This window comes from Mycobacterium sp. (genome assembly GCF_019247635.1).
GTDB lineage: Bacteria > Actinomycetota > Actinomycetes > Mycobacteriales > Mycobacteriaceae > Mycobacterium.
The window spans coordinates 1-55,653 of sequence record NZ_JAFBAR010000013.1 but is presented as its reverse complement, the minus strand read 5'-3'; the positions used below and the strand labels follow the sequence as shown (position 1 = coordinate 55,653).

46 protein-coding genes and 1 pseudogene are annotated in these 55,653 nt (G+C 68.1%); 29 read left to right on the top strand and 18 right to left on the bottom strand.

The window, feature by feature from the left end:
- Positions 1-316, top strand: a 316-nt coding sequence (locus JO236_RS02335) for a heme-binding protein (RefSeq protein ID WP_293324183.1), incomplete at its 5' end; no start/stop codon positions are given.
- A gap of 151 nt (positions 317-467) precedes the next feature.
- On the opposite strand, the gene JO236_RS02330 is transcribed toward JO236_RS02335, so the two are convergent.
- Positions 468-1,643, bottom strand: coding sequence for a lysylphosphatidylglycerol synthase transmembrane domain-containing protein (locus JO236_RS02330; protein ID WP_293324180.1), 1,176 nt, complete (start codon positions 1,641-1,643; stop codon positions 468-470).
- A 117-nt stretch (positions 1,644-1,760) separates the two neighbouring features.
- Between JO236_RS02330 and JO236_RS02325 the strand changes: the two genes are divergently transcribed.
- Complete coding sequence (locus tag JO236_RS02325) at positions 1,761-2,930, top strand: AI-2E family transporter (RefSeq protein WP_293324177.1); 1,170 nt, start codon at positions 1,761-1,763, stop codon at positions 2,928-2,930.
- A gap of 3 nt (positions 2,931-2,933) precedes the next feature.
- Here the strand turns inward: JO236_RS02325 and JO236_RS02320 are convergent, their stop codons facing one another.
- The 3 genes from JO236_RS02320 to trmB form a co-directional block, all read right to left on the bottom strand.
- Complete coding sequence (locus JO236_RS02320) at positions 2,934-5,867, bottom strand: MMPL family transporter (protein WP_293324174.1); 2,934 nt, start codon at positions 5,865-5,867, stop codon at positions 2,934-2,936.
- Positions 5,868-5,937: 70 nt separating this feature from the next.
- Positions 5,938-6,642 carry an NYN domain-containing protein gene (locus JO236_RS02315; RefSeq protein WP_293324171.1) on the bottom strand — a complete coding sequence of 235 codons (705 nt, stop codon included), beginning with the start codon at positions 6,640-6,642 and terminating at the stop codon, positions 5,938-5,940.
- On the bottom strand, positions 6,639-7,430 hold the full coding sequence (gene trmB, locus JO236_RS02310) for a tRNA (guanosine(46)-N7)-methyltransferase TrmB (RefSeq protein ID WP_293324196.1): 792 nt from the start codon (positions 7,428-7,430) through the stop codon (positions 6,639-6,641). Before trmB ends, JO236_RS02315 begins: the two co-directional genes overlap by 4 nt.
- A gap of 162 nt (positions 7,431-7,592) precedes the next feature.
- Here trmB and JO236_RS02305 point away from each other — a divergent pair, with 162 nt between their 5' ends.
- From JO236_RS02305 to JO236_RS02280, 7 genes are all read left to right on the top strand, one after another.
- A complete protein-coding gene (locus JO236_RS02305) occupies positions 7,593-8,651 on the top strand; it encodes a hypothetical protein (RefSeq protein ID WP_293324168.1) in 1,059 nt (352 codons plus the stop codon).
- A complete protein-coding gene (locus tag JO236_RS02300) occupies positions 8,648-10,177 on the top strand; it encodes a hypothetical protein (RefSeq protein ID WP_293324165.1) in 1,530 nt (509 codons plus the stop codon). The genes JO236_RS02305 and JO236_RS02300 overlap by 4 nt, the downstream gene beginning before the upstream one ends.
- A gap of 197 nt (positions 10,178-10,374) precedes the next feature.
- Positions 10,375-12,204, top strand: a complete 1,830-nt coding sequence (locus JO236_RS02295; protein ID WP_293324162.1) for a phosphoenolpyruvate carboxykinase (GTP) — start codon at positions 10,375-10,377, stop codon at positions 12,202-12,204.
- A 52-nt stretch (positions 12,205-12,256) separates the two neighbouring features.
- Positions 12,257-12,532 (top strand): type II toxin-antitoxin system Phd/YefM family antitoxin, encoded by a 276-nt coding sequence (locus JO236_RS02290; RefSeq protein WP_293324160.1) that lies wholly within the window; start codon positions 12,257-12,259, stop codon positions 12,530-12,532.
- A 46-nt stretch (positions 12,533-12,578) separates the two neighbouring features.
- On the top strand, positions 12,579-12,932 hold the full coding sequence (locus JO236_RS22470) for a type II toxin-antitoxin system RelE family toxin (protein ID WP_416362137.1): 354 nt from the start codon (positions 12,579-12,581) through the stop codon (positions 12,930-12,932).
- On the top strand, positions 12,835-14,352 hold the full coding sequence (gene fadD4 / locus JO236_RS02285; RefSeq protein WP_293324158.1) for a fatty-acid--CoA ligase FadD4: 1,518 nt from the start codon (positions 12,835-12,837) through the stop codon (positions 14,350-14,352). The genes JO236_RS22470 and fadD4 overlap by 98 nt, the downstream gene beginning before the upstream one ends.
- Positions 14,353-14,355: 3 nt before the next feature.
- Positions 14,356-15,300 (top strand): enoyl-CoA hydratase/isomerase family protein, encoded by a 945-nt coding sequence (locus JO236_RS02280; RefSeq protein WP_293324155.1) that lies wholly within the window; start codon positions 14,356-14,358, stop codon positions 15,298-15,300.
- On the opposite strand, the gene JO236_RS02275 is transcribed toward JO236_RS02280, so the two are convergent.
- The 3 genes from JO236_RS02275 to JO236_RS02265 all read right to left on the bottom strand — a co-directional run bounded on the left by JO236_RS02275 (position 15,281) and on the right by JO236_RS02265 (position 20,705).
- Positions 15,281-16,894 (bottom strand): hypothetical protein, encoded by a 1,614-nt coding sequence (locus JO236_RS02275; RefSeq protein ID WP_293324152.1) that lies wholly within the window; start codon positions 16,892-16,894, stop codon positions 15,281-15,283. The two genes, JO236_RS02280 and JO236_RS02275, sit on opposite strands and share 20 nt — an antisense overlap.
- A 9-nt stretch (positions 16,895-16,903) precedes the next feature.
- Positions 16,904-19,450 (bottom strand): serine/threonine-protein kinase, encoded by a 2,547-nt coding sequence (locus JO236_RS02270; RefSeq protein WP_293324149.1) that lies wholly within the window; start codon positions 19,448-19,450, stop codon positions 16,904-16,906.
- Positions 19,451-19,571: 121 nt separating this feature from the next.
- Positions 19,572-20,705: an acyl-CoA dehydrogenase family protein gene (locus JO236_RS02265; RefSeq protein ID WP_293324193.1), complete on the bottom strand. Its 1,134-nt coding sequence runs from the start codon at positions 20,703-20,705 to the stop codon at positions 19,572-19,574.
- 87 nt (positions 20,706-20,792) lie between these two features.
- On the opposite strand from JO236_RS02265, the gene JO236_RS02260 reads away from it, so the two are divergent.
- The 3 genes from JO236_RS02260 to JO236_RS02250 all read left to right on the top strand — a co-directional run bounded on the left by JO236_RS02260 (position 20,793) and on the right by JO236_RS02250 (position 24,344).
- Positions 20,793-21,797 carry a MaoC family dehydratase gene (locus JO236_RS02260; RefSeq protein WP_293324147.1) on the top strand — a complete coding sequence of 335 codons (1,005 nt, stop codon included), beginning with the start codon at positions 20,793-20,795 and terminating at the stop codon, positions 21,795-21,797.
- A gap of 109 nt (positions 21,798-21,906) precedes the next feature.
- Positions 21,907-23,058, top strand: coding sequence for a CoA transferase (locus JO236_RS02255; protein ID WP_293324190.1), 1,152 nt, complete (start codon positions 21,907-21,909; stop codon positions 23,056-23,058).
- Positions 23,052-24,344, top strand: a complete 1,293-nt coding sequence (locus tag JO236_RS02250) for an amidohydrolase family protein (protein WP_293324144.1) — start codon at positions 23,052-23,054, stop codon at positions 24,342-24,344. The genes JO236_RS02255 and JO236_RS02250 overlap by 7 nt, the downstream gene beginning before the upstream one ends.
- A gap of 1 nt (position 24,345) precedes the next feature.
- Here the strand turns inward: JO236_RS02250 and JO236_RS02245 are convergent, their stop codons facing one another.
- Complete coding sequence (locus JO236_RS02245) at positions 24,346-25,239, bottom strand: alpha/beta hydrolase (protein WP_293324141.1); 894 nt, start codon at positions 25,237-25,239, stop codon at positions 24,346-24,348.
- Between the two features lie 302 nt (positions 25,240-25,541).
- Here JO236_RS02245 and JO236_RS02240 point away from each other — a divergent pair, with 302 nt between their 5' ends.
- From JO236_RS02240 to JO236_RS02180, 13 genes are all read left to right on the top strand, one after another.
- Entirely contained in the window at positions 25,542-27,674 is a 2,133-nt protein-coding gene (locus JO236_RS02240; RefSeq protein WP_293324138.1) for a molybdopterin oxidoreductase family protein, read from the top strand.
- The gene (locus JO236_RS02235) at positions 27,671-28,024 is read left to right on the top strand and encodes a molybdopterin oxidoreductase (protein ID WP_293324135.1); all 354 of its coding nucleotides are present in this window, start codon (positions 27,671-27,673) and stop codon (positions 28,022-28,024) included. The genes JO236_RS02240 and JO236_RS02235 overlap by 4 nt, the downstream gene beginning before the upstream one ends.
- Before the next feature lie 6 nt (positions 28,025-28,030).
- Complete coding sequence (gene nirB, locus JO236_RS02230) at positions 28,031-30,556, top strand: nitrite reductase large subunit NirB (RefSeq protein WP_293324133.1); 2,526 nt, start codon at positions 28,031-28,033, stop codon at positions 30,554-30,556.
- A complete protein-coding gene (locus JO236_RS02225; protein WP_293324130.1) occupies positions 30,553-30,882 on the top strand; it encodes a Rieske (2Fe-2S) protein in 330 nt (109 codons plus the stop codon). The genes nirB and JO236_RS02225 overlap by 4 nt, the downstream gene beginning before the upstream one ends.
- A gap of 31 nt (positions 30,883-30,913) precedes the next feature.
- Positions 30,914-32,341, top strand: coding sequence for a nitrate/nitrite transporter (locus tag JO236_RS02220; protein ID WP_293324127.1), 1,428 nt, complete (start codon positions 30,914-30,916; stop codon positions 32,339-32,341).
- A 148-nt stretch (positions 32,342-32,489) separates the two neighbouring features.
- Entirely contained in the window at positions 32,490-33,128 is a 639-nt protein-coding gene (locus tag JO236_RS02215; RefSeq protein ID WP_293324126.1) for an SAM-dependent methyltransferase, read from the top strand.
- Positions 33,125-34,441, top strand: a complete 1,317-nt coding sequence (locus JO236_RS02210) for a molybdopterin-dependent oxidoreductase (RefSeq protein ID WP_293324124.1) — start codon at positions 33,125-33,127, stop codon at positions 34,439-34,441. Before JO236_RS02215 ends, JO236_RS02210 begins: the two co-directional genes overlap by 4 nt.
- A gap of 1 nt (position 34,442) precedes the next feature.
- Complete coding sequence (locus JO236_RS02205) at positions 34,443-34,946, top strand: hypothetical protein (RefSeq protein WP_293324123.1); 504 nt, start codon at positions 34,443-34,445, stop codon at positions 34,944-34,946.
- Between the two features lie 99 nt (positions 34,947-35,045).
- Complete coding sequence (locus JO236_RS02200; protein ID WP_293324121.1) at positions 35,046-36,248, top strand: alpha/beta hydrolase; 1,203 nt, start codon at positions 35,046-35,048, stop codon at positions 36,246-36,248.
- A gap of 44 nt (positions 36,249-36,292) precedes the next feature.
- The gene (locus JO236_RS02195; protein WP_293324119.1) at positions 36,293-37,705 is read left to right on the top strand and encodes a WS/DGAT/MGAT family O-acyltransferase; all 1,413 of its coding nucleotides are present in this window, start codon (positions 36,293-36,295) and stop codon (positions 37,703-37,705) included.
- A gap of 37 nt (positions 37,706-37,742) precedes the next feature.
- Positions 37,743-38,537 carry a crotonase/enoyl-CoA hydratase family protein gene (locus tag JO236_RS02190; RefSeq protein ID WP_293324117.1) on the top strand — a complete coding sequence of 265 codons (795 nt, stop codon included), beginning with the start codon at positions 37,743-37,745 and terminating at the stop codon, positions 38,535-38,537.
- A 191-nt stretch (positions 38,538-38,728) separates the two neighbouring features.
- Positions 38,729-40,231: a class I adenylate-forming enzyme family protein gene (locus JO236_RS02185; RefSeq protein WP_293324116.1), complete on the top strand. Its 1,503-nt coding sequence runs from the start codon at positions 38,729-38,731 to the stop codon at positions 40,229-40,231.
- Complete coding sequence (locus tag JO236_RS02180) at positions 40,228-40,524, top strand: hypothetical protein (protein WP_293324114.1); 297 nt, start codon at positions 40,228-40,230, stop codon at positions 40,522-40,524. Before JO236_RS02185 ends, JO236_RS02180 begins: the two co-directional genes overlap by 4 nt.
- A gap of 1 nt (position 40,525) precedes the next feature.
- Here the strand turns inward: JO236_RS02180 and JO236_RS02175 are convergent, their stop codons facing one another.
- From JO236_RS02175 to JO236_RS02165, 3 genes are all read right to left on the bottom strand, one after another.
- On the bottom strand, positions 40,526-41,953 hold the full coding sequence (locus JO236_RS02175; protein WP_293324111.1) for a PE family protein: 1,428 nt from the start codon (positions 41,951-41,953) through the stop codon (positions 40,526-40,528).
- A 238-nt stretch (positions 41,954-42,191) separates the two neighbouring features.
- Positions 42,192-43,457, bottom strand: coding sequence for a PE family protein (locus JO236_RS02170; protein ID WP_416362136.1), 1,266 nt, complete (start codon positions 43,455-43,457; stop codon positions 42,192-42,194).
- Positions 43,458-44,118: 661 nt separating this feature from the next.
- Positions 44,119-44,736, bottom strand: a complete 618-nt coding sequence (locus tag JO236_RS02165; protein ID WP_293324108.1) for a TetR/AcrR family transcriptional regulator — start codon at positions 44,734-44,736, stop codon at positions 44,119-44,121.
- 359 nt (positions 44,737-45,095) lie between these two features.
- On the opposite strand from JO236_RS02165, the gene JO236_RS02160 reads away from it, so the two are divergent.
- Complete coding sequence (locus tag JO236_RS02160; protein WP_293324105.1) at positions 45,096-45,890, top strand: crotonase/enoyl-CoA hydratase family protein; 795 nt, start codon at positions 45,096-45,098, stop codon at positions 45,888-45,890.
- Between the two features lie 110 nt (positions 45,891-46,000).
- Here the strand turns inward: JO236_RS02160 and JO236_RS02155 are convergent, their stop codons facing one another.
- From JO236_RS02155 to JO236_RS02145, 3 genes are all read right to left on the bottom strand, one after another.
- On the bottom strand, positions 46,001-47,470 hold the full coding sequence (locus tag JO236_RS02155) for an aldehyde dehydrogenase (protein ID WP_293324102.1): 1,470 nt from the start codon (positions 47,468-47,470) through the stop codon (positions 46,001-46,003).
- A 138-nt stretch (positions 47,471-47,608) separates the two neighbouring features.
- Entirely contained in the window at positions 47,609-48,376 is a 768-nt protein-coding gene (locus JO236_RS02150; protein ID WP_293324099.1) for a class I SAM-dependent methyltransferase, read from the bottom strand.
- Positions 48,377-48,381: 5 nt separating this feature from the next.
- On the bottom strand, positions 48,382-48,624 hold the full coding sequence (locus JO236_RS02145) for a hypothetical protein (RefSeq protein WP_293324096.1): 243 nt from the start codon (positions 48,622-48,624) through the stop codon (positions 48,382-48,384).
- Between the two features lie 122 nt (positions 48,625-48,746).
- Between JO236_RS02145 and JO236_RS02140 the strand changes: the two genes are divergently transcribed.
- On the top strand, positions 48,747-49,901 hold the full coding sequence (locus tag JO236_RS02140) for a glycosyltransferase family 4 protein (protein WP_293324093.1): 1,155 nt from the start codon (positions 48,747-48,749) through the stop codon (positions 49,899-49,901).
- 10 nt (positions 49,902-49,911) lie between these two features.
- Here JO236_RS02140 and JO236_RS02135 read toward each other — a convergent pair whose 3' ends face one another.
- Both JO236_RS02135 and JO236_RS02130 read right to left on the bottom strand, forming a co-directional pair.
- Positions 49,912-51,639 (bottom strand): hypothetical protein, encoded by a 1,728-nt coding sequence (locus tag JO236_RS02135; protein ID WP_293324090.1) that lies wholly within the window; start codon positions 51,637-51,639, stop codon positions 49,912-49,914.
- 8 nt (positions 51,640-51,647) lie between these two features.
- Positions 51,648-52,916: a DUF3068 domain-containing protein gene (locus JO236_RS02130; protein ID WP_293324087.1), complete on the bottom strand. Its 1,269-nt coding sequence runs from the start codon at positions 52,914-52,916 to the stop codon at positions 51,648-51,650.
- Positions 52,917-53,193: 277 nt separating this feature from the next.
- On the opposite strand from JO236_RS02130, the gene JO236_RS02125 reads away from it, so the two are divergent.
- The gene (locus JO236_RS02125; protein WP_293324186.1) at positions 53,194-54,300 is read left to right on the top strand and encodes an acyltransferase family protein; all 1,107 of its coding nucleotides are present in this window, start codon (positions 53,194-53,196) and stop codon (positions 54,298-54,300) included.
- Here the strand turns inward: JO236_RS02125 and JO236_RS02120 are convergent, their stop codons facing one another.
- Positions 54,301-54,537, bottom strand: coding sequence for a hypothetical protein (locus tag JO236_RS02120; RefSeq protein ID WP_293324084.1), 237 nt, complete (start codon positions 54,535-54,537; stop codon positions 54,301-54,303).
- Positions 54,538-54,560: 23 nt separating this feature from the next.
- Between JO236_RS02120 and JO236_RS02115 the strand changes: the two genes are divergently transcribed.
- Positions 54,561-55,115 carry a hypothetical protein gene (locus JO236_RS02115; RefSeq protein ID WP_293324082.1) on the top strand — a complete coding sequence of 185 codons (555 nt, stop codon included), beginning with the start codon at positions 54,561-54,563 and terminating at the stop codon, positions 55,113-55,115.
- Between the two features lie 55 nt (positions 55,116-55,170).
- On the opposite strand, the pseudogene JO236_RS02110 reads toward JO236_RS02115, so the two are convergent.
- Positions 55,171-55,653 (bottom strand): annotated as a pseudogene (locus JO236_RS02110) (HNH endonuclease); the annotation flags it as partial.

The following is a 55,653-nucleotide window of genomic DNA, read 5'->3' as shown; positions in this document are numbered from 1 at the left end:
GGCGGGCCCGCAATCGGTCGGTTTGCTGAAGAGCTACTTCGAGGCCAACCCCAAGGCGTCCGGCGATATGACGGGGATCGCCCAGCCGCTGACCAATCTATCGACGCAGTGCAAGCTGCCGATCACCATCCCGCAGGCGCTGGGCTTTGCCCAGGCAGCGCAGGGAGGGGGCGGCCTGCCCGCGTTGCCGGGCGGGCTGCCGGGCGCTATCGGGGCTGCGGGAGCTGGGGCTCCCGCGGCTGCGGGGGCCGGGGGGGCTGCACCAAGCACCACCAGCCCGGTTCCCGCACCGCCCAAGTCGAAGACCGTCGGCTGAACCGCGGATCGAGTCTGCGTCCAGGGCGGGAAAATCGCCGAAATCCCGCCCTGGACGCAGACTCGATGCCATCAGCGCAGGCTCGATGCCGTGAGCGCAGGCTCGACGCCCTGGACGCAGGCTCGATGCCGTGAGCGCAGGCTCGAGGCCGTCAGCCTGGGCCGCCCTCGCTCCCGCCCTCGCCGTCGCCATTGCGATCGGGCGGGTCGGGCGGGTCCGCCGACGGGGCGGGATCGATGACCAAGCTGAGGTTCGGGTCGGTGGGCGGGTCGTCGCCGGAGTTCGGGTCGCCGACCTTCTCGGTGCGGAACACGAAGAAGAACACCACCCAACCGATCGCCGCGATGAACAACCAGCTGATCAGCCGGTAGATCAGCATCGCGGAGATGGCATTGGGCAGGGCCATGCCGCTGGACACCAGGCCGGGCACCAGCACCGCCTCGACAACCAGCAGACCACCGGGCATCAACGGGATGGTGCCCACCGCGCGGGCCGCCGCGTAGGCGACGGTCAAGCCCGCGACCGAAGCGTGGCCGCCGGCGGCGTACGCGGCGAAGCCGAGGCAGGCGACGTCGGCGATCCAGTTGAACATCGACCAGCTGAAAGCCACACCCAGGTCGCGGCGGCCGAGGCTGACCGATTCCAGCTGCATGAGCGTTTCGCGCCACTTCGCCACACCGGCGTCGGCGGGCCTGCCGCGCAGCGAATTGACCCACGACAAGACCCGGCTGCCGATCCCCTCGATCAGCTCTGGCCGCGACGCCACCGCCTGGGCAAGCAGCAACAGCGCGACGAAACCGCCCAGCGTGAACAGCAGCGAGAACGGGTTGTTCTTGGCGCCCAGAAAGAAGGCGCCGCCCAGCCCGAGCAGCGCCAGACCGACCGCCTGCAGTACCCCTGACATCACCAGTTGCCACGACGCCACCACTGTCGAGGCGCCCCAAATGCGTTGCTGCCGAAGCAAAAACGTCGCCGATAACACCGGGCCGCCCGGCAGCGTGGTGCTTAGTGAGTTGGCGGCGTAAAACGTTGCCTCCGACCGCAGTTGCTTGACGTGCACTCCGGCGGAGCTGAGCAGGGTTCGCTGGATCTGCGCGAAGCTGTGCATCGACGCGGCCGCCGCCAACGCCGCGGCGATCAGCCACCAACCCTTGGCCTCGAACAGACTGCGCCACGCTTTGGCCAGCTGATCCGAGACCAGGCTGATCTCGGCGGTGAGCACGATCGCGACGATGCCCAGGACCACCCATCGCAGCCACCAGTATTTGCCGCGCGGTGCCTGCTCGCGCTGGCGGACCAGCTTGCGGACGGGGGCATCGTGCGACACGTGCTTTAGGGTAACCGCGCAGGTGGCGCCCTGATCCCGGTGCTGCGCCGACCGTGTCGACCTCGTAACCGGATCGGTAACCGGATCGCGTCAGCGGGCACCGGATAGGCTTGCCGGATGCCGGTCAGTGTGGACGATGCCTCGGTCGAACCTCTGGTCCGCAGGACCGCGGCGTGGGCGTGGCGGTTGCTGGTCATCCTGGCCGCCGTGGTGGCGTTGCTGTGGGTGGTCGAAAAGCTTGAAGTGATCGTCGTGCCCGTGCTGCTGGCGCTGATGTTGAGCGCATTGCTGGTGCCGGGGGTGGACTGGCTGGACCGGCGCGGCTTGCCGCGCGGTGGCGCGGTGGCACTGGTCCTGCTCAGCGGGTTCGCCGTGCTGGGTGCCATCTTGACGTTCGTCGTCAGCCAGTTCATCGTCGGTGCACCCGACCTGGTCGAGCAGGTGAGCCGCAGCATCGACTCCACCCGTAAATGGCTTATCCAGGGGCCGGCGCACCTGCGCAACGAGCAGATCGACAGCGCGGGCAACGCGGCAATCCAGGCGTTGCACAACAATCAGGCGAAGTTGACCAGCGGCGCACTTTCGACGGCGGCCACCGTCACCGAGTTGGTGACCGCGGCGGTATTGGTGCTCTTCACGCTGATCTTCTTTCTCTACGGCGGCCGCAACATCTGGCAGTACGTGGTCAAGATCTTCCCGGTCGACACTCGGGACCGGGTGCGGGAGGCGGGCGCGGCCGGGTACGGGTCGCTGATCGGCTATGTGCGAGCGACGTTCCTGGTGGCGCTGACCGACGCGGCGGGGGTGGGCACGGGACTGGCGATCATGGGGGTGCCGCTGGCGCTGCCGTTGGCGTCGTTGGTGTTCCTCGGCGCTTTCATCCCGCTGATCGGCGCCCTGGTCTCGGGCCTGGTGGCCGTGGTGGTCGCGCTGCTGGCAAAGGGAATTGTCTACGCGCTGATCACGCTGGGCTTGCTGATCGTGATCAACCAACTCGAAGCGCATTTGCTGCAACCGCTGGTGATGGGTCGCGCGGTGTCGATCCACCCGTTGGCGGTGGTGCTGGCGATCTCCACCGGCGGGGTGCTGGCCGGGATCGTCGGTGCGTTGTTGGCCGTTCCGACGGTCGCCTTCCTCAACAACGCGGTGCAGGTGTTGCTGGCCAAGGATCCCTCCGCCGAGGTGGAGAAGCAGACCGAGGACGCCGAACAGCACGGGTCCAAGGGAGCGATCCTGCAGGCGGAGTCGGACGACCCCGAGCACGGATCCGAGGAAAGCTCGGAGTGAGCCTTACAGACGGCCTTCGCGACGCAGCAGGTCCTGGGCGGTAAGTCCGCCGCCGCCGCGGCGGCGGCCACGCTGGTTGTCGACGCCACTGTCGTTTTGGCCGCCCTGGCCGCGGGCGTTGAGCTTTTCGGTGGCGGCGTCGGAGTCGCCGCCGTCACTTCGCATGACCGGTAGCGCCGTGGTGGGGTCGGCCTTGTCGCCCCCGTGATCCCCGTTGTCCGCAGGGCCGTTGCTCGCGATCGGGATCGCGTGGGTCGTGCCGGCAGACGGTGCCGGTGGCGGGGTGGGCGTGGGTGGCGCGGCGGGCGCCGGTGGTGTGGGCCTGCTCTGCGGGCGGGGCGGCGCGGACCGTTTCCGGGCGGTCGGGTCAACGCCCGGGGCGGCCATGCGACTGGTCGCCTCGGCCGACGGCTTGGCCGGTATCCGCTTGGTGCTTGCGCCCGAGGGAGCGTCCGCAACGGGCCTGGGCTCCGGCCGGCTCGCCGGAGGGGGGCTCAACGGTGCTCGTCGCGGCGGCTCGGTCAGGCTCGGATGCGTCGGGTCGTGTGCGGGGCGCGGGGCGGCTGCGACCAGCGCGGGGGCGTTGACCGGGGGGCGGGCCGGACGCGCCTTGCCGGGAGCCGGCTTGCGCTCGTCGGGCAGGTCGATCTCGCCCAGCCCGAGACGGTTCTGCAGGCGCCGCGCCCAGCGCGGAGCCCACCAGCAGTCGTCGCCGAGCAGCTTCATCACCGAGGGCACCAGGAACATCCGGACCACGGTGGCGTCCAGCAACAGCGCTGCCATCAGGCCGAACGCCAAGTACTTCATCATCACCAGGTCGGAGAACACGAACGAACCGGCGACCACGGCGAGCACCATTGCGGCGGCCGTGATGAGGCGTCCGGTGGTCGCGGTGCCGATCCGGATTGCCTCCGCGGTGGACATGCCGCGCGCTCGCGCCTCCACCATTCGGGACACCAGGAACACCTCGTAGTCGGTAGCCAGTCCGTAACCGACGGCGACGACCAGCGCGATGATGATCACCATTAGCGGCGTCGGGGTGAAATTGAGCCACTTCGCGAAGTGTCCGTCGACAAAGATCCACGTCAGGATGCCCATGGTGGAGCCCAGCGTGAGCGCGCTCATCACCGCCGCCTTGACCGGCAACACCACCGACCCGAACGCCAGGAACATCAACAGCATCGTCGTGCCGATGAGAACCACCAGCATCAAACCGGCCTTGTCGTACAAGGCGTGAATGCTGTCCTGCTCGAGCGCCGGGGTACCGCCGACCAGGAACTCCAGACCCTTGGGCGGGGTGATCGCCCGCAACTCGTCGATCTTCTTCGCGGCGTCGTTACGGTTGACCAAGCCGTTCTCGATCACTCGGATCGAGGCGTCTTCGGGGTGCGTCGTCCCGTTGGGTCCGGCGACGCACGGATTACCGGCGATGGCCGGGCAGGGCCGTTCATCCCACTGCTTACTGGTGAACCCGGTGATGCCCGAGACCCTGTTGCGGACGTCGGCGACCTGCTGGTCGGTGACCGGGCTGTGGTTGTCGCTCTTGATCACCAGCGTCAGCTGCTCGGTGCGGTATCCCGGGAAGAGCTTGTCGAAGTGCTCCTGCGCCTGGCGGGCCGGGTTGTTCGGTGGCAGGTATTTCTCGCTGATGCCACCGAGCTGCAGGTTGCCCAGCGGGATGACCAGCGCGATCATCCCGATGACGATCGGGATGGCGAAGGCCAGAGGCCGCTTCATCACCCAGGTCACCAGCTTGCCCCAGAAACCGGCCTCGACCTCTTCGCGGGTCTTGGTTTTCTGCAGCCTGTCGGCGAGCCAGTTGAGGTAGGCCCGGGACACCTTCCAGTTACGCAGGAACGGCACCCGGAACGCCGTCCGCACCCCTAGCGCGTCGACGTGTTTGCCGAGGATTCCCAGGCACGCGGGCAACAGGGTGATCGACAGCAGCGCCGCAAGCCCGACCGCCGCGATCAGCGCGTAAGTGAGCGACTTCACGAAGCCTTGGGGCAACAACAGCAGGCTGGCACCCGAGGCGATGATCAGCACCGCCGAGAACGTCACCGTCCGACCTGCAGTCATGACCGTGCGGCGCACCGCGGCCTCGGTGTCGTAGCCTTCAGCGATCTCCTCACGGAACCGGCTCACCACGAAAAGCCCGTAGTCGATCGCCAGACCCAGACCGACCAGCGACACGACGGGTTGAGCGAAGAAGTGCACCGGTGCGAAGAGCGAGATGAAACGCAGGATGCCCAGCGCACCCGCGATGCTCAGTCCGCCCACCATGACCGGGAGCCCGGCGGCGATCGCGCCGCCGAACACCAGGAACAGCACCACCGTCACCAGCGGCAGCGCGAGGACCTCCATGCGGCGCTGGTCGGTGGCAATGGTGCCGGTCAGCGAGCTCATGATTGGTTCCAGGCCGGCGAGTTGAACCGTGCCGCCGTCGAGCTTCTGTAGGGCCGGGGCGACGGTCTTGTAGTTGTTAAGGATGGTGTCGTCGTCATTGCCCTTCAGCGGGATGCTGACGAAGGTGTGCTTCTTGTCTTCGGTCGCCATCCCCTTGATTTGGGCGTTGGGGGGATCGGTGCCGGGCGGCAGGGCGAGGTACCCGGCCCAGCCGAGGACCTGGTCGGGATGGTCGTTCTTGAACTTGTTGAGCTCGTCGACGACCTTCTGTCGCCATGCCGGGTCGTCGACGGTCTTGCCGTCGGGGGCGGTGAAGGTGGCGACGATGTGGCCGGTTCGGTCGCGGCCATAGGTGTTGTCGCCGAGCACCGAAGCCTTCACGGATTGACTGCCGTCGTCGTAGAAACCGCTCTGCGTGACGTGCTTACCCAGGCTCATTCCGAAGATGCCGCCGCCGAGGGACAGGGCCACCATGACCCCGATCACGATGTACCGGTAGCGGTACACGGTTCGACCCCACCAGGCGAACACTAAAAGCTCCTAACTAGGTCCTGATTAGACTTGTCTGGAATCGTCAGCGACCTGCGTTGGTGTTCCAGTGTCACACACGCGACGTCAACAGCGAGGACAGCGGCCGGAAGGGCTGCAGCCAAGCTCCTTGATCAGGCAGCGAATCCAGGCCGATTCGCGGCAACGGCTCCCGGAAAACACCCGGGATGTCCTCCAGGTCGACGAACTCCAAGGTATCCGACGCTAGCGCCCAACTGGCATGTTCACGAAATCCGAGCACTTGAACTGGGATTCCGCCGCGCGCGACTTCTTCCAGCGGGAGGCGGAACGCCTGACCGTCGGCGGAGGCCACCACCAGCGCCGCGAGCCCTTCTCCATGCCGCAGCGCGATGTGGTCCAGCATGTCGCGGTCCACGTCGCTGTCCTCGTCGATCTTCGGCTTGGCAAACACCGCGAAGCCCACGTTGCGCAGCGCGTCCACCCATGGCCGCACGACCTCGGCGCTGCTTGGCGCGATATTGGTGAAGACGGTGGCCTCGGGCTCGATCGTGGAGTCGGTGCGCCCTGCGGCCACCTCGGCGGTGCGGGCCAACAGCCAGCGGCCCAGCGCGTCGAAGCGTGGTCGTTCCAGCGCCGTGGGCCGGCGACCCAGGATGGAGCCCAGGCCCATGTCGAGGTTGGGAGCGTCCCAAACCAGCAGCACCCGGTGCACCTGTCCGGCGAAGTCGGCGAGGCTCTCGGCGGTGACCGACGACAGGGTTTCGGGCGCTGGTGCGGTTTCTTCGGTGAGGGTCATTGCTTCTTCCAAATCAGCTCGCTGACGGCGCTGCCCGCTGCTTGGGCTTTGGTCTCGTATTTAGTAGTGGGGCGAACGACGGAGATAGGTAGTGATTCGGTGCCGGGGTGGGCGCGGGCGAGCCTGGATTCGGCATCGCCGACCGCCGCGATGTGCTCGGCGTAGCCCGGGTGGTCGGTCGCGGCGTGCAGCACACCACCGGGGAGTAGCCGGTCAGCGATCAGGGAAACGGTGCCGGGCTGCAAGAACCGCCGTTTGTGGTGGCGCGCCTTGGGCCACGGATCGGGGAAGAAGACCCGCACACCGGACAGTGAGCCGGGGGGAATCAGCTTTAGTAGCACGTCGATCCCATTTCCCCGGATCAGGCGGATGTTGGGCACGTTGGCGCTATCGATCGAGCACAGCAGCTGCGCCAGTCCGCGGCGATAGATCTCCACCGCGATCACGTCGATGTCGGGCTCGGCCTGCGCCATTGCCACCGTGGAGGCCCCGTTGCCGCAACCGATCTCGAGCACCAGCGCGGCGTCGCGGCCAAACCACGCTCGGCTGTCCAGTGGTCCTTGATTGTCGGTTGACGCCCCGGCCTCGGACAGCGCCACCATGCCGAGCTGGGGCCACAGCCGCTCCCAGGTCTCACGCTGCCCGTTCGACAGGGCGGAGCGCCGCGAGCGAAAGCTGGTGGCGGGCAGATAGCCCCAGGTGCGGTCCCCGTCAGTCCGTTCGCCCACCGGCGTCTCGGGACGTATCCCGACCCCGGTTTGCGCGTGCATCCGTCCATCCTGGCCCATGAACCGCTGATGTAGCCGCGCCTGATCCAGATTGATATCCAACAGTTGCCTTCAGCTGGTAACAGGTGACGGTGGCTCGCATCTCACCGGTGCAGGTGCCACCATGCGGTATGACCGCAACCAGGGGGGTCGAGCCGGGACGATCGGATCAAGCAGGCTGACATGAGGGCACAGGGGCACCAGATTTTCGCCGACGAGCTGGCGCAATTTGCGGCCGGGGGCACCGACGCGCGGGTGAGCGAGATCGCCGAGCGCGTTGCCACGCCACTGCGCGTGACGGTGCGCGGACGTCCGGGCGCGGGCCGCGGCACGGTGGCGCGCGCCCTAGCGGCCGCGGGTCGGCCGGCGGGACTAAGCGTCGCCCCGGCTGGGGGTGCCGACGTCGTCGTTTACGTGATCACCGAGGTGGTCAAGCTCGAGGACGCCGATGAGATCGCTGTGCTGGCGAGCAGTCTCGCCCCGGTTCTGGTGGTACTGAACAAGGCCGACCTGTGCGGTTTCGCCGGAGACGGGCCGATCACGGCTGCACAGGCCCGCTGCCGACAGTTCGCCGCACACCTCGGGGCAGCCGTGGAGCCGATGATCGGGCTGCTGGCCGTGACCGCGCTCGACGATCAGCTGGACGACGATCTGTGGGCGGCGCTGCACGCGCTGGCCAGCTGCCCCGGTGGTTCGGTGTCCCTCGACGGGTCGTTCGACGGCTTTTTGGGGGCCAACAATCCCGTTCCGACCGACGCCCGGCTGCGCCTGCTGGACGCCCTCGACCTGTTCGGCACCGCGCTGGCGGTCGCCGCGGTGCGGCAGCGCAACGGCCCCGCCCAGCTGCGGGCCCTGCTGCGCCGGGTCAGTTGCGTCGACGGCGTCGTCGACAGGATCGTGGCGCTGGGTGCTGAGACGCGCTATCAGCGGGTGCTGGACGCGGTGGCGGAATTGGAGGCGCTGGCTGTTTCCGGGGACCAGGCGGGGGAGCGGGTCAGCGAGTTCCTGTCCCGCGACGACACGGTGATCGCCCGGATGGGCGCCGCCGTCGACCTCGCCGAGGCGCTGGGACTGCCGGTGGGGGTCCGGGACGATCCGGCCGGCCACCTACCCCGGGCGGTGCGCTGGCAGCAATTCAGTCTTGGCAAACTCGGCTCGGTGAGCGACATGCACCGCGCGTGCGGCGCGGACATCGCCCGGGGATCGCTTCGGCTCTGGTCGCGGGCGGGCGGGACCCTGTGACAGGCGCGGCGCGCGACGACCCGGCAGGCCGGGTCGACGCGCTGGTGGCCGGGTTCGGGCCGCGGCTCGGTTCGCTGGCCCTCAACCGGCGGGACGTGGTGCTGGTCACCGGTCCGTGGTTGGCCGGGGTAACCGGGGTGGTCGCGGCGCTGCGCGAACGGCTGCCGCAGCACAAGTTCGTCGAGTCGACGGAGCTGGGTCCCGGCGATGCGCCGATCGCGGTGGTGTTCGTTGTGTCCGCCGCCGTCCCGCTGACCCAGTCCGACTGCGCGCAGCTGGACTCCGCAGCGGAGAACACCGACGTGGTGGTCGCGGTGGTTTCCAAGATCGACGTGCATCGCAACTGGCGCGAAGTGCTGAGCAGCAACCGCGACAAGCTGGCCGCGCACGCGCCGCGCTACGGAAAGGTGCCGTGGGTGGGCGCGGCCGCGGCGCCCGAGGTGGGCGAGCCGCGCGTCGACGACTTGGTCGCCGCGGTCCAGGGACTGCTCGCCGATCCCGACGTTGGGCGACGAAATAGGTTGCGGGCGTGGGAATCCCGACTTGAGACGGTCATCAGTAGGTTCGACCGCGACGCGGCCGGCGCGGGACGGCGGGCCCGGGTGGACGCGCTGCGCGAGGAGCGCAGCGCGGCCCTGCGGCAACGGCGTCAATCGAGAACCGAGAACACCGTCACGCTGCGTGGCCGACTGCAGCAGGCCCGGCTCCAGCTGTCCTACTTCGCCCGCACCCGGTGTTCGTCAGTGCGAACCGAACTGCAGGAAGACGTCGCGCGGCTGACCCGACGGAAGCTGCCCGAATTCGAGGCGTACACCCGCAGCCGGGTTGACGAGGTAGTCGTCGAAGTGGCCGAGGGCACCAACACCCATCTTGCCGACCTCGGGCAGGCGATGGGGGTGCCGCTGACGCCGGCCGCCCTGGAGGACCCGTCCGCGCCGCTGCCGGTGGTCGAATTCGGACCGCCCGCGCTGAAATCGCGGCGACTGGAAACCCAGCTGATGATTCTGTTGGGCGCCGGGTTCGGGCTCGGCATGGCGCTGACGTTGAGCCGGCTGGTGGCCAGTCTGGCTCCGGGGCTCAACTCGCTGGTGGCGGTGGCGGCGGGGGTGGCGTGCATGGCGGTCGGACTGGCGGTGACCGTCTGGGTGGTGAACATCCGCGGCCTGCTGCACGACCGTGCGGTGCTGGACCGGTGGACGGGTGACGTGAGCACCTCGCTGCGCTCGGTCGTGGAGCAGTTGGTCGCCACCCGGGTGCTGGGCGCCGAATCGGTGTTGACCCCCGCGCTGCACGCCCGCGACGAGGCCGAGAACGCGCGGGTGGCCGACCAGGTCAGCGCCATCGACAGCGAACTGCGCGAGCACGCGATCGCCGCGGCGCGGGCCGCCGCGCTGCGCGACCGGGAGATGCCGACGGTGCAGGCCGCGCTGGACGCGGTACGCGCAGAACTCGGCGAAGCGGGTATACGCAAACCTGCGGAGTCCGGCGGGGAGCCGGCAGACGAGCACGAAGGTGACAATTCTTGACGGTTTCGAGGCTTCTGAATCGTTGTTGTGAGCAGGCTTATACCCGCCCCGGGCTTCCCCGACAAGTCACTCGCGATAACCTGTATAAAAAGCGACACGCTGGCAACAGTTGTGTGTGAGCAACGCTTCACCTGATGCCCAGCACCATGAGCCGTTACGTACCCGTTACGTACCCACGCAGAATTCAGGAGAGTTCGATGACCTCAGCGACCATCCCCGGCATGGATACCGCGCCCACTAAACATAAGGGGCTGCTGTCATGGGTAGAGGAGGTCGCCGAGCTGACCCAGCCCGACCTGGTGGTTTTCGCCGACGGGTCCGAGGAGGAGTTCGAGCGGCTCGCCACCCAGCTGGTCGACGCGGGCACGTTCAGGAAGTTGAACGAGAAGAAGCACCCCAATTCCTACCTGGCGCTGTCGGACCCGTCGGACGTGGCGCGGGTAGAGTCCCGGACCTTCATCTGCTCGGAGCGCGAGGCCGACGCCGGCCCGACCAACAACTGGATGGACCCCGCCGAGATGCGGGGCATCATGACCGACCTGTACCGCGGGTGTATGCGCGGTCGCACCATGTACGTGGTGCCGTTCTGCATGGGCCCGCTCGGCGCCGACGACCCCAAGCTGGGGGTGGAGATCACCGACTCCGAGTACGTCGTCGTCTCGATGCGCACCATGACCCGGATGGGCACGGCCGCGCTGGACAAGATCGGTGACGACGGCTTCTTCGTGAAGGCACTGCACTCCGTGGGCGCCCCCCTCGAGGCGGGCCAGCAGGACGTGCCGTGGCCCTGCAACGACACCAAGTACATCACCCACTTCCCCGAGACCCGCGAGATCTGGAGCTACGGCTCCGGCTACGGCGGCAACGCGCTGCTGGGCAAGAAGTGCTATTCGCTGCGGATCGCGTCGGCGATGGCCCACGACGAGGGCTGGCTCGCCGAGCACATGCTGATCCTCAAGCTGATCTCGCCGGAGAACAAGGCGTACTACTTCGCCGCGGCGTTCCCGTCGGCGTGCGGCAAAACCAACCTGGCGATGCTCCAGCCGACCATCCCGGGCTGGCGCGCCGAGACCCTGGGCGACGACATCGCCTGGATGCGATTCGGCAAGGACGGCCGCCTGTACGCCGTCAACCCGGAGTTCGGGTTCTTCGGCGTGGCGCCGGGCACCAACTGGAAGTCCAACCCCAACGCCATGCGCACCATCGCGGGCGGCAACACCGTGTTCACCAACGTCGCCCTGACCGACGACGGTGACGTGTGGTGGGAGGGCCTGGAGGGCGATCCGCAGCACCTGATCGACTGGAAGGGCAACGACTGGTACTTCCGCGAGACGGAAACCAATGCCGCACACCCGAATTCGCGGTACTGCACGCCGATGTCGCAATGCCCGATCCTCGCGCCCGAGTGGGACGACCCGCAGGGCGTGCCGATCTCGGGGATCCTGTTCGGCGCCCGCCGCAAGACCACTGTGCCGCTGGTGACGCAGGCGCGTGACTGGCAGCACGGCGTGTTCATGGGCGCCACCATGGGCAGCGAGCAGACCGCCGCCGCCGAGGGCAAGGTCGGCACCGTGCGCCGCGACCCGATGGCCATGCTGCCGTTCCTGGGCTACAACGTCGCCGACTACTTCCAGCACTGGATCGACCTGGGCAAGAACTCCGACGAGTCCAAGCTGCCCAAGGTGTTCTTCGTCAACTGGTTCCGCCGCGGCGATGAAGGACAGTTCCTGTGGCCGGGCTTCGGCGAGAACAGCCGGGTGCTGAAGTGGATCGTGGACCGCATTGAGCACAACGCCGGCGGTCAGGACACCCCGATCGGCATCGTGCCCAGCGCGGGCGACCTGGACCTGGACGGCCTCGATGTGCAGTCCGACGACGTCACCAAGGCGCTGGTGGTCAACGCCGCCGAGTGGCGCCAGGAGCTGCCGTTGATCGAGGAGTGGTTCGAATTCGTCGGTGACAAACTGCCGACCGGCATCCGCGACGAGTTCGACGCTCTGAAAGAGCGCCTGGCACAGGCGGACTGAGCGCTTCGCCACCCTTAAACACATCCGCCCCAGCAGTCTCTGCCTGGGGCGGATGTCTGTTTGCCCGGCTAACAGCGACAGGCTGTGTACGCCTTTGTACAAACAGTTGGCTGCGGTGATCGACGAACTCGGTTCGCACGGCAAGGCGGTCAAGTTGACGCGGCATGGCCAACCTATCGCGGTGCTGATGGGTTACCAGGCGTTCGAGAAGCTTCTCGACGATCTCGACGATGCCGACGACTACCCGGCGCTGGCGGAACATGACGAGGCGGCAGACGATGACACGATTCCGTGGGAGCTCGTCAAGCGCGATCTCGGCATCGCGTGACCTATCGGGTCCGCAAAACCCGTAGCGTCCAACGGCCAGCGATTCGATCGACAAGCGTAACCGTCTTCGCATCGAAGGGGTCGTCGCGCTGCTGGCGGACAATCCTCGGCCACCGAAGGCTATAAAGCTTGTCGGCCACCGCAATCGATGGCGGGTCCGCGGGGGCGACTACCGAATTCTGTACGAAATGCAGGACGACGTCCTGGCGATCCTTTCATACGGGTGGCGCATCGGCGTGAGGTCTATCGCGATGCCTAGAGCCATGCGCGGGGCTCGTGCTCAACGCATCGTAGAGTTCAGCCATGCAGATTCGCCAGCATGTCGGCGCCCACAAACCCGCGATCATCCTGCACCCGTCGGGCACGGTCGTCACCTTCGACGAGCTGGAGGCCCGGGCTAACCGACTGGCGCACAGGTTCCGTCAGGCGGGTCTGAAGGAGGGCGACACCGTCGCCATCCTGATGGAGAACAACGAGCACATCCACGCGGTCATGTGGGCGGCCCGTCGCAGCGGGCTGTACTACGTGCCGATCAACACCCACCTGACCGCGGCCGAGGCCGCCTACATCGTCGACAACAGCAACGCCAAGGCGATCATCGGATCGGCGGCGCTGATCCAGACCTGCGCAGGTCTTGCCGAACATCTGCCGGGCGGCCTGCCCGACCTGCTGATGATCGCCGACGGCGACCTGCCGGATTGGCAGCGATACCCGGAATGCGTTGCAGATCAACCCGATACGCCGATCGGCGACGAGATCGAGGGTGACCTGCTGCAGTACTCGTCGGGAACCACGGGCCGGCCCAAAGGCATCAAACGCGAGCTGCCACACGTCGTGCCGGCCGAGGCGCCCGGCATGATGTCGGCGTTGGTGGGGTTTTGGATGCACCCCGAGGCGGTGTACCTGAGCCCGGCGCCGCTGTATCACACCGCTCCGTCGGTGTGGTCGATGAGTGTCCAGGGCGGCGGCATCACGACGGTGGTGTTGGAGAAGTTCGACGCCGAGGGGGCACTGGACGCGATCCAGCGCCATCGGGTGACCCACGGTCAGTTTGTCCCGGCCATGTTCGTCCGGATGCTGAAACTACCTGAAAGCGTGCGCAATTCGTATGACTTATCCAGCCTCGAACGGGTGATGCACGCCGCCGCCCCGTGCCCGGTGCAGATCAAGAAGCAGATGATGGACTGGTGGGGGCCGATCATCGACGAGTACTACGCCTCCTCGGAGGCGATCGGGTCGACGCTGATCACCGCCGAAGACTGGCTGGCGCACCCGGGGTCGGTGGGCAAACCGATGCTGGGTGCGGTGCACATCGTGGGCGAGGACGGCGAAGAGCTTCCGCCGGGTGAGGCGGGCGAGATCTACTTCGAAGGCGGGTACTCGTTCGAGTACCTCAACGACCCGTCGAAAACCGCTGCGGCACGCGAAAAGCACGGCTGGATGACCGTCGGCGACATCGGCTACCTCGACGACGAGGGCTACCTGTTCCTCACCGACCGGCGCCACCACATGATCATCTCCGGCGGGGTGAACATCTACCCGCAGGAGACCGAGAACCTCCTGGTGACCCACCCAAAGGTGCTCGACGCGGCGGTGTTCGGCGTGGCCGACGACGAGATGGGCCAACGCGTGATGGCGGCCGTGCAGACCGTCGAGGAGGCCGACGCCACCGACGAGTTCGCCGATCAGCTGCTCGGTTGGTTGCGAGATCGCCTGTCGCACTTCAAGTGTCCGCGGTCGATCGTCTTCGAGTCGCAGTTGCCGCGCACCGACACCGGCAAGCTCTACAAGAACGAGCTGATCGAGAAGTATTCGGGATAACCGATGTTGCGGGTGGTCGACCTGTCGAATGCGCCGGACCATCCGGCGGCGGCACCACCCGGCGTGATCATCGCCGTCGGCGGCGTGGCGAACGAATACTGGTTGAACACAGCAACTTTCACGTTGACGGAAGACCCGTGCGCCGACCGCCGGGTGGTGACCGTCGATTCGGTGCCCGAGGCCCTGGCCGAGCTGGAACAGCGCTGTGCGCACTGGCCGCAGGCCAGCGCCGTGTGCGACGACGTGCTGCGCACGATCGACCCCGCCGGCCCGACGCTCGCCGGCGTGGTAACCGAGTCGCTGGCCTATTCGATGCTGCAGGCCGGCCCGGAGTTCGCACGCTGGCTCGCCGAACGTGGACCCGCCCGCATGCCCGACCTTCCCGATCCGGTGCAGGCCGAAAGAGCCGGCGACACGCTGCGCATCCGGTTCAACCGCCCGCAACGCCACAATGCGTTCTCCACCGACGCGCGCGCGGCGCTGCTGGAGGCGTTGACCGTGGCGCTGGTGGATCCGTCGGTGACTGGAATCGTGTTGGGCGGCAACGGTCCATCATTCTGCAGTGGCGGAGACCTCGCCGAGTTCGGCACCTTCGCCGATCCGGTGAGCGCCCACCTGGCTCGCACCCGGCACAGCCCCGCACTGGCGCTGGACGCCCTGACCGCCAGGCTCGGCCGGGCCTGCCGCGCCGAGGTGCACGGCCGGGTCATGGGCAGCGGACTGGAGATGGCGGCGTTCTGCGGATGGGTTGAGGCGCACCAGGATTCGCTATTCGCCCTGCCGGAACTGCGGCTCGGGTTGCTTCCCGGCGCGGGCGGCACCGTCAGCGTAACCCGCCGGATAGGCCGTTGGCGCACAGCCTATCTCGTGCTGTCCGGCCAGATGATTGCTGCCGAAACCGCGTTGGCCTGGGGCCTGGTAGACGAGCTCAGTACTGCTCGACCCTGACTTCCACATCGCCGGCGTCGGCGACCAGGATCGCCTTGTAGTCACCCGTTTCGCCGCCGCTTCCGCCCGAGTAGAGTCCCTGGGCCTGGCCGGACGGCGTGACGAGGGTGACGACGCGGCATCCCAGGTTCGTCGAATGGCAATACACCTCGAACCGTCGGCCGCTCGGGTTGGGGATGTTGACGACGGCGTACCCGCCGTCAATGTAGGGCCCGATCGCCTGGACCTGGACGGTGCCGGTGCTGCCGATGTCCACCGTGCCGGCGACCTTCGCGACTTTGGTCACCTCGGTGGGGTCTTTCCGGGTCAGCGCCTTGATGATCGGCATTTCGGCGTCCCCGATCCAGCTGAGCACGTCGGCGACCATGCTGAACACCGTGCGCGACGCGCTGACCTTCCAACCGCCGTCGGAACGGACCACGACCAGATAGTCCAGCCGATCGATGAGCGGGGTGAACGGGCCGATTGCCGACTTGTCGCCCAGGCAGTATCGCTGATTGCGTCCGGGGTTGTTGAGCTGTAGGCAACGGCCGTCCCAGTCGATGGTGTACGTGTCGCCGGATGACGTGGCGGTCAGATGCAGGCTCGCCGGCTGGACCCTGGCGGTGGTGCCGTTCTCGGACAGTACGCGGAACCGGCTGTTGCTGACGTCGACGGAGAATCTGTTGTTGTCCAGTCTGGCCAGCGACGAGTTGATCAGGCTGGTGTACGTCTGCAGCAGGCGGCCCTCGACGCCTCCGGTAGCCCGGGCGAACGCGGAGACGTCGCGCGAATTGATCGCCTTCGCCAGCGCGGACAGGTAGCCCTCGGCCGCCTCGGCCGGGGAGCCGAAGCCCGGGCCGGTGGCGGGCGGTGACGTTGGGTGGCCCTCTGACTCGGAGGCGTATTGCAAGTAGGTGAAGAGCGGACTGACATACCAGCTGCCGTCCCGTTGGACCGTCATGACGAAGGGCGACTGCTCACGGCCGTCGAGGCGGAGTGTGTGCGTGTTGCCGTCCGTCGTGACGTCGGCGCCGCGGACCGTGATCGTCGTTTCCTTTACGGACCCACCCGTCCTCTCGAGCAGCGTCTTGACCACACCGGTAGCCTTCCCGGGATCGAACGACGCTGTGATGTCGGCATTTTCGATGCTGACTTTGGTCAGTCCGGTCTGCTCGGGTTGTGCCCTGAGCGTGAGGTTACGGACGCTGACTTTTGCGCCGTTGGATAAGTCGTTGCCGTTCAGCTGGCCGCCAGCCCCGCCGTCACCGAGTTCGGAGGCGATGCGTTTGATCTGTTTCACGATGTCGCTGAGGCCGGCAACCTCGTCGGGCGGCAATAACAAGCCCAGCTGCGTCAGGTCACCGCCTTCGATGGCCGCGATGGTCTGGGTGACCGCCTCCTGCGGGGATGCCGCCCCGCCGAACAACCGCGACAGCACAGTCCGGTGCAGAACGACGGCGCCCGCGAGCAGCAGGCAGACGACGGCGGCCACGCCCATCCAGCGCAGCAGGGCCGACTGTGTCGGGCCCCGCCCGGGATACTGGGGCCCGGGGGCCGGCGCTGTGGCGGCATACTGCCACCCGGGCTGAGGCGGGGGGTTTTGCCAGCTCACGTGTGGTCCTTACGGTTGACGGGCGCGCAGCGCGGCGTGGACTTCGGGGTCGGGGGACTGCGCCAGCCACGCAAGCAGGTCATGCGGCGCGGAGGGGTTGCGCGCGATGTGTGGCCAGAGAGCGCCGTTTTGCTGGGCAAGGGCATACAGGATTTGGGTCGGCGTGTTGGGATCGGCCGCCAGGGCGGCGGGGTCTGGCGCCGCAGGGGGAGCGGACGCCGGCGTCGGCGCCGGGAAGAACGCCCGGATCGAGTTCGGCAGCGTGACGAATGTGGCCGCCGCGGCGGGCAGCGCGAGCGCGGCGACCACCTGCGGACCCGTGACCACTTCCCAGGAGTTCGGGCTGAGGCCCACCACCAGCAACGCCGCGGTCCCCGCGACGGCCTGAACCGCCGAGGCGGCCAGGACGGGCACGCGGCAGCGGGACGGGTTGAGACTGACCTGTTGGCGCGCCCAGTCTGCCGCGATGGCACCCACTCCCGCGCAGATCACGGCGGTAAACACCGCGGCGGTCAGCGCGCCGGTCAGCGTCACGTCGACGACCACCAGTGCCAGCAACAGCAGGTTCGCGATGACGACCAGGCCCAGGACGCCGCGCGTCGCCCCGAGCCAGGTCTGCGCCGCCGACTGCTCGCCGGGCTGCACCAGCGTGGGCGACAACCCCACCAGCGCGGCGACCATCGTAAGCGTGAAGCCGCCGAACGGCAGATGCAGTGACTCCGCCGTGCCGAGAGTGAACAGCGCGACCGAACACAGGACCGCCCAAATCAGCGCGCCCGCACCGGCGGCGCCCAGCACCAGCCGTCCCGCCGCGTCGCCACGCGCGGCCTGGCGGGCCACCTTCCACACCGCCACCACCCAGATCGCCAACAACACCGCCTGCGCGACCGGAAGCACGACCAGCGCGCGCAGTTCGAGCACCGCCGTCCGCGACCGATAGGTATCGACCAGCACGCTCAGCACGCCGATCGCCGCGCACGCCAGAAGGCCCACGCCGATAATGGTCAGAGCAGTTCCCCACAGGCGAGCACTGCCTTGCGTGCCGCCGTCGACCAGGTCCGCGCGGCGCGGCAGGGCCGCCAGCACCGAAACGGCCGCGGCGATCCACGCCCCGGGCGCGGGCGCGAATTTCGTCGCGCCCCCGTCGATGAAACCGATGATGGCATCGACAGCGAAATAGGTTGCGGCACATAGTCCGAGCGGCGCGCCGGTGACCAGTTTGGCGACCCGGAGTTTCACCGGTGTCCACGCGGGCCCGAACATGCCCGTTCGGCTCAGGTAGGGCAGCGTGATCGCGCAGAGACCGAGCACGCAACCGACGATGACTTCCGGTCGGCGGTAGCCACTTTCGGACGTCGTCCAGGGCAACAGCAGCGTCGCCAGCAAGCCCACGACAGCGGCCGCGTCGAGCGCGAAGGCAATGCGCGGCACACCCGCGAACGGACTCGGGCGGGGCGGTCTCTGCGGTGGCGGAAAGAACGGTTGAACCGGTAGGGGGGGTTGCGGTGGATACGGAGCGACGGGAGCCTGGGCTCCCACCACGTACGCGGGCGCAGGGGGGAATGGCTGCGCGGGGACGGCCGGTTGGGGCGGGCCTTGGCCGGGGGAGCGCAGACCGGACGGGGGGTCGGCCTGGGGCGTTGCCTGCGGCTGGTTGCCACCCTGGGCCGACGCGGGTGCGGCGGGGGCGGGATCGCCGAACGAGGTGGGCACGCTGCGCGGGGTGTGGGCCGGAGCCGGCGTCCCGGTGAGGGCCTGGCGAGCGGCGCTGGCCAGCTCGCGGGCGCTCTGATACCGCTCCTCCGGATTCTTGGCCATCCCGGTCGCGATGACCGCATCAAACCCGGCCGGAATGGCGCGATTGCGGCCGCAGGGCGCAGGAGGGTCGACCGTCAGGTGTCCGGCGATCTGCCGTTCGAAGCTGTCCCCGGGAAAGGGCTGAGAGCCGGTCAGGCATTCGTAGAGCACACACGCCAGCGCGTACACGTCGCCGCGGGCGTCGGCGGTGCCGGCCAGGAACCGCTCCGGGGCCATGTAGGCCAGGGTGCCCACCACGGAGCCGGTGCTGGTCAGCTTGGTGGCCGAGGCGTCGTGGGCGATGCCGAAGTCGATCAGGTACACGAAGCCGTCGTCGGTCACCAATGCGTTCGACGGCTTGACATCCCTGTGTACCAACCCGTTTCGGTGCGCGGCGTTCAGTGCCGAGGCGAGTTGTTCGACCACCTGGACCGCATCCTGCGGCGACATCGGGCCGTTCCGGGTGAGCAGAGTGTGCAGATCGGTGCCGTCGATGATCGGCATCACCAGATACAGCCGGCCGTCGATTTCCCCGGTGTCATGTACCGGGACGATGTGCGGTTCGGTCAGCCGGGCGGCGGTGCGGGCCTCACGGCGGAACCTTTCCTCGTACCCCGGTTCCGTGGCCATGTCGGGGGACAAGACCTTGATCGCGACGTCGCGGCCGATAGCGGTGTCGTGGGCCCGGTACACCTTGCCCATACCGCCCCCGCCGATCAGCGACAACAGCCGATAACGTCCGAACGCCACCTCGTCCATCGGCTGGCCTCTCTCCCCGCCCCGGTGGCACATGCTACCGATGCGCCCACGTTTGCACCGTTTATTCGCCAACCAGGCAGCGGCGACCGGATGCGGCTGACCACCGTCGAAGGACCCGGGGTTAAATCCCGCCCCGCGCAACCAGTTGCGCGGCAATCACATTGCGCTGAATCTCGTTGGTTCCCTCGCCGACGATCATCAGCGGTGCGTCGCGAAAGTAGCGCTCGACGTCGTATTCGGTGGAATAGCCGTAGCCACCGTGGATCCGCACGGCGTTCAGCGCGATCTGCATCGCGACCTCGGAGGCGAACAGCTTGGCCATGCCGGCCTCCATGTCGCAACGCTCGCCACTGTCGTAACGCTCGGCCGCGTAGCGGGTGAGCTGGCGCGCGGCGGTGAGTTGGGTGGCCATGTCGGCCAGGTAGTTGCCTATCGCCTGGTGCTTCCAGATCGGCTGGCCGAAACTCTCCCGCTGCTGCGCGTAGGCCAGCGCGTCCTCGAGTGCCGCCGTCGCCACCCCCAGCGCCCGCGCGGCGACTTGAATACGGCCTGTCTCAAGGCCTTTCATCATCTGCGCGAAACCTTGACCCATCTCGGCGCCCAGTACCGCCGACGTCGGGACGCGGTACCCGTCGAAGCTCAGCTCACATGTCTCCACGCCCTTGTAGCCCAGCTTCGGCAGGTCCCGTGACACCGTCAGCCCCGGCCCGTGCTCGACCAGCAGGATCGAGATGCCCCTATGGCGCGGAGTGGCATTCGGGTCGGTCTTGCACAGCAGCGCGATCAGTCCGGACCGGCGGGCATTACTGATCCAGGTCTTGGATCCGTTGATGCGCAGGCTGTCCGAGCCATCGGCGTCCGGTAGCGCGGTGGTGGACATGTTCTGCAGGTCTGAGCCGCCACCGGGCTCGGTTAGCGCCATCGTGGCACGCAGTTCGCCGGTTGCCATGGGCAGCAGGTATTTTCGCTTCTGCTCCGCGGTGCCGAACCGCGTCAGCAGCTTGGCGACGACGGTGTGCCCGCCCATGGCGCCGGCCAGGCTCATCCACCCCCGGGCCAGCTGTTCGGTGACCCGCACGTAGCACGGCATCGACACCGGTGACCCGCCGTACTCCTCGGGAATGGCCAAGCCGTAGACACCGATTCGCTTCATCTGCTCGATCCACGCCTCGGGGTAGGTGTTGGCGTGTTCGACCTCGCGGATGGTCGGTTTCACGTCGCGGTCGACGAACGCCCGCACGGTGTCGACCAGCATGGCTTCTGCCTCGTCCCGTTCGTTGCTCACCTGATGATCGACCTCCGTGTTGACCCTCGGTTTCACAGCCTGCCAGCATGGGGCGTTGTGACGACGAACGGGTATTCGGGTCAACGCGCGGGTGGTCCCTACTTCGACGATCTTTCGGTCGGCCAGGTCTTTGACTGGGCACCGTCGGCGACGCTGTCGTCGGGCATGGCCGCGGCCCATCAAGCGATCCTGGGGGACCGGCTGCGGCTCGCGCTGGACGCGGACCTGTGCGCCGCTGTGACGGGCGCGCCCGGCCCGCTGGCGCACCCTGGCCTGGTGTGTGACGTGGCGATCGGGCAGTCGACGCTGCCCACCCAGCGGGTCAAGGCGAACTTGTTCTACCGCGGGCTCACCTTTCACCGCTTTCCCGCGATCGGCGACAGCGTCTACACCCGCACCGAAGTGGTTGGGCTGCGCGCGAATTCGCCGAAGCCGGGCCGCGCGCCGACGGGGCTGGCGGCGCTGCGGATGATCACCATCGACCAGGCCGACCGGCTGGTGCTCGACTTCTACCGTTGCGCGATGCTGCCCGCCAGCCCGGGCTTCGATCCCGAGAAGGGGCCCGCCGACGACTTGTCGGCGATCGGTGCCGACACGTTGCCGCCGGCGACGGATCCCACCGCCCAGTGGGACGGTGTGGAGTTCCGGAATCGGGTGCCCGGACCCCATTTCGATGCCGGCCTGGCGGGTGCGGTGCTGCACAGCTCCGGCGACGTGGTCAGCAGCGCACCGGAGCTGGCCCGGCTGACACTGAATATCGCTGCCACGCATCACGATTCGCGAATAGGCGGGCAGCGGTTGGTGTACGGCGGGCACACCATCGGGCTGGCGCTCGCGCAGGCCGGCCGGCTGCTGCCCAACCTGGCGACGATCCTGGGCTGGGAGTCCTGCGACCACATCGGACCCGTGCACGAGGGCGATACCCTGCACAGCGAGCTGCATGTCGAGTCGGCCGAGGCGACCGCCGCGGGCGGAGTGCTGGGGCTGCGGTCGGTGGTGTCCGCGGCCGGGGACCCTGACCGGCCCGTGCTGGACTGGCGGTTCAGCGCGTTGCAGTTCTGAGCTGCCTCGCCTCGCGACGTGGTCGGCCGGTGAGCAAACCCAAGTCGGCGGCGAGCACCATGGTGAGGTGGGTTCGGCGCCGTCCGCAAAAGACCGATTGGGGGCCATCATGGCGACCGATCGGGCGACCGCGAGGTGGGCCAGTAGCGGTTTGGCGTATCTGACCGGCCTGCCCGACGGGCCCCCCGACTTTTCCCGGGCGAACGTGCTGGCCCGCGCCGAGCAGATCGCCGCGGATGCGGCCACGCTGCTAACCGGTCGGGCCGGATTGCTCGGATTTACCCGCAACGGCCGCACGTCGGCAGGAGGGGCCACCCGGCTGCTCGCGGCGCGCGACGGCTGGGTCGCCATCACACTGTCACGTCCCGACGATCTCGCCGCCGTGCCCGCGCTGCTGCACGCCGACGACGTGCCCGACGACCCCTGGCCGACACTGCAACGCTGGGCGGCCACGCGCGCCGTGTCCGCGATCACCGAGGCGGCCGAGCTGCTGGACATCCCCGCCGCCGGGCTCGGCGAGGCCGCGGCCACACCCCCGGGTATCCGCGGCATCGGGGAGCGGACCCCGGCGCGCGGGCCTGTCGGTCTGCTGGTTGCCGACTTGTCGTCGATGTGGGCGGGCCCGCTGTGCGGGCATCTGCTGGCGTGCGCGGGGGCCACCGTCGTCAAGGTCGAAAGCCCGCGGCGCCCCGACGGCACCCGACGCGGAAACCCGGCCTTCTTCGACTGGATCAACGGTGAAAAGCTTTCGTATTGTGTCGATTTCGATCGTCAAGCCGACCAGCTGCGTGCGTTGCTCGCGGCGTCCGACGTCGTGATCGAAGGCTCTCGGCCGGCCGCGCTGGCACGACGCCGGCTCGGCCCCGACGACATCGCCCCCCGGCCTGGCCGGATCTGGTTGCGGATCACCGGGTATGACGAACACCCCCGGCGACCGGCGTTCGGGGACGACGCGGCGGTCGCCGGCGGCCTGGTCGGCACCAGCAGCCGGGGGCCGGTGTTCTGCGCCGACGCCATCGCTGACCCGCTGACGGGACTGGAGGCCGCGGGTGCGGTCACCGACTCGCTCAACCGCGGCGGCGGCGAGCTGATCCAGGTGGCCATGGCTGCCGTAGCCGCGACCTACGCGGCGCTGCCCGAGACTGCCACGGGCTCGGTGCACCCGGTGCTGCCCCCGAAGCCGCCGCCGCCGACGCGGCCGGCCGCCGTGCTCGGCGCCGACGATGCCCAGGTGCGCCGCTTGGTAGCCGAAAGATGCTGATCCGGAGGGCCACGTTGCTCGACGGCAGGAGGGTCGACATCCGGGTCGGCGCCCGCATCGAGGAGGTGGGCGACACTCTGCCCGCCCAAGCCGGGGAGCGCGTGCTCGACGCCGACGGCGGAACCGTGCTGCCCGGACTGCACGATCACCACGTGCACGTGCGGGCCGCGGCGGCCGCCCTGGCCTCGGTTTCCGTCGGGCCGCCCGACGTCCGCACCGAAGACCAACTGGCACAGGCGTTATCGGCGGCCACTCCCGGTTGCGACGGGTGGATACGCGCGATCGACTACCACGAATCGGTGGCCGGCGAGTTGGACCGGACCGCGCTGGACGCCCTGTCGCCCGCCATTCCGCTGCGGGTGCAACACCGCAGCGGTGCGATGTGGATCCTCAATTCGGCGGGCCTTAGCCGCATCGGCCTGACCGGGCACCCCGACGGGCGCCTGCGCAGCGCCGACACGGATTGGTCACACGCGCTGCGGCATCGCGAAATCGACCTGGCCGAACTCAGCGGCCGGCTCACCGCGCTCGGCGTGACCGGCGTCACCGACGCCACCCCCGATCTGGGTATCGACGAGATGAAGGCGCACCGGCGCGGCGAGTTCCTGCCGCGACTGCACTTTCTGTCACCGGGCAAGAAAATCCTGCACGATGACCGGCTGGACCTCGAGGCGTTGACGCGGTGGATCGCCGGCCGCCATGCCGCGGATCGGCCGGTGGCGGTGCACTGCGTGACCGCGGCCCAACTGGTGGTGACCATCGCCGCGCTGCGTGCCGCGGGCAGCCATCCGCTGGATCGGATCGAGCACGCCGCCGTGGTGGCCGACGACGACCTCACCGACCTGGCCGCCCTGCACGTGACCGTGGTCACGCAGCCGAACTTCGTCGCCGAACGGGGCGACCAGTACACCTCCGAGATTCCGCCCGGCGAGCACCGTCAGCTGTGGCGCGTCGCATCCCTGATCGAAGCCGGCGTGCCGGTTGCACTCTCCACCGACCTGCCGTTCGGGCGCGGTGACCCGTGGGCGACGATGCGCGCCGCCGTGCACCGCACCACGCCCGGTGGCAGCGTCCTGAACGCGAGCGAATGCGTCTCGGCGAGAACGGCTTTGACGATGTTTTTGGGCTGGCCCGAGACACCGGGCACGGCACGCTCGGTGGCACCCGGACAGCCCGGCGACCTGTGCGTGTTGACCGAACCACCCGCCGCGGCACTGGCCGAACTGGACGCCGGCCTGGTCGCCGCCACGCTCATCGGCGGCGAAATCGCCTATGCTGCAAAGTGATTCAGAACGTGCCGAAAGCGGCGCGCAAACTGGCGCACTGCTTGGCAAAAAACTGTTGTGACACTGAGGCCTTCGGAACCAACAGGTCGAAGCCGTGGAACGCGCCGTCGACCACCTCGACCTCACACGGCACCCCCGCGCTGTTCAGGCGTTCGGCGTAGGCCAGATCCTCGTCGTGGAACAGGTCGTTGCTGCCGACACCCATCCAGGCCGGCGGCAGCCCGCTCAGGTCGTCGTGCCTGGCCGGTACCGCCGCCGCGCGGTCCGCATCACCGAGATAGGCGGTCCAACCGAAGTCGTTGCTGCGCGCGTTCCACAGCCGGTAGTTGCGGTTGACCGAGGCCGTCGTCGAACTGCGGTCGTCCAGCATCGGGTAAACCAGCAGCTGAAACGCCGGATGAATCTCGCCGCGGTCGCGGGCCAGCAGGGCCAGCGCCGCCGCCAAGCCCCCGCCGGCGCTGGCCCCGCCGATCGCCACCCGCCCCGCGTCCACCGCGGGCAGCCCGACCAGCCAGCTCAACGCCGAGTAGCAGTCCTCCAGCGGCACCGGATACGGGTGTTCGGGCGCCAGCCGGTATTCCACCGACGCCACGGTAACGCCCAGGTTGGTGGTGAAGCGCCGGCAGAGCGCGTCGTCTTGCTGCGCGGTGCCCAGCACGTACCCGCCGCCATGGATCCACAACAGCGCGGGTCCTGGTTCGCTGACTTCGGCGGGCCGGAACAGCCGGACCCCGGCCCCCGATGCCAGCGTTATCACCTCCACCTCGGCGTCGGTGCCGCGACTGCGCAACCCGCTCAGTGCGCGCACCACAGGCAAGCTCCGCGGGCCGACCAGGTGTCTTGGGGCGAAGCGCGCGATGCGGCGCAGGTCTGGGTGAACAGCGGTGTTCGGCATCGGCCAAGTATCGCTAACACCGGACGGCGCGAGCGCACCGGCCGCCTCTGAACGCCGATGACCGAACCGAGGTCGGCCAATTACCAACGCCCCGAGAAGCATTCGTGATCTTTCCCGAGATAACGCCAGCCCAGCTGCGATGTGAGCGTCCGGTAGTGATTCGGACAATCGGAGGAAATGTCCCCGAAACACATTGCCCGTAGCTTCGCGGACAGGAGATTGGTTGATCGGAGGTGAAGTTGTCACGTCCAGGGCAGGGCAACCGCACCTTCGCCGAGGCAGCAACGCAGCGGTGATGGTTCATGGCGGCCAGAACGCCCCAGCCAACGAAAACGCACTGTCCGTACTGCTCGTTGCAGTGCGGAATCGAACTCGATGTGTCGGGAGGGTCCGTGGTTCTCACACCACAGGACGACTTTCCGACCAATCGGGGCGGTCTGTGCGCCAAGGGCTGGACGGCGGCCGAGTTGTTGGGCCACGCCGACCGGCTTACCACGCCCCTGGTTCGCGACGGGCGTGACGCACCACTGCGCTCGGCGACCTGGAACGAGGCGCTGGAGCGCATCGTCACCGCTTTCCAACGGGCACAACACGACTACGGTCGTGATGCGGTGGGCTGCTTCGGCGGCGGCGGCCTGACCAACGAAAAGGCTTACCAATTCGGCAAATTCGCGCGGGTGGCGCTGCGGACGTCGGCGATCGACTACAACGGCAGATTCTGCATGTCCTCGGCCGCGGCGGCGTCGAACCGCTCGTTCGGTATCGACCGGGGGCTGCCGTTCCCGCTGGCCGACATCGCGCACGCCGACGCCCTGCTCATCGTCGGCAGTAACCCCGCCGAAACGCTGCCGCCCGCCATGCAGTTTTTCGACGACGGCCGTTCCCGCGGGGCCAAGCACATCGTCGTCGACCCGCGGCGCACCCCGACGGCAACCCGCGCCGACCTGCACCTGCAACCGGTCCCCGGCACCGACCTGGCGCTGGCCAACGGATTGCTCAACGTCATCATCCGGGAAGGGCTGGCGGACCGGCAGTACATCGCCGACCGGACAACGGGTTTCGAAGCCGTGCGCCGCGTGGTGCGACTGTACTGGCCGGACCGGGTGGAACGCATCACGGGCGTACCCGAGGACGACATCGTGACGGCCGCGCGAATGCTGGCCAACGCCAAACACGCGATGATTCTCACCGCGCGCGGCGCCGAACAGCACAGCTGCGGAACCGACACGGTGCAGGCGTTCATCAACCTGGCTCTGGCGCTCGGCCTGCCGGGCCGCAAGTACCGCGGCTTTGCGACCATCACCGGACAGGGCAACGGACAAGGCGGGCGCGAACACGGGCAGAAATGCGACCAACTGCCCGGCTATCGCAAGCTCGACGACCCGGCTGCGCGCGCCCACGTCGCCCAGGTATGGGGCATCGACCCGGCGGACCTGCCGCTGCCGGGGCGATCGGCCTACGAAATGCTCGACGCCATCGGTACGCCCGGGGGCGTGCGGGCGCTGTGGGTGATGGCATCCAACATCGCGGTCTCCACGCCGAACGCGCTGCACATCGCCGAGAAGATCGGGGAGCTGGATTTTCTCGTGGTGTCCGACATCTTTTTGTCGGAGACCGCCGCGCTCGCCGACGTGGTGTTGCCGACGGCCCAGTGGGCCGAGGAGTCGGGCACCATGACCAACCTCGAAGGCCGGGTCATCCTGCGCCGCAAGGCTGTCGAATCCCCCGGCGAGGTGCGCAGCGATCTCGACGTGATGGCAGATCTGGCCAAACGCCTGGGGGTACAGGGCTTTTCCTCGGATGCCGAAGAGGTCTTCGACGAGCTGACCCGCGCCAGCGCGGGCGGCAAGGCCGACTACCGGGGCATCAGCTACCAACGGATCAGCACCGAAAAAGGCGTGTTCTGGCCGTGCCCCTCCCCGTTGTATCCGGCCACCACGCGGATGTTCGCCGAGGATTTCCCGACTCCCGACCGGCGGGCACACTTTTATCCCGTCGAGCAGCCCGCCCCCGCCGAGCTGCCCGACGACGAATTCCCGTACTACCTCACCACGGGCCGGGTCCTGCGCCAGTACCAGTCCGGCACGCAGACCCGGCGGGTCGGCCAGCTCGCCGAGGCGGACCCCGAGCCGGTGGTCGAGCTGCACCCGACGCTGGCTGCGCTGCTCGGCGTGAAAGCCGGCGACCAGGTGCGGCTGCGAACCCGCAGGGGTGCGGTGGTGATGACCGCGCGCACCGCGAGCGGCATCCGTCCGGACACCGTGTTCGCGCCGTTTCACTGGGGTGGGCGGGCCAGCATCAATCGGCTGACCATCCCGGTGCTCGATCCGACCTCGCGGATGCCGTCGTTCAAGGTCTGCGCGGTCGCAGTGTCTCGAGCCGACACCCCGGACACCTCGGGCACGCCGGACGACAGCGAAAGGAGCCGGTTGTGAGCGATGGCAGCACGCCTCGATTCCTGCAGGGGGTGTTCACCTTTGCGGGAAAGGGCTACGAATCACCGTTCCTGCTCGACCCGGCCCTGCGCTATGTCGTGCCGGCCGGCGCGATCACCCAGCCGGTTTACTTCCGCGGTGGTAACAGCACCCACGAACTGATCACCATCGTGGTGCTGCGCGACGGCGCCCCGATGCGCTATTTCCCCATCGGGGCCAAAGGCGCCGTGCACGTGCCCCTTCGGGTGGTCGAAGACCTGATCGCCGACACCGTTCTCGAGGTGTTCATCGCCGCGCCGGACGGACTGAGCGGCACGGCGATCATCGATATCGGGCTCGTTGAGGTCTAGCCGATCATGACGGCACTCGCTGAACCATCGGTAAACGGCCACAAGGCGGCCGTGGCCCGCCTGGTGCTGGTCGGCAACGGCATGGCGGGGGCTCGCGCGTTGGAGGAGATCATCGCCCGCGGCGGCCACGAGCGGTTCGCCATCACCGTCTTCGGCGACGAACCGTACGGCAACTACAACCGGATTCTGCTATCCAACGTGCTGGCCGGGTCCGACGACGCCGGCGAGATCTACCTCAATCCGCTGGACTGGTACCGGGAAAACAACATCGACCTGCGCAGTGGCGTGCGGGTGGTGCGGATCGACTCGTTCGCGCACCTGGTGCACGCCAACGACGGCACCAAAATCCATTACGACAAACTGATTTTGGCCACCGGCAGCCGGTCGTTCTTCCCGCCGATGGAAGGCATCTGGCAAGCCGACAACAAGACATTGGTGCCCGGCGTGTTCGGGTTCCGCACCCTCGACGACTGCGCGGCGATGATCGAGTTCGCCAAAGAGCGCTCCAACGCCCTGGTCGTCGGGGGCGGCCTGCTCGGGCTGGAAGCCGCACGGGGACTGCAGAATCGGGGATTGCAGGCTGGCGTCGTCCAGAGTGGCGCTGTCCTGATGAATGCCCAACTCGACGACCAGGCCGGCGCTATCCTGCGCCGGCTGGTGGAGGATCTCGGCATCGCCGTACACACCGGTAAACGGCCGACCGAGGTGTTGAGTGCGAACGGACTGCCGGTCGCGCTCGGATTCAGCGACGGAACCCAGTTGCCCTGCGACATGGTGGTGTTGGCGGCCGGCATTCGGCCCAACGTCGGGCTGGCGCAACGGGCCGGACTGACCGTCGAACGAGCCATCGTCGTCGACGACCAGATGCGCTCGGTCGACGACGGCGACATCTACGTCGTCGGTGAGTGCGCGCAACACCGCGGCCAGGTCTACGGTCTCGTTGCCCCGCTGTGGGAGCAGGCCGGCGTGCTCGCCGATCATCTCACCGGTGTGAATCCTCGTGCGGCATATCATGGTTCGCGCACCGCGACCAAACTCAAGGTGGCCGGTGTTGACGTCGCCGCGATGGGCTTGAAGGGCCCGGAGAACGACGACGACGAGTTCGTGCAATTCGTGGAGCCCAAACACGGGGTGTACAAGACCCTCGTCGTGCGCGACGACAAGCTGGTTGGCGCAACACTGGTTGGGGACGTCAGCAAGGTGGCGTTCCTCATGCAGGCCTTCGACCGTGGGCTTCCCCTTCCCCCCGAACGGGTTTCGTTGATGTTCGACATCGGCACGCCGGACGTGGCCACCGGCGCCGCCGAGCTGGCCGACGACGCGCAGGTGTGCAACTGCAACGGTGTGAGCAAGGCCGCGATCGTCAATTGCGTAAAACAGGGCCAGACATCATTGGCCTCGGTGATGAACGCGACCCGCGCCGGCAAGGGCTGCGGCTCGTGCAAGGGCCTGGTGGGCCAGATCGTCGAATGGGCTGCCGACGGAACGGTCTCCGAGGATGACGCGGCGACCAACTGGTATGTCTCGGCCGTCCCCTACGAAAAACCCGAGCTGATGCGACTCATCCGCGAGCTCAGCCTGCACTCGGTGTCCTCGGTGTTCGAGGCGCTGGCGCCCGACGGCCGCGAAGACGCGCAATCGAAGATGGCGTTGTCCTCGCTGCTGGAGATGATGTGGGGCGACGAGTTCGTCGACGAACGGTCCAGCCGCTTCATCAACGACCGCGTACACGCCAACATCCAGCGCGACGGCACATTCTCGGTGGTGCCGCAGATGAAGGGCGGCGTCACCAGCAGCGAGCAACTACGCAAGATCGCCGACGTCGCCGACAAGTACGAGATCCCGATGATCAAACTCACCGGCGGCCAGCGCATCGACCTGCTCGGGGTGCGCAAGGAGGACCTGCCGGCGGTGTGGGCCGACCTCGGCATGCCCTCGGGTTACGCCTACGGCAAGAGCTTCCGCACCGTGAAAACCTGTGTGGGAAGCGACTTCTGCCGCTACGGGCTGGGCGATTCAACCGCGTTGGGCATCGCGATCGAGGACCGATACCAGGGCCTGGCCAGCCCGGCGAAGATGAAGCTTGCGGTCACCGGATGCCCACGCAACTGCGCCGAGGCCCTGTGCAAGGACCTCGGTGTCGTCGCCATCGACGGCGGGCAGTGGCAGATCTACGTGGGCGGGGCCGCGGGCGCGCACGTGCGCAAGGGCGATCTGCTGGCGACCGTGGGCACCCACGCCGAGGTGATCACGCTGACCGGTCGTTTCCTGCAGTACTACCGCGAGAACGCCAACTGGCTCGAGCGCACCTACACCTTCGTGCCGCGAGTGGGCATCGAGCGCCTCCGCGCGATCGTGGTCGACGACGCTGACGGCATCGCCGCCGACCTCGACGCCCGGATGCAGAAATCGGTGGACTCCTATCGCGACCCGTGGGCGCAAAGCCGAGTTCAAGCCGCAAACACCCTGCAGGACAATCAGTTTCGGCCCTCGCTGCCATTGATACCGCTGCCGCAGGTGCCGGTGCGATGACCGACATCCCGTTGGGGCCCGTGGCGGACCTACCCGTGTGCGAGGGCCGCGCCTACGCCGTGCAGGGCCACCAGATCGCGGTCTTCCGGTTGCGGGACGGGTCGCTGCGCGCCGTGGACGCGGTCTGCCCGCACCGCGGCGGCCCGCTGGCGGACGGGCTGATGGACGACCGCGTTGTGGTCTGCCCGCTGCACGGCCACACCTACGAACTCGAGACCGGATGCGAGGTCGCCACCGGCGGCCCGTCGGTCAGCACGTACCCGGTTCACGCCGACGACGCCGGAACCATCCAGATAAACGTCCCCGAGCGCAACGGCGCGCTTTGAGCCCATCCAGCCCGCCTCGCAGGAGATCGCCATGACCGCGCAGCCAGAAACTTTGCAAACAATTCCCACGACGCCGGGCGCGCGCGTGGGTCGTCATCGGATCGCGCGGTGGGATCCCGAAGACCTGTCTGCCTGGCAGAACGGCGGCAGCAAGATCGCGCGGCGCAACCTCATCTGGTCGATCTTCGCCGAGCACATCGGCTTCTCGGTGTGGTCCATCTGGTCGGTGATGGTGCTGTTCATGCCGCAGAACATCTATCACATCGACGCGGCGGGCAAGTTCTACCTGGTGGCCGTCCCGACACTGGTCGGGGGTCTGCTGCGATTGCCCTACACCACCGCCGTCGCGCGGTTCGGCGGGCGCAACTGGACCATCGTGAGCGCGCTGGCGCTGTTGATCCCGTTGACGCTGACCTGGTGGTTCATGGTGAACCCGGGCCAGTCCTACACCACCTGCCTGGTCGTTGCCGCCTTCGCGGGATTCGGCGGTGGCAACTTCGCGTCGTCGATGACCAACATCAACGCCTTCTACCCGGCGCGCCTCAAGGGGTGGGCGCTGGGCCTCAACGCCGGCGGCGGCAACATCGGCGTGCCGGTCATCCAGCTGGTGGGCCTGCTGGTCATCGCGACGCTCGGCAACCGTTCGCCGGAGCTCGTGTGTGCCACCTACTTGGTCCTGGTCGGGTTGGCCGCGCTGGGAGCGGCCCTGTTCATGGACAACCTGGACAACCAGAAGTCGAACGCCGCGGCGATGCTGCGGGTGATCCGCTTTCCCGACGCGTGGCTGATCTCCTTCCTCTACATCGGCACCTTCGGATCCTTCATCGGCTACAGCTTCGCGTTCGGCCAGGTCCTGCAGATCAACTACCTGGCCACACCGCACACCACGGCGGCCGCCGCCGCCCTGCACGCTTCGCAGATCGCGTTTCTGGGTCCGCTGCTGGGCTCGCTCAGCCGGCCGTTCGGGGGCCGGCTCGCCGACCGCATCGGCGGCGCGAAGATCACCCTCGCCTGCTTTGTGGCGATGGCCCTGGCGGCCGGGATCCTGGTCATCGCCGGGACCCGGGGTGACGCCCACCCCGGCAAGATCAGCCACGGGGTGATGGTTGCCTACGTCGTGGGCTTCATCCTGCTGTTCCTCATCTCCGGTATCGGCAACGGCTCGGTCTACAAGATGATCCCGGCCATCTTCGCCGCGAAATCCCTTGACATCAAGGATCTCTCACCCACCGAAGCGCTCGGTTGGGAGCGTTCGATGTCGGGCGCGCTGATCGGCATCGCCGGCGCGGTCGGCGCCCTGGGCGGCGTCGGCATCAACGTGGTGCTGCGCGCCTCCTACGCCGGCGCGCACAAGTCGGCGACGACGGCCTTCTGGGTGTTCCTGGGCTTCTACATCGTCTGCGGTGCCGTCACCTGGGCCGCCTACATCCGGCGCCGCGGGACCACGTCACTGGTCTGAGGTCCCATCCGCCCCCGCCTCGGCGCCGAATCACTTCTCGCTGGGTTAGCCGACCCAGGATCCGGGTATCGATCCGAGTGATCGAAATGCTGGCGTAACTCGTGGGCATCGTCTGCACCCTCGGTCGGCGCGAGGCGAGAGGCGTGGCATGCTGGGCCATCTGTACGACCGGGCGCTCGGTGGTGAGCGATGTTGGATCCGTCACGACGACGGCGAGCTCCACGTGTTGCCGGCGCACCGCTGGCTGTGCGACGCCAGCGGCGACGCCTCCGATGAGGTGTTCGACGAGACGGTCGCGCGCATGTGCACCGCTCCGACGATCGAGCTCGGCTGCGGGCCGGGACGGTTGGTTGCGCGGCTGATCCAGCGTGGGATACCGGCGCTGGGCATCGACCGTTCCGCGACGGCGATCCGCCTGGCGGGTCGCGGCGGCGCGCCGGCCCTGCTCGGCGACGTGTTCGAACCGCTGCCGGGGATGGGCAGTTGGCGCACGGTGCTGCTCGTCGACGGCAACGTCGGCCTCGGCGGCGACCCGCGCCGCATCGTCGGGCGCGCCGCCGAGTTGCTCTGCCGCGGTGGGCGTTGTTTGGTCGAGTTCGACGCCGAGGCGATCGGGATCCGCGCGCGCTGGGTGCGGCTAGAGTCCGCTCGCGACGTGGGCCCGTGGTTCCGTTGGGCGTCGGTCGGCGTGGACAGCGCCGCGGCGTTGGCGGCACAAGTGGGTCTGACGCTGACCGGCGTCCGGCTGATCGGCGGCCGGGTGGTCGCCAGCCTGGTGGCGTTGTGACACTGCCGGACGACGACGGCAACTACGGCTTTCCCAGCCGGCTGTGGCGCACCCTGCACCGGCATCCCCCGCCCGGTGCGGCACGGCTCACCCGGTTCACCAGCCCGCTGCGCGGGCCCTGGCTGACGTCGGTTTTCGGGCTGGTGCTGTTGGTGGCGCTGCCGATCGTCATCATCACCGGGTTGCTGTCCTACGCCGCCTATTCACCGCAGTTCGGTCAGGCCATCCCCGCCGATGTCGGCTGGCTGCGGCTGCCTGACTTCAACTGGCCCACGCGGCCGTCGTGGCTGTACCGGTTGTCCCAGGGTCTGCACGTGGGGCTGGGGCTGCTGATCATCCCCGTAGTGCTGGCCAAACTGTGGTCGGTGATTCCGAAGTTGTTCGTCTGGCCACCGGCTCGTTCGATAGCCCAACTGCTGGAACGGATTTCGTTACTGATGCTGGTCGGGGGGATCCTCTTCGAGATCGTCACCGGTGTGCTCAACATCCAGTACGACTACATATTCGGCTTCAGCTTCTACGACGGCCACTACTTCGGGGCGTGGGTCTTCAGCACCGGCTTCCTGATGCACATCGCGGTCAAGATCCCGCACATGGTCGCCGGGCTGAAGTCGCTGCCGCCGCGAGAAGTATTGCGCACCAACGTAACCAACACACGTCCACAGCCCTACGACCCGGACGGGCTGGTAGCCGCCGATCCGGGCGACCCCACGATGAGCAGGCGCGGCGCCCTGGCGTTGGTCGGGTCGGGTGTGCTGCTGATCGCGGTGCTCACAGTCGGGCAGACCGTCGGTGGTGTCACCCGGCAAGCCGCTCTGCTGCTGCCGCGCGGCTTGTCGGGATCCAGGGGCCGCGACTTCCCGGTCAACAAGACCGCCGTCGTCGCGGGTATCACGCCCGAAAGTGTCGGTGCCGGCTGGCGATTGACGCTGCGCGGCGGCCCCACCGAGAGAGTGTTGGATCGCGCCACGCTGGGCCGCATGCCGCAGCACACCGCGCGGTTGCCCATCGCCTGCGTCGAAGGGTGGTCGACAGTGCAGACCTGGAGCGGGGTGAGGCTGGGCGAGCTGGCTCGCGCCGCGGGCGTACCCGCGCCGCGCTCGGCGCGGGTGGTCTCCCTGCAACGCGGCGGAGCGTTCGGCCGGGCGACGTTGCAGGCCAATCAGATCGGAGCGCCCGATGCGCTGCTGGCCCTGCGCGTCAACGGCGCCGACTTGCCGCTCGACCACGGCTATCCGGCGCGGATCATCGTCCCCGCGCTGCCCGGCGTGCACAACACCAAGTGGGTCGCGTCGATCGAATTCGAGCCCTGAAATGCGCAGACTCACAAAGCATTACGGCTCGCATCCGGTGCATCTGTTGACCATGCTGGCCGGCTTTGCGCTGTTGGGCTACGTCCTGGCCACCTTCAAGCCGGCCACCCTGTGGAACCCCGGCACCTGGTGGCAGTCGATCGCCGTGTGGTTCGCCGCCGCGGTCGTCGGCCACGACCTGTTGCTCTTCCCGGTCTACGCGCTGGCCGACCGGGTCATGTCGCGCACACCCCGACGCTCGCGTCACTCAAACGTCACCGCCCGCAACCACATCCGGATACCAACGCTGGCGGCCGGCCTGACGCTCATCGTTTTCCTGCCCGGCATCATCCGGCAGGGCGCTCCCACCTACGAGGCGGCGACGGGCCAAACCCAGCAGCCGTTTCTGGGCAGGTGGCTGCTGCTCACTGCGGCCATGTTCGCCGTTAGCGCCCTCAGTTACACCGCGCGCGTCACAGTGACGCGGTGGAGCGAACGTGAAAGTACTCATTATCTCGACGAATGATGCAGCTAGCAAATGAGCTGCCGCCACAAATTGGCACTTGTGAGATAACCGCGCCGCAACGGTAGTTTGCGGGAACCGTGCGGGGGTACGCTGCCCTACATGACGGTGAGGGGACCCCGCATCCTGCCCTGTGTGAGATGGTTGCTGCGGGCTCGTCCCGCCGACTATATGCTGGCCTTTAGCGACATCGGCGCTTCGCTGCCGGTGGTCGGTAAGCGCCTCGAGCCGCTGGGTACGGCCACCGCGATGAGCGTCTGGGGCGTGCGCCATGCGCCCGACTTCATGTCGGCCGCCGCACGAGACTGGCGGACACCCGGCATCAACGAACGGCGCCGCCGCGACCGCGAAAGCAGCCGCGACGTCGCCGTCGCCGCCCTGCAAGGGCTGGTCCAGCCCGCGGACCTCGCTCTCGAATGGCCCACCCCACTCAACGCTTCGCCCCTGTGGGAGGCGGTGCGTGACCGGCGATACCTCTACCGTCGGGCCGTCCACTACGGGCACCATCCCGCGCAGAAGCTGGACGTCTGGCGCCGCAAGGATCTTCCCGCCCAACCCGCGCCGGTACTGATCTTCGTCCCCGGCGGCGCCTGGGTGCATGGCCGCAGCATGCTGCAGGGTTCCGCACTCATGTCGCGCCTGGCCGAGCAGGGCTGGGTGTGCCTGGCCATCGACTACCGCGTGTCCCCGCACCACCGGTGGCCGCGGCACATCTCCGACGTCAAGACCGCCATCGCCTGGGCACGGGCCAACGTAGACAAGTTTGGCGGTGACCGCAGTTTCGTTGCGGTAGCTGGCTGTTCGGCCGGTGGGCATCTGGCGGCGCTGGCCGGGCTCACCGCCAACGACCCCCAATACGAGCTGAAGCTGCCGGAGGGCTCCGACAGCTCGGTCGACGCGGTGGTCGGGATCTACGGCCGCTACGACTGGGAGGACCGGTCCACCCCGGAACGGGTCCGGTTCGTCGACTTCCTGGAGAAGGTCGTGGTCAGGCGCAGCATTGCGCGTCACCCCGAAGTTTTCCGTGACGCATCGCCGATCGCCCGCGTGCACCGAAATGCCCCGCCGTTCTTGGTGATTCACGGCAGCAAGGACGGCGTCATCCCGGTCTGGCAGGCGCGCGCCTTCGTCGAGCGGTTGCGTGCGGTGTCGCATTCGCCGGTCGGCTACCTGGAGTTGCCGGGCGCGGGCCATGCGTTCGACATGATCGACGGTCCCCGCGCCAATGCGCTGGCACACTCGACGGCGTTGTTCCTCAACGAGGTTCATCGCAACCGGATGCAGTTCGCGAAAGAGGTCATCTGAGCGGCGGCCGATTGTAGGGGCGCCGAATTAGGTAGGGATCTGCGTTGAAACGGCTCAGCGGGTGGGACGCGGTACTGCTGTACAGCGAGACTCCCAACGTGCACATGCACACCATGAAGATCGCCGTGATCGAGCTCGACGAAAGCACTCGCGGGCACTTTGACATCGATTCGTTCCGTGCGGTCATCGCGGCGCGGATGGACAAGCTGGAGCCGTTGGGCTACCAGCTGATCGACGTCCCGTTCAGGTTCCATCACCCGATGTGGCGAGAGAACTGTGAAGTGGATTTCGACTACCACATCCGGCCGTGGCAGCTGCCCGCCCCGGGCGGTCGGCGCGAACTGGACGAGGCGATCGGGCAGATCGCCAGCAGCCCGTTGGATCGCGGTCGCCCGTTGTGGGAGATGTACTTCGTCGAGGGCCTGGCCAACGACCGGATCGCGGTGGTGGTCAAGATCCACCACGCGCTGGCCGACGGCGTCGCCTCGGCAAATCTGATGGCCCACGGTATGGACCTGACGCCGACGCCGGAAGGCGAGTCGTACACGCCCGACCCGGCCCCCACCAAGCGCGAGTTGATGACATCGGCGTTCGCCGACCACATGCGCCACATCGGCCGGCTCCCCGCGACGGTCCGTTACACCGCTCAGGGCGTGGGCCGGGTGCGACGCAGCTCGCGGAAGCTCTCGCCGGAACTGACGCGGCCGTTCGAGCCGCCGCCCACCTTCATGAACCACATGCTCACCCCCGAGCGCCGATTTGCCACCGCCACACTGGCTTTCGCTGATGTCAAGACAACCGGTAAGCAGCTCGGGGCGACCATCAACGACATGGTGCTGGCCATGTCGGCCGGGGCGCTGCGCACCCTGCTGCTGCGCTACGACGGTACGGCGGTACCGCTGCTGGCGTCGGTTCCGGTGAGTTACGACTTCTCGCCGGACCGGATCTCCGGGAACCGGTTCAGCGGAATGATGGTTGCGCTGCCGAGCGACTCCGATGATCCGCTGGAGCGGGTGCGCTGCGCCCACGACAACGCGCTGTACGCCAAGGAGAGCCACCAGTTGCTGGGGCCGGAGCTGATCAGCCGGTGGGCGGCGTATTGGCCCCCGGCGGGTACGAAGGCCATGTTCCGGTGGCTGGCGAGCCGCGACGGACAGAACAAGGTGCTCAACCTGAACATCTCGAACGTTCCGGGGCCGCGCGAGCGCGGCCGGGTGGGCGGCGCACTGGTCACCGAGATCTACTCCGTCGGCCCGCTGACCGCCGGCAGCGGGCTGAACATCACCGTGTGGAGCTATGTCGATCAGCTCAACATCTCGGTGCTGGCCGACGGCGCCACTGTCAAGGACCCGCATGAGGTGACCGATGCCATGATCGCTGACTTCATCGAAATACGCAGGGCCGCAGGTCTTTCAGACGATCTGACGGTTGTCGAGGAAGCGATGGCTCAGGCTTGATCCGAGGCCCGAACCGGGGCCGTTACCATCAAGCACTGTGAGCAACGCTACAAGTCAGCCAGCCGACAACACCGAACCCGAAGTCCTGGTCGAGCAGCGCGACCGGATCCTGATCATCACGATCAACCGGCCGAAGGCCAAAAACGCAGTCAACGCCGCCGTCAGCCGTGGGCTGGCCGACGCGATGGACCGACTCGACGACGACGCCGGCCTCTCGGTGGCCATCCTGACCGGCGCGGGCGGTTCGTTCTGCGCGGGCATGGACCTCAAGGCTTTCGCCCGCGGCGAGAACGTCGTCGTCGAGGGCCGCGGAATGGGCTTCACCGAACGTCCGCCTGTCAAGCCACTCATCGCGGCGGTCGAGGGGTACGCGCTGGCCGGCGGCACCGAGTTAGCGCTGGCCACTGACCTGATCGTGGCGTCGAGGGACTCGGCGTTCGGCATCCCCGAGGTCAAGCGTGGCCTGGTCGCCGGCGGCGGGGGGCTGCTGCGACTGCCCGAGCGCATTCCGTACGCCATCGCCATGGAGCTGGCCCTCACCGGCGACAACCTGTCCGCCGAGCGCGCCCACGAGCTGGGGCTGGTCAACGTGCTGGCCGAGCCCGGGGGGGCCTTGGACGCCGCGATCACGCTGGCCGAGAAGATCACCGCCAACGGACCGCTGGCGGTGGCCGCTACCAAGCGGATCATCACCGAATCCCGCGGCTGGAGCCTCGAGGACCGGTTCGCCGAGCAGATCAAGATCCTGGCCCCGATCTTCATGTCCAACGACGCCAAGGAGGGCGCGATCGCCTTCGCCGAGAAGCGCGCGCCCCGCTGGACCGGGACATAGCGGCTGGGCGCTCCGGCGTTTTTCCGGCGTTGACTCTGCGTCCAGGGCGCAATTGTTCGAGTAACCCCCGCCGTGGACGCAGAGTCAACGTCCGGAGATCACGCTTGGCGGGCGCGGGTGGGCCGGCGACGGGCTAGCGCTACACTGTGGCCTGACTTTGTAAAGGGCTGGGGATCGGCGAAGGATCGCGGATGAGCATTTCGCTGTTGCTGGAGATGGCTGTGTCGGGCAACCCGGACCGCACGGCCGTCGTTGATGGTGATCTGCGGTTGACGACACAGCAGCTCAGCGATCTGGCCGACGGTGGTGCCGGCGTCATCGCGGCGTCCGGCGCCCAGCACGTCGTGTACGTCGGTACCGGCGGCGCGATGCTGCCCCTGCTGATCTTCGCCTCGGCACGCGCCGGGCTGGCCTTTACCCCGATCAACTACCGCCTGTCCGCCGAGGGCGTGCAGAGCCTGATCCAGCGGCTGCCCGACCCGCTGGTGATCGCCGACGGCCGCTACCAGGACATGATCGGCGACGCCTCGAAACGGCAGCTGACCTCCGACGACTTCCTGACCGCCGCGCGATCCGGCGAGCCGGCCACTGAAGTTTTGGCGTTTGCCGACCCGGATTCCGTCGCGATCGTGCTGTTCACCTCGGGCACCACCTCCCAGCCGAAGGCCGTCGAGCTCACCCACAACAACCTGACCAGCTACATCACCGGCACGGTCGAGTTCGAGTCGGCCGCGCCCGACGACGCCGCGCTGATCTGCGTGCCGCCCTACCACGTCGCCGGCGTCTCTGCCGCCCTGTCCAATCTGTACGCCGGCCGGAAGATGGTCTACCTGCCCAACTTCGACCCGCAGGAATGGGTCCGGCTGGTCAACGACGAACACATCACCGCCGCCACGGTGGTGCCCACCATGCTGGACCGCATCGTCACGGTGCTTGAGACCGACGGTCACCAACTGCCGTCGTTGCGCAACCTGGCCTACGGCGGCTCGAAAGTGGGCCTGCCCCTGGTGCGCCGGGCGTTGGAGCTGTTGCCGTCCGTCGGCTTCGTCAACGCCTATGGCCTGACCGAGACCAGCTCGACGATCGCGGTGCTGACCCCCGACGACCACCGCGCGGCGCAATCCGCGACCGACACCGCGGTCGGCAGGCGGCTGGGGTCGGTGGGACTGCCCGTGCCGGGCATCGAGGTGCAGATCCGCGCCGAGGACGGCGCGGTGCTGGGGCCGGGAGAGACCGGCGAGCTGTTCGTGCGCGGCGAGCAGGTGTCCGGACGCTACACCGGCATCGGCTCGGTGCTCGACGAAAACGGTTGGTTTCCAACCAAAGACGTGGCCATGCTCGACGAGGACGGTTACCTGTTTATCGGCGGACGCAGCGACGACACCATCATCCGCGGTGGCGAGAACATCGCGCCGGCCGAGCTGGAGGACGTGCTGTTCGAGCACCCGCACGTGCGGAACGTGGCCGTGGTCGGAGTCGAGGATGCGCAGTGGGGCCAGGCCATAGTCGCGGTGGTCGTGCCGGCCCCGGGCGCCGATCCCGATCCCGACGAGCTGCGCGAGTACGTCCGCAAGAGTCTGCGCGGGTCGCGCACGCCGGACCGGGTAGTGTTCCGCGACGAGCTGCCCACCAACGCCACCGGCAAGGTGCTGCGTCGGGAGATCATTCAGGAGCTGGAAGGACTGCACGCATGATCAAGAACGGAACTCGCCTCGCCAGCCAGGTGTGTGACACCCAGGTCATCGTTGTCCGAAGCGCCGACAGCCTCGACGACTTGCGTTGCGGCGGTGCGCCAATGGTGGAAATAGGCGGACCCCGTTCGGGCGAGCTCGACCCAGCGTTCGCCGACGGCACCGTGATGGGCAAGCGCTACGTCGACGAGACCGGCGCCGAGGTGCTGGTGACCAAGCCCGGCGCCGGGAGCCTGAGCGTCGGCGAGACCAAGCTGAGTCTCAAAGAGGTCAAGCCGCTGCCGGCCAGCGACTGACTCAGGAGCCCTGCCGCCCGTCGGGGCCGGGCGCTCCGAGCAAGATCCCGCCGCTGCCACCCACGCCGACGGTGCCGCCGCCGGTGCTGTCGCCGCCATTGCCGCCGTTTCCGATCAGCGCGGCATTTCCCCCATCACCGCCATTACCGGGGTTGATGCCCGTCCCGGCGCTGCCGCCGCTCCCGCCGTTGCCGATCAAGACGGCGCCGTTGCCGCCGTGACCACCGCCGCCGGCGGTGAAGTTGCCGCTGTCCCCGCCCAAGCCGCCGTTCCCGCCGTCGCCGAGCAGCCCTACGGCGTTGCCGCCGGCGCCGCCCGCGCCTCCCCTGCCGACGGAGCTTTGACCGCCGGCGCCGCCGTCTCCGCCGTCGCCGAGCAGCTGCCCTCCGTTGCCGCCGTCGCCCCCGGCACTATCGAAACCGTCAGCCTTGCCGGCCCCGCCATCGCCGCCGCCCCCGATCAGCCCGGCATTTCCACCGTGGCCCCCGTGGTGGTTTGCCCCGCCCTGACCGCCGTTTCCGCCGCTACCGGTCAGCATTCCGCCGGCGCCGCCGTTACCGCCGTCATTGCCCGCGCCGCCCAATCCGGAGTCGCCCCCGGCGCCGCCGTTCCCGTTGATCAGGCCACCGTGGCCGCCCTGTCCGCCCGCACCCGCCTGGGAAAACACCATGAGGCTGGTACTGGCAGCGCCGCCGGTTCCACCTGGTCCGCCGTTGCCGATCAACCCAATCGCGTCGCCACCTGCGCCACCGACGCCGCCAAAGCCCAACCCGGCGGTGCCGTCCCACACTCCGCCGACGCCGCCGGCTCCGCCGCTGCCGAACAACAGGCCGCCGGTGCCGCCGGCACCACCGGCACTGGCGGTTCCGCTCGCGGCGGTGTTTCTACCGCCGCTTCCACCGTTGCCGCCGTTGCCGATGAGTCCGGCGGCGCCGCCGCTACCGCCCGCCTGGTTTGCCCCGCCGGAGCCGCCGTTGCCGCCGTTGCCGATCAAGATGCCGCCCGCCCCGCCGTTCTGGCCGGTTCCGGCCACGCCGTCGACGCCGTCACCGATCAAGGGACGTCCCAACAGGTGCTGGGTGGGGGCATTGAGAAGGGCTAGCAGTTCCTGCTGCGCGGCCTGCCATGGGTTGGCCGTTGCCGCGGCATTGGCCGCCTCCGCGCCGGCGTAGGCGTTCGCACCGGCGTTCAGCGCCTGCACAAATTGCTGGTGAAACGCCGCCGTCTGGGCGCTAACCGCCTGATACCCCTGGGCGTGCGCGCCGAACACCGCGGCGATGGCCGCCGACACCTCGTCGCCCGCGGCGACCGCGATGCCCGTCGTCGGATACGCCGCCGCGGCGTTGGCCTGGCTGATTGCCGAACCGATACTCGCCAGATTCGTTGCGGCCATGGCAACTACATCGGGAACCGCGAATACGAAGGACATTGCCCAACCTCCACCGACCTGTTGGCCCGGCGGTCACTCGGCTGCTCGGGTGATCACGGAGCCGTGCGGGTAAGGATCAAAGCGTAACGCCCTCCGTGACAGCGCACAGCGTATTCACACCGCCCGCTACTTGCGGGCCGCATAAGTCACGTGCATTTCAGCGGTGCGAGCGAATTTGCTTGCTGTGATGAGCGTTTCGACTAAAGCCGATGACGCTGTCTCTCCCAGCTGGCGAGTATTAGGCCGGACCCTGCGGCCCGGTGGCCCCATTGGCTCCGAGCACGAGCCCGCCGCTGCCGCCGGCACCACCCAGACCGCCCACGGTTTGACCGCCGCCACCTTCGCCGCCGTCGCCGCCTGCGCCGAACAGCCCTACCGCGTTGCCGCCAGCTCCCCCTGCGCCAGGCAAGAAGATCTGGTTTCCGCCCATGCCGCCGTTACCGCCGTTGCCCAACACGAGCCCGCCGTTGCCCCCTTCGCCGCCAACACCGCCGCTCCCACTTGTGCCGTCGCCGGCGGTTCCTCCTGTACCGCCGTTGCCGATCAGCCGGGCGCTCCCGCCGTTGCCACCGGCGCCGCCGACGAGGCCACCACCGCCGTCGCCGCCGTCGCCGCCGTCGCCGAAGAGCTGACCGCCCGCGCCGCCCGACCCGCCGGCGCTGCTATTGGCGCCCAGTCCGGCGTTGCCACCGTCGCCTCCGGTCCCGTATAGCAGGCCGCCGCTGCCGCCGTTGCCCCCGGCACCACCGGTAGCGCTGACGCCGGGGGTCGTGTCGCCTGCGCCGCCAATCCCGCCTGCGCCACCGCTGCCGAACAGCCCTATGGCATTGCCACCGGCGCCGCCGTGACCCCCGCTGCCGTTCACAAAAAAGTTGGCCCCTCCGACGCCACCCGTGCCGCCACCGCCGATGAGCAGGCCGCCGGTGCCGCCCGCGCCGCCGGTGCCGGCGGTGCCGGCGACAACATTGCCGACGCCGCCCGTGCCGCCGGCGCCGCCGTTGCCGATCAGTCCCGCAGCTCCGCCGTCCCCACCGTTCTTGCCTGCGGCGCCGGATCCGCCGTTGCCGCCGTTGCCGATCAGAAGTCCGCCGTCCCCGCCTCGTTGGCCGCTGCCGGGCGCTCCGTTGGTGCCGTTACCGATCAGCGGGCGCTGCAGCAGCGCCTCGGTCGGTGCGTTGATCACGGCGAACAGATCCTGCACGACGGTCTGTAAAGGCGACGCGCTGGCCGCCTCGGTGCTGGCATAGTTGGCCGCGCTCGCGCCCAAGGCCTGCACGAATTGCTGATGAAACGTGGCCGCCTGGGAGCCGATTGCCTGATAACCCGCGGCGTGCGCACCGAACAGCGCAGCGATGGCCGCCGACACCTCGTCGGCGGCAGCCGGCAGCAGACCCGTAGTCGAGGCCGCCGCAGCGTTGTTGGCCTCATTAAGCGTCGAACCGATAGCCGCGAGATCTGTTGCAGCTGAGCCAACTACATCCGGAATCGCGAAAACAGATGACATACCGCACCTCCGTTGGCCTGGCACGACCCAGCGTTGCCCACTCGAAGGTGCTCGTCGAGGCGTGCGGTAAAGAGCACCAGCGTAGCGCGGGTCTCGGGACGGCGTGCCTCAATCCACCCAGATGCCTGCAGCGTTGACCGCAATCACGTCGTCTGGGTCTTATCCGTTTCTCTTCAAGCACACCTAGGGACCCTGCACTCCGTCGGGTCCGGGCGCGCCGAGCAAGATCCCGCCGTTGCCGAACAGCCCGATCGCGTTGCCGCGAACACGAAGGACATTACCCAACCTCCCACCGACCTGATTCGGACCGGCGGTCACTCGGCTGTCTGGGTGATCGCAGAGCCGTGCGGGCCAGGATCACGGCGTAGCGTGATCCGGCACAGCACACAGTGCTTTCACCGTGACTGCCGACGCTGCTCAACGACGTCCCACTGGAATCGCACCTGGGCGGCCTCACCGCGAAAATCGGATTCCCTTGTGTAGAGAATGATTCGAGCTGTACGCCGCCTGCCACTGTCTCTAGGACCCTGCCGTCCGTCGTTCCCCGGCAGGCCAAGCATCCGCACGGGCCTGCTGCCTTCTAACCGCAAGCACAGCTGGATCTCACATCGCAGAGCGGGCACGTGGGATGCGCGGCCGTATGAACCGGAACTGTTGCTAGTCAGCCCTGCTTGACGGCGACCTTGTTACGAGATACGAATTCCCTTGCCTTGATTAGGAATTCGAGCTGCTCGTTAACTTGGCGCAGGGGCAGAACACTGCGGGTTGATCTGCACAGCACGATGGCGCCCTCGAGTGCGGATATCGACATCACCGCCAGCGACGCCGCATCCTCCTCGTCGAAACCGTCCGCGACGAACGCCCGAGTCATTGCGGTGCTCCAGCGGCCAAGGATGACGCCCGCCTCGGCGGCCAGCTCGGGATCGTCTCCGGCCGAGCCGATCGCGGCCGCCACCACCGGGCAGCCGGCCAGGAAATCCCCCTCGGCCAGCAGGCGTTCCCAGAAGCCGACGAACTCGCGCAGCAAGACTTTGGCGCCGCGGTCAACCGCGGCGTCGATCTTGGCGGTAATCGAATCGCCCGAGTACCGCAGCGCCTCGGCCAGAATCTGATTGCGCCCGTCGGGAAAGTGGTAGTACACCGAACCGCGCGGCGCGCCGCTGCGGGCGAGCACCGCGTCGATCGTGACGCCCGCGGCCCCGCATTCACGCATTACTTCGGCCGCGGTGACCAGCATCTTGGTGCGGGTGCCGCCACGCTTGGTGGTGGCCGGGGTCATGCGGCGGGCTCGTGCCGATGCTGCGGAAGGGACCAGTGCGCCAAGCGGGGGCTGAACCGGAGCTGACGGCGCCGCACGTAAGGTATCTCGCTGCTGAATCGGAAACCGGCAATGTTTAGCTCGATGTTCCACATGACTGCTCCCCGCATGTGTGTCTGTGCTGCTCGCATGTGCCGAGAACCGCGGCCCATAACTATGTTGGGGAGCATATAAGACATCTGTTAATTAGGCAAACTCGCAATCCAATCGTCCCAGGTGTGAGCTAAATCGTTGCCCGGTCGCCCCGATCGAGCGGCGTGACTTGAGCACCACGATTATGTTCTATTGCATAATCCGCAGATCTGCGGTTCACTGAGCCGATGACTGGCTCCTCTTCGGGCACCGTGACGCTGGAGCGCGACGGGCACGTCCTGCTAATCGGACTGAACCGGCCGCACAAGCGCAATTCCTTCGACCGGGCGATGCTCGCCGACCTGTCCCGCGCCTATGCGCTCCTGGAGGGGGATTCTGAGCTGCGCGCGGGCGTACTGTTTGCCCACGGCGAGCACTTCACCGCGGGCCTGGACCTCGTCGACGTCGGGCCCGGCATCGCGGCCGGGCAATCACCAATGCCCGACGACGGCCGCGACCCGTTCCGACTCGACGGTCCCTGGGAAACGCCGCTGATCGCCGTCGCACACGGTTGGTGCATGACGTTGGGCATCGAATTGCTGCTGGCCGCCGACATTCGCCTCGCGGCGGCCGGTACCCGGTTCACCCAGATGGAGGTACAGCGCGGGATCTACCCGTTCGGCGGCGCGACTATCCGGCTGCCGCGCGAGGCCGGGTGGGGCAACGCGATGCGCTGGCTGCTCACCGGCGACGAGTTCGATGCCGCCGAGGCGCACCGGATCGGGCTGGTGCAGGAGGTTGCCGACGACGCCGACGCGGCTCTGGCGCGGGCCCGCGAGATCGCGCAGACCATCGCCGAGCGCGCCGCGCCGCTGGGCGTGAAGGCCACGCTTGCCTCGGCGCACCTCGCGCGCCGGCAGGGCGAGGCCGCCGCCATCGAGCGCCTGCGCCCCGCCGTCGTCGAGCTCTTTGCCAGCGCCGACGCCGCCGAGGGTGTGCAGTCGTTCATCGAACGCCGGCAGGCTCGCTTCCAGGGCCGCTAACCGGCCTGACCGCCGAGCGTCACGCCCGCGTCGCGTCGAGCGTGAACTGGTGGCGAAAAAATCGCCAAATTCTCGCCGCCAGTTCACGCTCGGCGCAAGGGACAAAAGCGTTAGTCGACGGTGTAGCCCATCGGCATCAGCACGCTCTTCTGCTGGGTGAAGTGCTCGACGCCCTCGGGCCCGTTCTCGCGGCCGATCCCGGAGTTCTTGTACCCACCGAACGGACAGCACGGATCAAAGGCGTACCAGTTGATCGCGTATGTCCCGGTACGGATCTTCTCCGAGATCTCGATGCCCCGCGGCACGTCGGCGGTCCACACGCTGCCGGCCAGCCCATACACCGAGTCGTTGGCGATCTTGATCGCGTCCTCCTCGGTGTCGTAGGGGATGATGCTCAGCACCGGCCCGAAGATCTCCTCCTGCGCGATCGTCATCTTGTTGTCGACGTCAGCGAAGACCGTGGGCTGCACGAAAAACCCGCCGTCCAGCCCTTCGGGACGGCCGCCGCCGCACACCAACCGCGCACCCTCCTCGATGCCCTTGGCGATGTAGCCCTCGACCCGAGCGCGCTGCTTCTCCGAGATCAGCGACCCGATCTGGGCGTTCGGGTCCGACGGCGGCCCGACCGGCAGCATCTGCACGAAGTTGCTTACCGCGTCCACGATTTCGTCGTAGCGCGAGCGCGGCGCCAGGATGCGCGTCTGTCCCACACAGGCCTGCCCGGTGTTCATGATGCCGGAGAACACCATCATCGGGACCGCGGACGCCAGGTCGACGTCCTCGAGGACGATGGCCGCCGATTTCCCGCCCAGCTCCAAGGTGCAGGGCTTGAGCAGGTCCGCCGCACGGCGGCCGATCTCCTTGCCGACGGCCGAGCTGCCGGTGAAGGTGAACAGGTCGACGTCACGGTTGGACGTCAGTGCCTGCCCGGTCTCGATCCCGCCGGGCACCACCGACAGCACGCCCTCGGGCAGGCCGGCCTCGGCGAACACCTCCGCCAAAGCGTTTGCGGTCAAAGGGGTTTCGGCCGCCGGCTTCAGCACCACCGTGCACCCTGCCAGCAGCGCGGGGCCCAGCTTGTTGACCGCCAGGAACAGCGGCACGTTCCACGCCACGATCGCGGCCACCACGCCGATCGGCTCGCGATGCACAATGGTCTGCCCGTAGGCGCCGGTGCGGGTCTCCCGCCACTTGATCTGGTCGACCGCGGGGCCGGCGAAGAAGTTCATCGCCCCCATCGAACCCATCCAGTGCATCGTCTCGATGGTCATCGGCGGCTGGCCGGTCTCGTCGGCGAGCAGCTTGGAGAACAGGTCCTTGCGCTCCTCCAGCAACTTGAGCGCGTTGGCGATGACGGCCGCGCGCTCCTTGGGTGGCGTCGACGGCCACGGCCCGCTGTCGAACGCCGCGCGCGCCGCGGCGACCGCGGCGTCCACGTCGGCCGCCGCCGCCATCGGCACCTTGCCGACGTAGTCGCCGGTGGCCGGGCAGTGCACCTTGATGATTTCGTCGGTCGACGGGTCGGTCCACTTGCCGCCGATGAAAAGTTTGTCGTATTCGGTCGTGTGGCTGTCGGTCATATGCCGCCGCTCCTCCTCATCGCTCCGTCCCCGCCACGCGGGTGGGGGTACCTCCCACTTGTGGGGCGTGCCCCCACTGCATCGTGCCGGCGGGCATGGCGCCACCCTACCCAAGGCGGAGCAAAACGAGAACATGTTTCATTCTCGCGGCTGGAGCACCAGCACGAGATTGCTCGCCAGGAACTCGCGCAGCACCGGCACCCGCGTCACCCACCACGCCCATCGAGGGTGGTAGCGCGGGAATGCGGCGATCAGGGCGCCGGTGCTCGCCGCCCAGTCCAGGCCGTCGGCCGCTGACACCGCAAACAACGACGATCCGTAGTTATTCTTCGCCGGTTGACCGTGCTTTCGGGCATACATCGCGGCGGCCCGGGCGCCGCCCAGGTAGTGGGTCAGGCCCATCTCGTGCCCGCCGAACGGACCCAGCCAGACGGTGTAGGACAGCACGGCCAGCCCGCCCGGCCGGGTCACCCGCAACATCTCGCCGCCGAGTTGCCAGGGCCGCGGCACGTGCTCGGCGACGTTGGACGACAGGCAGACGTCCACGCTGTCGTCGGCGAACGGCAGTGCCATGCCCGACGCGCGCACCACCGTTCCGGGATCACACACCAAAGTCGTTGCGGTGTTGTGTATTTCGCCGGGCTCGGGTTCGACCCGAACGTACCTCATCCCGGCTTCGGCGAATGCGTCCGCGAAATAGCCTGGCCCGCCGCCGACGTCGAGGACCATGCGGCCGGCCGGATCTTGGCCGTGAGTGCCCTGCCACAGATCGCCGACCATAGCGGCGGTGTCTGCTGCCAGCGCGCGGTAGAACCTGGCCGGGTCGGGCTGTTCGTAGCGGAAGTCCGACAGCAGCCGCAGTGACCGCCGCAGCGTCGCGCGCCGCGCGAAGACGTCACGCGCCAAATCGGTTAGCCGGCACCGCGTGCGGCCACATACAGCGGAATGAAGATTTCCCCGAGCAGCAAGCAAACGACAAACCACGCCGCAGGTGATTCGATATCGACTGGCCCCACAGACAGGACGATGGAGTCTCCGCGGGCGCGTCGTTTGCTGACATCGGTGTGCACCCACATAGCGCCCGGGATCATCATTACCACCGCAAGGACCGCAACCAGCAGAGTCACGTGCGCTTGCCCCGTCAACGAATACATCAGAACTCCCATCGGGCCTGACTCACATGCCGTGAACGGGAACTTAGCAGCTGTTCGGCTGACGCGTCGCTTCGCGCCGGCGAGTCGAGGCCGCGCTGTCACGCCGGATAGGCTGTTCAGCGATGTCTGACCTGCGTTCGGTGTTGCTGCTGTGCTGGCGCGATACCGGGCACCCGCAGGGCGGCGGCAGCGAAACCTATTTACAGCGCATCGGCGCGCAGTTGGCCGGACGCGGCATCGACGTCACCCTGCGCACCGCCCGCTACCCCGGGGCGCCGCGCCGTGAGGTGGTCGACGGGGTGCGGATCAGCCGCGCCGGCGGCCGCTACACCGTGTACGTCTGGGCGCTGCTCGCGATGGCCTTGTGCCGATTGAGGCTGGGACCCTTGCGCCGGGTCCGGCCCGACGTCGTCGTCGACACCCAGAACGGCCTCCCGTTTCTGGCGCGGCTGGTCTACGGCCGTCGGGTGGCGGTGCTGGTGCACCACTGTCACCGCGAGCAGTGGCCGGTAGCCGGGCCGGTGCTCGGCCGGCTCGGCTGGTTTGTCGAGTCGCGGTTGTCCCCGCGCTTGAACCGGCGCAACCAGTACGTGACGGTGTCGCTGCCGTCGGCTCGCGATCTGGTTGCCCTCGGCGTGGACAACGGCCGGATCGCGGTGGTGCGCAACGGACTCGACGAGGCGCCCGCGCAATCGCTGTCCGGACCCCGCGCGGCCAGGCCGCGGGTGGTGGTGCTGTCCCGGCTGGTGCCGCACAAGCAGATCGAGGACGCCTTGGAGGCCGTCGCGGAGCTGCGGCCCCGCGTACCGGCCGTGCACCTCGACATCGTCGGCGACGGGTGGTGGCGGCAGCGACTCGCCGACCACGTGCGGCGGCTCGGCATCTCGGAGGCGGTGACCTTTCACGGCCATGTGGACGACGTCACCAAACACCATGTGCTGCAAAGCTCCTGGGTGCAGCTATTGCCGTCGCGCAAAGAGGGGTGGGGCCTGGCGGTCGTCGAGGCCGCGCAGCACCGGGTGCCCACCATCGGCTACCGGTCCTCCGGCGGATTGTCCGACTCGATCATCGACGGGGTTACCGGGATCCTGGTCGGCGGTCGCGCCGAACTGGTGGACCGGCTCGAACTGCTGCTGACCGACCCGGTGCTGCGTGAGCAGCTCGGCGCCAAGGCGCAGGCCCGCAGCGGCGAATTCTCCTGGCGGCAAAGCGCCGAGGCGATGCGCTCAGTGCTCGAGGCGGTGCACGCCGGCGAGCTAACCTGCGGCGTCGTCTAACCCGCGAGACTTAATCTTCGGCGGTGTCGGACGGCGTGTCTTCGGCCCGGCGTAAGTGCCGGCGCACTCGACAGCCCACCGCGCCGACACCGCTTCCGACCAACAGGGCCAGCCACACCCAATGCGCGGCGGTTGTCGCTCGGAGGCGGACAGAAGAGACACCGCCGCCCCGCCCGCCGACCCGATATAGCGCCAACTCCCGATCGCGGTACACCGGCGAAAGTCCGTCCAGGGTGCGTGCGGCAAAGCCCATGTCGCCCGGGGACGACTCGACGACAAGCCACCCCACACCGGCGGACGCCAGGGCCGACGGGTCGGGCCCGGTCAGCAGCAACTCCTGCACCGCGCGCGCGCGTGCGCCCTCGCCGGGCACGGTCACCCCCGAGATCACCAGATCCCCGGTGGTCAGCACGTCGGCCCGCAGCCAGCGCGGCAACGGATCGAGCACCGGCGCCGGTCCGGACCAGGAGAACCGACGCATGGTTCCGGCGGGCAACACCGCGACGACGCCGGGGTCGGCGTTGACAGCCGCGGCTACCGCCGCCCACCCGGGCGGGTAATGCACCGGCTCCACGCGGCCCCATACCCCCCACGCCAGATCGGGGAGCGCGAGCAACAGCGCCAGGCAGCAGAGGACCGGAGTCAGCGCCGGACGCAACCACCTACGCAGCGTCACCACCGCGCCCGCCGAGGCCACCGCGTACCCGGGCATGGCCAGGGCCACCCACTTCTGCCCGTCGCGCAGCACCCCGAGGCCGGGGGCGGCGTCGACCACCGCCCGCAGCAGGTGCAGCCCCGGGCCCGTCGCCAGACAAGCGGGCACCAGGACGGACACCGCGGCCAGCACCAGCAGTGGCCGCACCGACCCATGTCGCACCACCGCCGGCAGCCCAACAAAGACGACACCCAACAGCACCACCGCCGACATCACCGCGAAAGGCGTTGTGCGTGAGCCGGGTACGGCCTCGCCGTTCCAGATCCCGCCCAGACTGGCCAGGCTGAACAGCGTGCCAAGGCCGGGTTCGGCGCGTGGTGCGAACGCGGTGACCCCCGCCGCGTTCGCCGCCGTGTGACTGGTCAACGACGAGCCCAACGTCGCCGCCAACAGCCAGGGCAGCGCCGCCGCCAACCCCGCGGCCAAAGTCACGGCCGCGTACAGCCATCGCGACCCGGCAGCCCCCCGCGCGGCGAGGCAGGCCAGCGCCACCGTGACGGCCAGCAGCAGCCCGGTCGGCGTCAGCCCGGCCAGCGTGATCCAGAAGACCAACCCCCAGACCGCACCACCCGAGGCCCGCAGCGTCAGCATCGCCGTCGCGACCCAGGGCAGGCAGCCGTAGCCGACTAGCAGGCTCCAATGGCCTTGCAGCAGCCGTTCGGCGACGTAGGGATTCCAGATCGCCAGCGTGATCGCGACGAACTCGCCGCTTGCGCCCGCGCCGGGCACCGCGGCGGCGGCCAGACGCGAGGCCCCCCACCCGGCGAGCCACAGCCCCAACACCAGCAGCGCCTTGACCACGACGCCGCCGTCGACGACGTGCCCGGGAACCTGGGAGGCCAGCGCCACCGCGAAGTCCTGCGGCGTCGCCCGCGGGGCCGCCGTCAATCCCAGGGCGGTGTCGGTGACGTAGGAGCGCGGCGTGGACACCGCGTCCCGCAGCAGCAAATACCCTGGCCGCAGCAGCGGTCCTACCACCAGTAGCGCCAGGGCCAGTGCGTACCCCGGCCGAATCCAGCGCACGCTCCGCGCTAGGCCTGTTCGGAAGGCCCGGACTCCGGCGGGGTCGGCTCGGGCGGATCCGAGCCGGGCGGGCTCGGATCTCGGGGCAGATCTGGACGCTGTGTGGGTAGCTTCTCCGTCTCGGCCTCGGCGCCGGGCACCCGTCCCCTGAGGCCGACAGGGCCGCCGGGATCCCAGTCGTCGCCCTCCCGGTCCAGGCTGGGATCGGTCAGCGCGCTCTCGGTCCGTAGGCTGAACGAGGCCAGCACTCCGCCGCCGATCAGTGCTATCAGGCCGACTGCGGTGAACGTGATCGGCAGCACGCGCGACCATAGCGCAAGCCGGTCGCGCTCGTCTCGGGCCGCGTTGACCTGGGCTTCGATGCTGTCCTCGGTGGAGGTGACCTTGTAGTCGGTCAGCGTCACGTCAGGCTTGAGCGGATCGGTGCGGGCAAAGTAATGATTGGCGTGCTCGACCTTTTTGATGATGGTGCCCGACACGGGGTCCACCCAGAATGTCCGCTGCGCGGCGTAGTAGCGGGTCATGGTGATCTGCTCGTCCGGGTCACCGCCCTGCAGCCCCCACATGGCTGCGGACGTCGTGACTTTGCTGTCCGCGCGGTCGGCGTACAACGAGGGGTATTCGACGGGCGTGGCCAACTTGCCGTCGCTGCCGTAGCCGACATTTTGGGTGAACCGGTACGTGCTCAAGCCGTTGACGTCTTCCTCACCGTCGAAGTCGGCGGGGTACGCCTTCTGCGCGATCGGGTCGAAGTAGGGATACGTCTTCTTCTCGGTCTTGAACGGGAACCGATAGGACAGCCCGTCGTGTCTCAGTTGAGTGGTGGTCGGGGGGTTTTCGTCACCCAAGCTGCGCGGTCGCTGCAGTGCGCCGCCGGCGTGGGTGTCGTCGGAGACGGCCATCGCGGTCTTGCGGTTAAGGGTGACGGTGTCAACGATTGCCAGCAGCAACCCGCTGTCCTTCTGTTTGTCCGTGCGCCGCACCGAGGTGCCGACCTGCAGCGTGACCACGTCGGCGTTGGCCGGCGACTCGACGGTGATCTGCTGCTGGGAAACCAGCGGCACGTTGTCGTTGATGACGAAGTGCGGGCCGGACAGCGACGTCGAGTCCAGCGCCTTTCCGTTGCCCTCACTGACCAACGTCGTGTCGATGTCGAGCGGAATCTTCGTGATCCGACCGGTCGTGTAGGTCGACAGCAGCAATGCGGCGATCAGCAACGCGGCACCGAGTCCGATGACTCCACATGCGGCGAACCGCAACATGACCGCTCGGTTCACGTTGCTGTGACCTCCTTCTGGCGACCCAACTCGTCGGTGGCAACTTGCATCCCGACCTGACCAAGCAGCGAGGCAAACCCGTTCGACCCTAACAGCAGAATCTAAGACCTCGGCGAACGAACCCGTCCCCACCCGCCCCGGCAATGCCGGCGCGATTTCGGGTGTGCCCGAGTCGCCGGCAACCGATCACAGGCAGACTGTGCTGGTGGCGGTGGTTGACCAAAAACGAGACCAGCAGGTGGGTGGGGTCCGCGGTTTTCTGCCTGCCGTCGAAGGTATGCGCGCCTGCGCGGCCATGGGGGTGGTCGTCACGCACACCGCCTTTCAGACGGGTCATTCCAGCGGCGTGGACGGCCGGTTGTTCGGTCGCTTCGATCTGGCCGTAGCGGTGTTCTTCGCCCTGTCGGGTTTCCTGCTGTGGCGGGGGCACGCCGCGGCGGAACGGGATCTGGGTCCGCGCCCGCGGACGGGGCACTATCTGCGATCCCGGGTGGTCCGCATCATGCCCGCCTACCTGATGGCCGTGGTCGTGATCCTGTGCCTGTTGCCCGACTCGGACCACGCCAGCCCAACGGTCTGGTTGGCCAACCTGACGCTCACCCAGATCTATGTGCCGCTGACCCTGACCGGCGGCCTGACTCAGATGTGGAGCCTGTCCGTTGAGGTCGGTTTCTATCTGGCCCTGCCTGTGTTCGCCATGTTGGCCCGCCGCTTGCCGGTGGCCGCCCGGGTGCCGGCGATCGCCACCTTCGCGGTGCTGAGCTGGGCCTGGGCGTGGGTGCCGTTGGATGCCAAGGCGTGGAACAACCCGCTGGACTGGCCTCCGGCCTTCTTCTCGTGGTTCGCGGCGGGCATGCTGCTGGCGGAGTTGGTGCACAGCCGGATCGGGTGGGTGCACCGGTTGGCCCGACGGCGCGTGCTGATGGCCTTCATCGCGGTGTCGGCCTATCTGGTGGCGGCGTCGCCGCTTGCTGGCCCGGCCGGACTGGCCGTGGGCAGTGCTGCTCAGTTTGCGGTGAAGGCGGCGATGGGCGCGGTCGTGGCGTTCGCGTTGGTGGCCCCATTGGTACTGGACCGGACCGACACGCGGCACCGACTGTTGGGCAGCACCGCGATGGTGACATTGGGGCGGTGGTCCTACGGCCTATTCATCTGGCACCTGGCCGCGCTGGACATGGTGTTTCCGGTGCTCGGTATTTTCGCCTTCAACGGCCACATGCCGTCGGTTTTGCTGGCGACCCTGATCTTCGGCTGGGCGATCGCCGCCGTCAGCTATGGCCTGGTCGAGTCGCCGTGTCGAGAAGCGTTGCGCCGCTGGGAAAAACGCCAAGGGCCGACGGGTATTCGCGTCAGCGACCCGGAAGCGGACGCGATCGCGCCGTGACTAATCGATGACAGCACCCGTGCACCCACTGCGGGGTTCCCATGCCGGCGGTGGCGGGCCCGTCGGACCGGGCAGTGGGCTGTAGGCCCCGTAAGGGTTGTACGGTGCCGGCTGCGAGGGGAACTGCGGCGGATAGGCCGGCGGTGTTTGGCGGGGTAGTCGCGACCACGCCACCAAACTGAAGGTGAGGGCCACCACGGAAATGACGGTCACGATCGCCAGCCACACGATGAGCATGGGGAATGCTAGCATCGCGCGCCATGCCTGACCTGCCGATCTTGACGTCCCCGGGACACTCGCTGACACTGCGGCGCCTGGTCGAAAACCTTGCGGCTATCGATACTCACCTCGACAACGCCGACGCCTGGCGAGGGGCGGAGATTGCCGATCAATACATCCGCATCGAGGCGACCGACAGTCTGGTATCAAGTGGCGCGCAGCGCCGCGAGTACGTGGTGGCTATGCACGTGTTCCCCAGGCCCGTGAACGGCGATCTGCATGACCACCGCTGGCCGTTTGCCGTCTACCCATTTGCCGCCGGACTGCCCGACGGGACCCCGCTGTACGAAATGCCCTGGGAACACGAGCAACGGTCCGGCATCATCACGATCGGCTCGCGATATCCCTACGCCATTGAGGACTGTGCTGTGCGGCACGCGGTCCGAGGACTGCGTCCGCATATGTCGTTGACTGTCGCCGACATCACCGACCCGCCGACGCGGCCCAATCGACTTGCCGTCGCGGCACTTTCGGCTAATGTCGCCGCGGCGATGCTCGCCTACGCGCGTGACGCATTCCGCTCCGGGCGCGGATAGGCTACAGCCGCCGCGGCTTTCCCTTCGATACGGCAAAGGCTGTTATCCCGCGGGTTCAGAATGGCGGGTCGTCGGGCAGGGGTTCGGGTTCGGGTGGCTTCCAGTCGGGGGGCAGTTCCTCGGGTTCTCGTGGGTCGTTGACCCACGTGCAGAACGGGCTGTTGCTGGGTTCCCCCTTGAAGAGAAAGAGCATGTCGCGCATGTGGTTTCGGAACTTGCGTCCGGCGATCTCCTGTTTGCGGGCTGTCGCCAGCACGCGCTGGGCCTCGTTGAGCGGTCTTTGATCACGATTATGCTTGCGCGCCGCGGCGATTCGGGTGCTGCGTTGCTGGGCTCGGCTGCGTCGGTTTCGCGTCGGAGCGGTGCACGCGGGTCTGTGTAGCGCCGGGAAGAGGTCGGTGCCGGCCGGGGACGTGCGATACGTGCGCCCGGTCGGCGAGGTCCAGATGACGGTTCCATCGGCCAGTTGCTGATCTAGCCATCCACCAAAGGTCTTGATCCTATGATGTTTTCGGCAAAGGCATTTCAGGTTCTCCAA

What these genes read in the sequence shown, in the direction of transcription:
- JO236_RS02280 (WP_293324155.1), top strand. Translation starts at nt 14,356, where the DNA reads ATGTTGCGGGTGGTCGACCTGTCGAATGCGCCGGACCATCCGGCGGCG.
- JO236_RS02200 (WP_293324121.1), top strand. Translation starts at nt 35,046, where the DNA reads ATGACGGTGAGGGGACCCCGCATCCTGCCCTGTGTGAGATGGTTGCTG.
- JO236_RS02290 (WP_293324160.1), top strand. Translation starts at nt 12,257, where the DNA reads ATGTCTGTTTGCCCGGCTAACAGCGACAGGCTGTGTACGCCTTTGTAC.
- JO236_RS02115 (WP_293324082.1), top strand. Translation starts at nt 54,561, where the DNA reads ATGCCTGACCTGCCGATCTTGACGTCCCCGGGACACTCGCTGACACTG.
- JO236_RS02205 (WP_293324123.1), top strand. Translation starts at nt 34,443, where the DNA reads ATGCGCAGACTCACAAAGCATTACGGCTCGCATCCGGTGCATCTGTTG.
- JO236_RS02145 (WP_293324096.1), bottom strand. Translation starts at nt 48,624, where the DNA reads ATGTATTCGTTGACGGGGCAAGCGCACGTGACTCTGCTGGTTGCGGTC.
- JO236_RS02175 (WP_293324111.1), bottom strand. Translation starts at nt 41,953, where the DNA reads ATGTCCTTCGTATTCGCGGTTCCCGATGTAGTTGCCATGGCCGCAACG.
- JO236_RS02255 (WP_293324190.1), top strand. Translation starts at nt 21,907, where the DNA reads ATGGCGACCGATCGGGCGACCGCGAGGTGGGCCAGTAGCGGTTTGGCG.
- JO236_RS02125 (WP_293324186.1), top strand. Translation starts at nt 53,194, where the DNA reads ATGCGCGCCTGCGCGGCCATGGGGGTGGTCGTCACGCACACCGCCTTT.
- JO236_RS02185 (WP_293324116.1), top strand. Translation starts at nt 38,729, where the DNA reads ATGAGCATTTCGCTGTTGCTGGAGATGGCTGTGTCGGGCAACCCGGAC.
- JO236_RS02265 (WP_293324193.1), bottom strand. Translation starts at nt 20,705, where the DNA reads ATGCTGGTCGACACCGTGCGGGCGTTCGTCGACCGCGACGTGAAACCG.
- JO236_RS02220 (WP_293324127.1), top strand. Translation starts at nt 30,914, where the DNA reads ATGACCGCGCAGCCAGAAACTTTGCAAACAATTCCCACGACGCCGGGC.
- JO236_RS02160 (WP_293324105.1), top strand. Translation starts at nt 45,096, where the DNA reads ATGACTGGCTCCTCTTCGGGCACCGTGACGCTGGAGCGCGACGGGCAC.
- JO236_RS02180 (WP_293324114.1), top strand. Translation starts at nt 40,228, where the DNA reads ATGATCAAGAACGGAACTCGCCTCGCCAGCCAGGTGTGTGACACCCAG.
- JO236_RS02155 (WP_293324102.1), bottom strand. Translation starts at nt 47,470, where the DNA reads ATGACCGACAGCCACACGACCGAATACGACAAACTTTTCATCGGCGGC.
- trmB (WP_293324196.1), bottom strand. Translation starts at nt 7,430, where the DNA reads ATGGGCCAGGATGGACGGATGCACGCGCAAACCGGGGTCGGGATACGT.
- JO236_RS02165 (WP_293324108.1), bottom strand. Translation starts at nt 44,736, where the DNA reads ATGACCCCGGCCACCACCAAGCGTGGCGGCACCCGCACCAAGATGCTG.
- JO236_RS02270 (WP_293324149.1), bottom strand. Translation starts at nt 19,450, where the DNA reads ATGGACGAGGTGGCGTTCGGACGTTATCGGCTGTTGTCGCTGATCGGC.
- JO236_RS02215 (WP_293324126.1), top strand. Translation starts at nt 32,490, where the DNA reads ATGCTGGGCCATCTGTACGACCGGGCGCTCGGTGGTGAGCGATGTTGG.
- JO236_RS02240 (WP_293324138.1), top strand. Translation starts at nt 25,542, where the DNA reads ATGGCGGCCAGAACGCCCCAGCCAACGAAAACGCACTGTCCGTACTGC.
- JO236_RS02250 (WP_293324144.1), top strand. Translation starts at nt 23,052, where the DNA reads ATGCTGATCCGGAGGGCCACGTTGCTCGACGGCAGGAGGGTCGACATC.
- fadD4 (WP_293324158.1), top strand. Translation starts at nt 12,835, where the DNA reads ATGCAGATTCGCCAGCATGTCGGCGCCCACAAACCCGCGATCATCCTG.
- JO236_RS02305 (WP_293324168.1), top strand. Translation starts at nt 7,593, where the DNA reads ATGAGGGCACAGGGGCACCAGATTTTCGCCGACGAGCTGGCGCAATTT.
- JO236_RS02170 (WP_416362136.1), bottom strand. Translation starts at nt 43,457, where the DNA reads ATGTCATCTGTTTTCGCGATTCCGGATGTAGTTGGCTCAGCTGCAACA.
- JO236_RS02295 (WP_293324162.1), top strand. Translation starts at nt 10,375, where the DNA reads ATGACCTCAGCGACCATCCCCGGCATGGATACCGCGCCCACTAAACAT.
- JO236_RS02225 (WP_293324130.1), top strand. Translation starts at nt 30,553, where the DNA reads ATGACCGACATCCCGTTGGGGCCCGTGGCGGACCTACCCGTGTGCGAG.
- JO236_RS02315 (WP_293324171.1), bottom strand. Translation starts at nt 6,642, where the DNA reads ATGACCCTCACCGAAGAAACCGCACCAGCGCCCGAAACCCTGTCGTCG.
- JO236_RS02325 (WP_293324177.1), top strand. Translation starts at nt 1,761, where the DNA reads ATGCCGGTCAGTGTGGACGATGCCTCGGTCGAACCTCTGGTCCGCAGG.
- JO236_RS02140 (WP_293324093.1), top strand. Translation starts at nt 48,747, where the DNA reads ATGTCTGACCTGCGTTCGGTGTTGCTGCTGTGCTGGCGCGATACCGGG.
- JO236_RS02245 (WP_293324141.1), bottom strand. Translation starts at nt 25,239, where the DNA reads ATGCCGAACACCGCTGTTCACCCAGACCTGCGCCGCATCGCGCGCTTC.
- JO236_RS02120 (WP_293324084.1), bottom strand. Translation starts at nt 54,537, where the DNA reads ATGCTCATCGTGTGGCTGGCGATCGTGACCGTCATTTCCGTGGTGGCC.
- nirB (WP_293324133.1), top strand. Translation starts at nt 28,031, where the DNA reads ATGACGGCACTCGCTGAACCATCGGTAAACGGCCACAAGGCGGCCGTG.